The sequence below is a fragment of the Nocardia sp. NPDC004123 genome (genome assembly GCF_053603795.1).
The window spans coordinates 1-57,031 of record NZ_JBSGGG010000034.1; the positions used below are offsets into that span (position 1 = coordinate 1).

Genomic DNA, 57,031 nt, shown 5'->3' on the forward strand with positions numbered 1-57,031 from the left:
CACATCCACCCGAACACGGTCAACTACCGGGTCCGGCAGGCCGAGAGCATCCTCGGTCACGCGATCGGGAGCGGCGATCTCGATCTCCGCGTGGCCCTGGCGCTGCTGCCTGCCCTGCGCGGGCTCCCCTCCAGCTGACCCACCCGTGAGTTGCCGACTGTTGCGGCAGCACAGTGAGGCGGTCGAAGTCTGTTGCGGTTGACCGAGACGGCACATGCCCGCGGTTCGTAGTGTCCTGCGTCACAGGGCCGTGTGGCCCTGTGACGATCGCCCAGGAGGCTGCCATGACCGTTGAGTCATCCGTGTACATCGACCCGACCGAGCACCAGGTCGGTGCTCTGGTCGAGGCGGCCGGGCAGGCCAGTGGCCCGGTGATCATGGTGAACCTGCTGAAGTTCGACGACGAGGGGGGCCGCGACAGCTACCTGCGTTACGCCCGTGAGGTACAGCCGCATCTGGAGCGCGTGGGTGCCTCGATCGTGTACGTCGGCGACGCCGGCAGTGTCGTCATCGGCCACGAGGGCGACGCATGGTGGGACACGATCCTGCTGGTGCACTACCCCTCGCGGTCCGCGTTCTTGGACATGGTGATGGACCCGGGCTACCAGGAGGTCGGCCGGCACCGCACTGCCGCACTGACCACCTCGGCGCTGCTGGCCACCGACCCGTGGGCGGTCGACCTGTCGTGAGTACCGCGTTCGAGAATCGTCAGGTCGTCGTGGGCGATGTCAGATCGCCGGTGCTGGTGGGTGGTCCGCGCGAGGCCTCGCCCACCGAGGCCGTGGTGTTCGTACACGGCAACCCCGGCGGCGGCGCCGACTGGCTGTCCCTGATGGAGCCGGTCAGCGAGTTCGCCCAGGTCATCGCCCCCGACATGCCCGGCTTCGCCGGCGCCGAGAAACGAGCCGACCAGGACTACACCGTCGCCGGTTACGCCCGTCACCTCGACGGTGTGATCGCGGCCTTCGGCTTGGAGCGGGTGCATCTGGTGGCGCATGACTTCGGCGGTCCGTGGGCGTTGACGTGGGCCGCTGACCATCCCGAGAAGGTCGCCAGTATCACCCTGGTCAATACCGGGGTGATGCTCGACTACCGCTGGCACCGGCTGGCCCGGGTCTGGCGACTGCCTCTGGTGGGTGAGCTGTTCCAGCGCGGTGCCACCCCATGGTTGGTCCGGGGCCTGCTCGGACATGACAACCCCGGTCTGGACCGGCGGTGGGTGGCCCGAGTGGGTGCGCATCTTGGGCCGTGGGGGACCAAGCGGGCCGTTCTGCGCCTGTACCGGTCCACCTCGGTCTCCGCGATGCCGGCGCTGGCCGCGGCGCTGGCTCGTCACGACTTCGCCTGCCTGGTCGTCTGGGGCACCGCCGACGTCTATCTCCCCACGGACCTGGCCGATCGGCAGCGCGTGCCGTTCCCGTCGGCGCGGATCCACAAGATCGCCGGTGCCGGGCACTGGGTGTGGCTCGAAGAGCCCGACCGCGTCGCCCACCATGTCCTGCCGCACCTGCGCAGCCAGGTCGGCGCGACCCCACTGCACTCGCCCGAGTCCGGGAACGAGCTTCGCACCACCTACGGCAACGTCGACCGACCTGCCGCTGTCACCCCTCGAGAGGAACAGTCATGACACTCACCGCCGCACCGCAGTCTGCGACCACCAGCACAGGTACGCCGCTGCCGCTGGTCGCCCTGCCCCAGGGCGAGCTGCTCACCGTCAATTCCAACGACATCCCGCTGATCCGCGACGCTCTCGGTCCGGGCGTCCACTTCAAGCCGCTGCGCCTCGACCTCGAGACCGGCCAGTGGGTCGTGCTCGCGATCTTCGAGCCCGGCGCCGCGGTGCCACTGCACTACCACACCGGCATCGCACAGGGATACACCCTGGCGGGCCGCTGGCACTACCTGGAATACCCGGACCAGATGCAGACCGCGGGCTCCTACCTCTACGAGCCGGCCGGTTCGGTGCACACCTTCGTCTGCCCCGCCGACAACACCGAGGACACCGTGCTCCTGGCCTTCGTCGAGGGTGGCAATGTGAACTTCACCGAGGACGGCCACTTCCACTCCATCCTCGACGGCGTCACCATCCGGCACCTCACCGACACCCTCAGCCAAGCTCAGGGCCTCGACGGCGTGCATTACATCGGAGGCGGGGCCGCCGGGGTCGTCAGCGTCAACGCCTGAGACACACCACGACCACCTCGTGCGGCGCCGGCCACCGGGCCGGCGTTGCACGAGGAGTTGGCCGTCGCATCGACCACGATGACGGAGACCGGCTCCTGCGAGAGCACACCTAGCGCAGGTCGCGGAAGAACTCGCGGATGTCGGCGACCAGCAGCTCGGGTTCCTCCATGGCCGCGAAGTGCCCGCCGCGATCCACGTCGACCCAGCGGGTGATGGTGTTGGACTGCTCGCAGTAGCGGCGGATGCAGACGTCGTGGGCGAAGGCGATGACGGCGGTCGGCACACCGGAATTCACGCCGGGCACACCCCACTCCCCGGTGTTGGCGTACCCGACATAGGCCGCGGAACCCGCGGTGCCGGTGAGCCAGTAGAGCATGACGGTGGTGAGCAGGCGATCGCGGTCGATGATCTTGTCCGGGTCCACGCCGCGCGGATGCGTCCACTCCCGGAACTTGTCCATGATCCAGGCCAGCTGTCCCACCGGCGAATCCACCAGTCCGTATGCCAGGGCCTGGGGCCGGGTGGACTGAATCGCGACGTACCCGAACTCCTCTCGCATGAACGCCTGGATGCGCCGCACCCGGTCCCGCTCGAGCTCGGTGAGTTCGTCGATGTCGTCCGCGGCCGAGGGCGGCGGCAGGTTCGGGCCGCCGTTGACGTGCACGCCGATCACCCGATCCGGCGCCGTGCGGGCCACTTCGGGGCTGACCGCGCCGCCGATGTCGCCGCCCTGCACGGCGTAGCGCTCGTAGCCGAGCCGGTTCATCAGCTCCGCCCAGACCCGGCCGATACGGGCCCGGGTCCAACCGGAGTCGCCGACCGGTCCCGAGAATCCGAACCCGGGCAGCGAGGGAATGATCAGGTGGAAGGCATCGGCCGGATCGCCGCCGTGGGCGCGCGGATCGCTCAGGGGGCCGATGACGTCGAGGAAGTCGGCGATCGAACCGGGCCAGCCGTGGGTGAGCAGCAGCGGCACCGCGCCCGGTTCGGCGGAGCGGATGTGCAGGAAGTGGATGCGCTGCCCTTCGATCTCGGTGACGAATTGCGGATACCGGTTGAGCTCGGCCTCGGCAGCGCGCCAGTCGTATCCGGTCCGCCAGTGGTCGACCAGCGCGCGCAACCAGTGCACCGGAACGCCGGTGTCCCAGTCGTCGCCCGGCAGCGGGGCGGGCAGACGCGCGGCATCGAGTCGCCGGCGCAGGTCGTCGAGCTGCTCGGCGGGGATGTCGATGCGGAAGGGCGTGATCTGTTCGCTCATGAGAACCACGGTAGAAGGAAGTTAGGACAGGTTCTGCCCTAGCTGTGCGGCAGAATCGAATTCATGTTGGAAACCTCCGCCCGGCTGCTGCGCCTGCTGTCGCTGCTGCAGACCCCGCGCGAGTGGAGCGGCGCGGAACTGGCCGCCCAGCTCGCGGTCGACGTGCGCACCGTGCGCCGCGACATCGACAAGCTGCGCGCCCTCGGCTATCCGGTCGACGCCACCGCCGGCGCGGCCGGATATCGGCTGGGCGCGGGCGCACAGTTGCCGCCGCTGCTGCTCGACGACGACGAGGCAGTCGCCGTGGCCATGGGATTGCGCACGGCGGCGGGCGGGACGATCGCGGGCATCGAGGAGAGCTCGCTGCGGGCGCTGGCCAAACTCGAGCAGGTGCTGCCCTCGCGGCTACGGCATCGGGTGACGGCCTTGCAGGCCGCGACCGTGGCCGTCCCCGATGGCGGCCCGCGCGTCGACCCGGACACCCTGACCGCCATCGCCGCGGCCATCCGTGACCAGCATCGCCTCCGATTCGACTACCGCACCCACGAGGGCGAATCCTCGCGCCGGACAACCGAACCGCACCGCCTGGTGCACATCGGCCGCCGCTGGTACCTGACCGGCTGGGACGTGGACCGCGAGGACTGGCGCACCTACCGCGTCGACCGCCTCACCCCGCGCATCCCCACCGGCCCCCGCTTCACACCACGCGAGGCCCCCGACGCCGCCGCCCAGGTCTCTCGCGGCGTCACCACCGCGCCGTACCGCTATCAGGCCCGCATCACCCTGCTGACCTCCGCCGAACGGGCCGCCGAGCTGATCGCCCCGACCGTCGGCGTCCTCGAGGCCGTCGACCCGGACACCTGCATCCTGCACACCGGCGCCGATTCCCTCGACGCCATCGCCATCTACGTTGCGGGCTTCGGTTTCGAGTTCTGCGTCCTCGACCCCCCGGAACTGACCGCACGACTCCACGAGCTGGCCACCCTGCTGCATCGCGCGGCAGGCTGACCTGCGAAGCGTCCCACCAGATCCGGATTTCCCGACGAGACCGGGCAGTGGTTACCGCTGCGAGTTGTCGTAGAGCATGAGCGGCCCGGCACTGATCCAGTGCCGAGCCGGGCTGGTGACGCAGTCCGCGTCGAGATGATCGAGGTCGGGCATGGATTGCACGAACGAAACATAGTGGTATGCGCCGACATTGCCCTCCAGGTCGTTCTCCGCGCCGACCGAGATGTACCAGGCGGGGCCCTGGTCAGCCGGCCAGGGCGGTGCGGGTGGCGGAACGGATTGCGGCCGTGACGGTTTCGGGTTGTTCCAGCATGACCAGGTGGCCGCAGTCGGGGAGTTCGATGGATTCGGACGGGCACAGCGTCGCATTGAGGCGGGCGCCGGCGGCGGCGGAGAGGATGTGGTTCTTGGCGCCCCAGACGGTGGTGATGGGCGGGAAGCCGGGGGCGGGACGGAAGTCGTCGAGGACGGCCAGCTTCGGGAGGTCGCGGGCGATGGCCGCGGGTGGGAGCAGGCGGCGGGGTTCGCTCCAGCGGTGGCGCAGGCCGGTGAAGGGGGAGGCGCCCATGCCGCGGCCGCGCGGGCCGAGCTGTTCGCGGACGACGAGATTCGCGGCGAAACCGGGCAGCCGGATCGCGCCCGCGACCGAGTCGAGCGGGAGCTGGGCGGCCGCGCGCGCGGTCCATCCGGTGGGGGTGGGCCGTAGGGTGGCGGCGGTCAGCGGGCTGCACAGCACCAGGGCACGCACATTCTGCGGGTTGCGGCGTGCGTACAGCAGGGAGAGCGCGCTGCCGAAGCAGTTGCCGACCATCGTGACATTGGTGAGCCCGTGGGTGTCGATGAACTCCGACACCATGCGCACGTAGTTGTCGACGGTGTAGCCGTCCGCGGGTGAGTCGGAGTCGCCGTAGCCGAACAGGTCCAGCGCGTACACGGTGTTGGTGGCCGCCAGCGCGCGCGTCTGGTTCACCCAGATGCGCCGGTCACCGCCGATATTGTGCAGGAACAGGATCGGATCCCCGGACCCGGCGCGATCGTAGGCGACGGATACGCCGTGATAGTCGAACTCCGGCATCGGGCGCTCTCCTCATTGAGTAGCGGTGCTGCACTGCTTCTGCGGCCTCGAGGGCCGTCAGCACCGACTCACCCTCGCGCGGTACCAGCCATGTTAGCCGGTACCGCGCGTAACACAAGTTTTGAGGGGAGCGTCCGAGCGCTGGTCAGCGGGTGGATCCGGCGATCACCTCCCCGCTGCGGATCCAGGATTTCAGTTCGGTCATGCCGGTGTCGCGATCCATGACGGGCCGGTATCCGAAATCACGGGTGGCCGCGGAGGTGTCGTAGGTGCCCGAGCGGGTCATCACCGCCACCGAGTACCGCGACAGCGGCGGCGTCCAGTGTTCGGCGAGATACGGTACCCGCCTGAGGTTTTCGATCACCGACACCACCAGCGCCACCACGCGCGGATCGAGCCTGCGGCCGGGCCGCGGATAACCGAGGTCCGCGGCGACGTCACCGAGGAACCCCCACACGTCGGTCCGCTCCGCATCGGCGATGAAATACGGCTTGCCGCCGACATTCTCGCTGGCAGCGGCCCTGACCGCGGCCTCGGCGATATTGTCGACATGGCACAGCGAGGCGTATACCTCGCGCCCGGCCGACAGATCCGGCAGGGTCCCGGCCGCTGCCCGTTCGAGCAGCCGCACAATGGGACCGGATCGATCGCCCGCACCCCAGATGGCCCGCGGCCGCAGCGCGCAGGTGATGAATCCGGGCGTATTCGCCTTCAGCACCAGGCGTTCGGCGGCGGCCTTGGTCTCGCAGTAGTGGTTGAGGTAGCGGCGGGGATACGGAACCGACTCGTCGATATCGATCTGGTCGCCGCCGTCACGGTCCATGAGCGCGCTCGGACTCGAGATGAACACGAACCGCTGCGCGCCCGCCGCCCGGGCAGCGGCCAGCAATCGCGCGGTGGCGGCGACGTTCTCGGTCCAGAAGCGGGCGCGGGTGCCGCGCTCGTCCACGCGGGCGGCGCTGTGGAACACGACATCGACCCCGGCGACGGCGCGTTCCAGCGAGTCGGGGTCGCCGAGATCGCCCACCACCCGCTGCACCCGGTCGAGCACCGGGGCCAGGTCCCGCAGATTGCTGGTGCGCCGCACCAGAATCGCCACCTCGTGGTCCCCGTCGCGCACCAGCCGGCGCGTGAGCGCGCCGCCCAGGAAGCCGGAGGCCCCCGTCACCAATGCCCTCACGATGCTGCTGCTTTCACGATGCCTCCAGAAGTGTGTGGTCGCGTCGCCGGGCGCGGCCGAGGAGCGGCGTCAGCGCCGCGGTGTCCCAGCCGATCCGGCTGGCCAGTTCGTCGGCGGCCATGCTGACCGGTATGCGGGTGGCCGGATCCGCGGCGCACAGTGCGGCGCCGGCCCACCACAGCAGCCGCAGCGCCGGATTCGACGGGGCACGCCCGGCCACCGCGGCGATCAGTCCGGCCACCAGATACAACCGGGCGGCGATCCCGGCCAGGAAGTACAACCGCGTGACCAGCGGAACCACCTGCGGCGCCGGGCTTCTCATGCTGTGGCCCTACCCGTCGAGCTGTTTGGCCGCCCAGACCGCCAGCTTCTCGCGGCCGATCTTGGCATTGTGGCGGATGTCGACCGGGAACCGCGGATGGAACAGGAACTCCGCCACCGGCTTGGTGATGTCGAATTCGTCGCGCCGCCCGCGCAATCGGTCCTCGACCGCGGCCCGGTCGGCTCCCGGCGCCAGCTCCACGCACAGCACCGGCTGCTGGTCCCCGCGCGCACCCACGCCCACCAGCGCGGTGCGGGCCACGCCCTCGACGGTGTTGAACACCTGCTCGACCTGCACGGTGAACATCGGCCCGCTCGCCGTCTCCAGCCGTTGACTCTTGCGCCCGCAGAAGCGGATTCGCCCGGCATCGTCGATCCAGGCCAGGTCTCCGGTGCGGTGCCAGATCACCTCGCCGTCGGCGATCTTGCCGGTCCGGTTGGCCGCCTGCGGCCAGAAGTAGCGGGGGCTGACATTCGGCCCCGACACCACCAGCTCGCCGATCCCGCGCGACGCCGCCAGATCGGCTGCCCGCGCCTCCGCCTCCGCCCAGTCCGGCAGCGGATCGTCGGTGATGGCGATGATGCGCGCCTGCACGTGGAGCGCGGGCGTGCCCACGCACACCCCGTACCCGGTGTGCGCCTGCTCCACCAGATCGCCCAGCAGCTCGCGGGATTCGATGGTCGCCATGGGCAGCGCCTCGGTCGCGCCGTAGCCGGAGTACACCTTCGCCGGCTCGGGCAGCACCTGCCGCAGCGCCGCGATGCACCAGTCCGGGACGGGTGCTCCGCCGGAGTAGATGCTCTGGATGCTCGGCAGCGCTGCCCCGGTCTGCTCGATGTGCCGCAGCAGCGGGATCAGCACGGCGGGGGAGGCGAACATGGTCTTCACCTGGTACCGCCGCACCGCGTCGACGACGTGCGCCGGATCGGTCGCCCCGACCTTGGAGGGAATCAGCGGCGGTAGCACGCACCGGGATCCGAGCAGCAGCTCCAGGATGCCCGCCACCGGCGCGGTGATGAGCGAGGTGCCCGGCGCGACGTGCTCGCGCGCGGCGTCCACCTGGTCGATCATGGCGCTGAGATTGCCGTGGGTGAGCACCACCGCCTTGGCGGGCCCGGTGCTGCCGGTGGTGTACGCGATGAGCAGCGGTTCGTCATCGGGCGCGGGCTCGCGTTCGGGCAGCGCGGAAGCCGGTGTGCGGCCCCAGCTTTCGAGGGTGGGCCCCTGCCACCACGAGCGCCCGACCGTGACCGCCATCCGCACCTTGCGGAAGTAGGCGCGGAACACGATGCGCAGTGCCTGCGCCTCGGTGACGCCCACGAAGGCTTCGGCGTCGGCGGCTTGCAGGCAGCGGAGCATCTTGAACATGCCCATGCCCGGGTCGATCACCACCGGCACCGCGCCGATCTTGAACAGCCCGTAGAGGACGGCGTACAGCTCGGGTCCCGGCCGCACCAGCACGATGGTGCGCACGCCGCGGGTGACGCCGGCCTCGGCGAACCGCTCGGCAATGGTGTCCGACCACGCGTCGAGTTCGGCGTAGGTGAGGTGACGGTAATCGGGCAGGCCGTCCCGATTCCTGCCGTCGGCATAGATCACCGCCTCCCGTTCGGGATGGGCGGCGACGATATCGCTGAAACGATCGAGAGCGCGCCAATAAATGGTGGGCAAGGAATGCGACACACTTCCCCCAGTGAATTGTCGAGGAATGCGAGGAATGTATCGGTGAGGCTACACGGGGTGATGTCGGACCGCTAGACGTGGCGCTCCGTATTCGTTTGATATACAACAGTTTTAGTGTGTCCCCGGGTACCGACACCGGTTCTTCGCAACCCCCTATTCCACCCCTACGGGGTGACGCGGCGACCATTCGCCGATCGGCGTGCGCACCACTTCCTTCCAGCGATTACGCCGTGAAAATCGCTTGAGCGCACTGTGATTGGTGAGGCGCGTGGGACACTCGTCTACCGGTGGGTACGGTAGCGTTTCACTTGGCATCGGGGCTACGGGATTATCAGCGGGGCCGGCTCGGGGGACACCGAATTGCGGCCGCCGCAGCCACATTCGACCGGACACGCTCAGTCCAGAGAGCAGGGGGCCACATGCGTACACGCTTCGAATCGATCGGTGCGTACACACCCACGACCATCCGTTCCACCGAGGACGTGATCAACAGCCTTTCGGTACCCAGGGCATTGGACCTGGAACGAATTACCGGAATCAAGAACCGGCGCGTGCACAATAGCGATCCGGAGAATTACGAATCGTCGTTCGCGCTGGCGCGCCACGCCATCGAGGACTGCCTGGCCCGCTCCGGCTACGACGCCGCGGACCTGGACGTCATCATCTCGGTGTCGATCACCCGCTTCACCGGGCCCGGGCAGTACTGTTTCGCACCGTCTTTCGCCGCCCAGCTGGGTGCGGCCATCGGCGCGGGCCGGGCGCTGCACTTCGACCTGTCCAATGCCTGCGCGGGCATGATCACGGGCGTGCTGGTGCTGGACCGCATGATCAAGTCCGGTGTGGTGCGCCGCGGCCTGGTGGTCAGCGGCGAGCAGATCACCCCCATCGCCGAGACCGCCACCCGCGAGATCTCCCAGCCCTACGACCCGCAGTTCGCCGCCCTGACCGTGGGCGACGCGGCCGTGGCCGTGGTGGTCGACGACCAGGGCGACGACGCGGACGAGATCCACTACATCGAGCTCATGACCACCTCGGCCGGCGCCGAGCACTGCATCGGCATGCCCAGCGACAAGACCACCGGCATCGCCATGTACACCGACAACCGCGCGCTGGCCAGCGAATCCCGCTTCCTGCAGGGCATTTCGCGCATGGCCGACTTCCTGCTGGAGACCGGCCGGGCCTGGGAGAGCGAGAAGTACGACTACTGGATCCACCACCAGTTCAGCGGCCCGGCCATCGACTACATCAGCTCGCTGACCGAGCGGCACTTCGACACCCCGATGCCGCAGGCGCTCAATGTCTACGCCGAATACGGCAACACCGCGTCCACCTCGCACTTCCTGGTGCTGCGCGAACACCTGGCACAGGGCCGGATTCCGCGCGGCTCCAAGGTGCTGCTGATCCCCGAGGCGTCCGGCGTGGTCTCCGGGCACCTCGCCGCGACCATCTCCCGGCTGGAGGCCTGAATCCATGAGCACCGCAATCGTTTCCGCGGCCGTCTGCACCGACGCCGACACCGGCAGCTACTTCGAGCTGGCCGCCCGCGCCGGCGCGCAGGCGCTGGCGGCGGCGGAGGTCTCCGCCGACCGGGTCGGCCTGGTGGTCAATGCCGGGGTGTTCCGGGACAGCAATATCGCCGAACCCGCGGTGGCCGCGCTGATCCAGAAGCGCCTCGAGGTGGGCCTGGAGTACGCGACCGGGCGGGTACCCGCGTTCTCCTTCGACCTGCTCAACGGCGGCACCGGGGTGGTGCACGCGCTCATGGCCGCGCAGTGCTTCACCGGTCTCGGCGATGTCGAGTACGCGCTCATCGTGGCCGGCGACACCCACCCGTCCACCGAGCGTGACCGCGAGGACTTCCCGTACGCCGCCAGCGGTGCGGCCATCCTGCTGCATTCCTCCGACAGCGCGGGCGGTTTCGGCCGCATCTACACCACCGAGACCCCGGGCGCGCTCGCCCCGACCGCGTGGGCCGACCTGGATACGGCCGGCACCGGCGGCCGCACCGCGCTGACCGTGCGCACCGAGACCGGGGACCCGCTCGCGCTGGCCGAGGCCGCGCTGCGCGAATGCCTGGCCGGTGAAGGACTGGAGCCCGGTGTCTTCGCCACCGGCGGCGCGGTACTGCTGGCCCCGGCCCCCGCCCCCGGCTTCCGCGAGCGGGTGGCCTACCGGATCGGGGTGCCCTCGGCCGCGGTCGCCGGAATCGACCCCTTCGTCGGCGACCCGTATTCCGCGGGCCCGGTGCACGCGTATCTGAGCGCGGCCACCCAGGGCATGCTCGACGAGGCGCGCGCGGTGGTGTTCCTGGCGGTGGACGACACGTCGGCGGCCGCCCTGGTCTATCGCCCGCACGCGCTCGTCACCACCTCTTAGGCGGATGTGAAATACACTGTTTGGCAGTACATTTCGAAACCGTTGTGCCCCGGCTGATCCTGGGCGCCCATGCGCCCTCGCTGCAATGATGCCGCTCCAGCACACCGAAGCTCGCCGTGCCACGCCTGTCAGTCGGGCGCATCCCGATCGGTGAAAGGGACGTCAGATGGCACGGTCGGTCGCTCGGGACCGAGGGGATATGCCGGTGGGGGCCGGCGCCAGGACGAGCTGGGCGGTCGCCACCCAGGTGAGCGCGGCGGACGCGGAGCGGCTGCGGGTCGCGCGCGCGGTGGCGGTGCTGGGGACCGCCGCGGGGGTGGGCCGGGTCGCGGCGCTGTTGGACACGGAACTCGACGAGATCCGGGCGGTGGTCGCGGAATTGGCGGCGGCCGGGCTGATCGTGGGGGAGTGCCGCCCGCACCCGGAGCTGGCGGCCCCGGTGCTGCGGGACCTGCCCGACGAGGATCGGCGCGCCCTGCACACCGGGGCCGCCGAACTGCTCTTCCGGGAGGGCCTGCCCGCGGCGACGGTAGCCCGGCACCTGGTCGAGGCGGGCGACGCCCGCGGCTCGTGGGCGGCGCAGGTGCTCCTGGAGGTCGCCGACCGCGACTTCGACGCCGATGAATTGGACAGCGCCGGAACCTATCTGGAGCTGGCCTATCGGGCCAGCAGACGCGCCGACGAGCGGGCCGCCATCGCGACCCGGCTGGTGGCGGTGGAGTGGCGGATCAACCCGTCGTGCCGCACCCGCAATTTCGGCCGGCTCAAGGCGGCCCTGCGCACCGGGCGGGTGCCGCATCCGGAGCTGCCCATGACCGTGCTGCAGATGCTGTGGCACGGTCATGTCCTGCACGCCGATCACGCGCTGGTTCAGCTGCGTCGCAGCACGGACGCGGCGGCGGCCGATCGGCTCGAATTCGTCGGGGCGTGGCTGCGCTACACGCATCCGGTGCAGGCGCAACGGCATCCGTGGCTGGCCCGCGCCCGCTCCGGCCCGGAATCGCCGTCGCCGGACCGGGATTCACCCCACCGGCAGGCCGCCGCACTGCTGGCGGGACTGTGGGAGCAGCGCTCGCCCGCCGAGACCGCCGCCGCGGCCCAGCGCATCCTGGCACACCACCGGCTGACCCCCGCCACCGTCGAGGTGCTGGTGGCGGCGGTCGACTGCCTGCTGCACACCGATCGCCTCGACGCCGCCGACGCCTGGTGTACCGCCCTGCTGGCCGAGGCCACCGCGCGCCGCGCCCCGACCTGGCAGGCGCTGTTCGCCTCGGCGCGCGCGGAGACGCTGCTGCGCAAGGGAAATCCGGTCGAGGCGGCCGGGCACGCCCTGGCGGCACTCAATCTGCTGCCCGCCGAACAGCTCGGGGTGTGGCTGGGCCGGGCGGTCGCGGTGCTGGTGCGCGCGCTCACCGCACAGGGCAGGCACGCCGAGGCCGCCGCGCAGCTGGAGCGGCCGATGCCGCGCGCCATGTTCGAATCCCGTTTCGCGCTGGGCTATCTGCGTGCCTGCGGCGAGCACTGCCTGGCCACCGGCCGGCCCGAGGAGGCGCTGCGGCACTTCCGCCGGTGCGGGCGGCTGATGGACGAGTGGGACATGGACTTCGCCTGGCTGGCGCCGTGGCGCAATGACCTGGCCGCGGCCGGCCTGGTATCCGGGCAGCAGCGGCAGGTGCGGAATCTGGTGACCCGGCACCTCGACCTGATCGGCGGAGCCGAGCAGCACCACACCGGCGGGGTGTCGCTGCGCCTGCTCGCCGCGACCAGCGATCCGCTGCGGCGGGTGACGCTGCTGCGCCGCTCGGCGGCGCTGGCCCGCTCGGGTGGCGACGAACTCGAATTGGCCACGGTGCTCGCCGATCTCGGGAACGCCTACCGGGCGCTGGGGGAGTCGGACCGGGCCCGGCCCCCGCTGCGGGAGGCGGCGCGACTCGCCGAGATCTGCGGGGCCGAACCGCTCCTGGCGCGGCTGCAGGTCGACCCGGTGCCGGCCGCGCGAGAAACCCTGGTCGACACCGGTTTCGACGCCTTGAGCCCGGCCGAGCGGCGGGTGGCCGAACTGGCCGCGATCGGTCAGCGCAATCGCGATATCGCCGAGGCCCTGAACATCACCACCAGTACGGTGGAGCAGCACCTGACGCGGGTGTACCGCAAACTCGCGGTCGCCCGCCGCAGCGAACTGCGGTTCGCGCTGGCGTCCCGGACCGAGACGAGCGCGCGGACCGCTACCGGATAACCGTCGGCCGAAAGGGGATTGGCATGATCGCGTATCCAACCGGGGCGCCGCGGGACGACCATCCGCAACCGCTGCTGCCCGAGCACGACCCGTTCTACCGGCGTCCGCGCGGACTCGACCGGGTCGCGCCCGGGGTCGTCCTGCGTTCGCGTCCGGTGGAACTCGCTCTGCTGGGCCGCATTCCGCAACGCGTCACGGCCACCCAGCTGCTGTACCGCAGCACCGACCTGCACGGCCGCGCCGAGGCGGCGGTCACCACGGTGCTGCTGCCGTCCGGTGCGGACCCGGCCGCCGACCGGCCGCTCGTCTCCTTCCAGTGCGCCATCGACGCCGTCGCCTCGAAGTGCCTGCCGTCGTACGCGTTCCGTCGCGGTGCGCGGGCGCTGGGCTCGGTTCCGCAGTTCGAGCTGCTGCTCATCGAGCACGCCCTGACCCGCGGCTGGGTGGTGTCGGTGCCCGACCACACCGGGACCGCGGGGCGGTTCGGGGCCCCGCGCGAGCCCGGTCACCGCACCCTGGACGGCCTGCGCGCCACCCTGAATTTTCTGGCGCGGCCCGGTGATTCGCCGGTGGCGTTGTGGGGGTACTCGGGCGGCGGCCTGGCTACGGTATGGGCCGCCGAGCTCGCGGCGAGCTATGCCCCGGAGCTGAATATCCTTGCCGCGGTGCTGGGTTCGCCGGTGGGAGACCTCGAATCGACCTTCTTCCGGCTCAACGGCTCGACCTTCGCCGGGCTGGCCACCCTGTGCCTGGCCGGACTGCGCCGCACCTACCCGGCCCTGGACCGCACCCTGCGCGAGCACCTCGACGCCGCGTCCCTCGACCTGCTCGACCGCGCCGAAACCAGCGCCACGATTCCACTCCTGCTGCGCAGCGGCCGGTCCCGGCTCCAGGATCGCGACGGTTCGGGCCTGGCCACGCTGCGGACCCTGCCGCAGGTGCGGGCCGTCCTGGCCGATGTCGAACCGGGTGCGCGAGCGCCGCGGTTCCCGGTGCTCGTGGTGCAGGGCGTGCACGATCTGGTCATTGCGTGCGGCAATGTGGATCGGCTGGTCGATCGCTACCGGGCCGAGGGCGCCTCGGTCCGCTATCTGCGCGATGTGCTGGGCGGTCACGCCATCCTGGGACTGCTGGCCGCGCCCCTGTGCGAGAACTGGCTCGCCGATCGATTCGCCGGTCGCCCGCTCCCGGCCGGAACCACGCAAACCGTAGTCTCCCTGGCACTTTCGATCCCCGCGCTGCGCGGCTACCTGGGCCTGGCGTCGATCCTGGCGAGGGCGGTGGCGGCCCGGCCGATGCGCGCCGCACCGCCCGCGCGGACCGCCGCGCAGCCGGGCACGCCGGGCACGCCGGCGTCGGATATCGCGCCCGCACTGCCGGTCAGGTGATGCGCACGCCGCCCGCGCCTCTGAGCGCGCCCGCAGCGAGGCACTACCGCAGCGAATCGGCCTTGCTGATCCAGCCCACCACCGCCCGGGTCAGGAAGGGTGGGGACAGGCGGGTGGCGAGGCCGGTGAGTTTGGTCTGCAGGCCGACCAGGACGTGCGGGCCGGCCAGCGGGCGGCGTCCGATCGCGGTGTGCCACACCGCTTCCGCGACATCGTCGGGGGTAAGGTGGACGCCCAGCGTGGTCGCGGATTTCGAGCCGCGGCTCACCTCGGTCATCATGTCGGTCGCGACGAACAGGGGCAGCAGGTCGCTGACCGTGATGCCGTAGTGCCGCCATTCGAGGTCGAGGGCCTCGGTCAGGCTGCGCACCGCGGCCTTGGTCGCGCCGTAGGTCGCCAGGCCGGGCTGACCGTAGAGCGCCGAGGCCGAGGCCAGGTTGATGACCCGGCTGCCGGAGGTGCGGCGCAGGTAGGGGAGGGCGGCGTGGCAGCCGTTGAGGACGCCCTTGACGTTCACGTCCACGAGACGGTGCTGGCGTTCCACCGGGATCTCGCCGAAGGGCCCGGAGACCAGAATGCCCGCATTGTTGACCAGCAGGTCCAGCCGGCCGGTCGCGTCGTCGAAGTCCTTCAGGGCCCGATCCCAGCCCGCCGGGTCGGTGACATCGAAGGCCCCCGTCACGGTCCGGCCGCCGATCTCGGCGGCGGTGCGGGCGACCGCGTCGGCGTCGATGTCGTACAGGCCGACGGTCCAGCCCTCCCGGGCGAATCGCGCGGCGATGGCGCGGCCGATACCGGCGGCCGCCCCGGTGACGAGGATCGCGGGCTGAGAAGCATGGGCGGACTGAGAAGCATTGGCGGGCTGGGACATCGGAGCCTCTCGGATCGGAGGGTCGGGACCGCCGGTGCGGATCAGGCGGCGCTGCGGCCGAGGCGACCTGGATCGATCATCGCACGGTGGAAATCGGCCGCGTCGCGGGCGGCGTCCCGGCCGTCCGCGAGCAGGTCCGCACCCAGGTGGATGAGGGTGTGCGGGGCGCTCGGCCGCACCTGCAGGCGCAGCGGGACACCCGCCGCCTCGGCGCGTTTCGCCACCGCCAGCGCGTCGGCGAGCAGCATCTCGCGGGAGCCGACCTGCAGCAGAATCGGCGGCAGACCGGTGAAGTCGTGGTTCACCACCGACCAGCTCGGATCCAGCTCGCCGTCCACGGCGATACCGCGGCGCACCACCATGTCGGGGCCGACCGCGGGCAGCACCGCGTCGTAGCGGGCATTGGGGTGCGCGAGGCGGGCGGCGGAGTCGAAATCCGCCCACGGCGAGGTCACCGACAGTGCCACGGGCAGCGGCAGACCCAGCTCGCGCAGTGTCAGCGCCAGCCGCAGCGCCAGTCCGCCGCCCGCGGAATCGCCCGCGACGACGATCTTCCCGGGCGGGAACCCCTCGGCCAGCAGGTGCCGGTAGGCGGTGAGCGCGTCGTCGAGGCTCTCGTTGGGGTGGGCGTCGGGCAGCTGCCGATAGTCGACGGTCAGCACCGGCAGCTCGCTCAGCGCGGCCAGGCGGGCGGTGTGGCGGCGGTAGCTGTTGAGCCCGCCCGCGATGAACGCGCCGCCGTGCAGGTACAGGATCGCGGCGTCGCGGTCCACCCGCGGATCGGGAACCGGTGCGCTCCACAGCCATTCGGCGTCGCAGTGCTCGAACCGCACCGGTTCGCGGCGGGTGCCGCGCGGGGTGCCGAGCACCCGGGCGGGCTGCTCGGACAGTCGCGTCATCCGGAACACCAGGTGCGCGGGGCGCGGGCCGAGGTCGGCGACCCAGGCTCCGGCGCGCAGGAACTGCTGCACGGTGGTGCGCAGCATCGGATGGGCGAGCCTGGTCCCGATGCGCGCCGGCCGGATCGTCTCCACGATCACCGATGAGACGGGGTCCGAGGTCTGCGGCGTCGCCACGGGCGCTCCTGTCCGCGCCGCGAAACACCGGGCGCTGCTGAGACAACGATGTCAGTTCTGGCCGAGGGCCGTTCAACATCTTGACGGTGAATGCGCGGATTGTCATGTCCGAGAACGAAATTCCCACGTAAGAGGGGGTGCCGGGCCGCCCGTCCGGCCGGGTGCGGCGGTAGGGCGTTGACTTATGCAGGTAAATGCCTGCATAATTTTCCTGTGCAACCCGAACCCGAGATGGACGCGGTCTTCAAGGCCCTGGCCGACTCCACCCGCCGCCTGCTGCTGGACCGGCTGCGGGAGAACAATGGCCAGACCCTGCGCGAGCTGTGCGAACGGGTCGAGATGGCCCGCCAGTCGGTGACCCAGCACCTCGACATCCTGGAGCGGGCCGGCCTCGTCACCGTGCTGCGGCGCGGTCGCGAACGGGTGCACTACATCAATCCGACCCCGATTCACGACATCGAACAGCGCTGGATCTCCGTCTTCGATCGCCCCCGGCTGGATGTCCTGCGCGCCGTCAAAAACCAGGCAGAGGAGTACGCCATGACCGCCACCGTGCCGAACTACGTCTACGTCACCTACATCCACGCCAGCGCCGAGCAGGTGTGGAAGGCCCTCACCGACGCCGACCTGACCGCGCGGTACTGGGGGCACGCGAATGTGTCCGACTGGCAGCCCGGTTCGGAATGGGAGCACCGCCGCGTCGACGGCTCGGACAAGATCGATGTCGTCGGCAAGGTCCTCGAGGTCGACGAGCCCCGCCGCCTCGTCCTCACCTTCGAGGATTCGATCGGAGCGGACCGCGCCCCGTCGGTGGTGACCTTCCTCATCGAGTCCCACCAGGACATCGTCCGGCTCACCGTCACCCACGAGAACCTGCCGAATCAGGAAATGCTACAGGGCATTTCGAGCGGCTGGCCCGCCGTGCTGGCCAACCTCAAGTCGCTGCTGGAGACCGGCGCCGTACTGCCGCAGGCGCCCTGGGAAATGTCGCAGGCCCACGCCTGATGTTCGACGCCACCGCGCTGCGCGAGGTCTACGACACCCTGCTGGAAGCCGCTGCCGCCGTGGCGGATTCGGGCCCGCCGCTGCCGCCTCCGCCGGGGGAGTGGAGCGCCGAGCGGATCCTGGCCCACGTCTCCCTCGTCACCGCCGCCACCATGGCCGCCGCGTCGGCGGTGGCGGCAGGGGAGCACGCCACCTACGACAATCGCCTCGCCCTCGACACCTGGACCATCGATCGCGTCGTCGATCTCGCGGGCGGTTTTCCCGGCCTGCGCGAACGCCTGCGCCGCCAGGCCGAGATGCTGTGCGGTTTCGGCGGGCCCGCGCTCAGCGACGCGGAACTGGACAGCCCGGTGCCGACCCGCCTGCTGTCCGCGGGCGCACTGCTGCTGGATCAGGCCATGCCCCTGCGGAATCTGTTCATCGGCCTGATCGATGTCGAAATCCCCGGCCACACCCGGCAGTTGCTCGCGCTGCGCGGAAACGGTGCCGGCACCGGGCGGGCGAGTGCCCGCGCCGGTGCCGTCACCAGGTGATCGACGCGGTGATCACCGTGTGGCCCTGCTGATTACCGCGGGGCCATGCGGATCGCGCCGTCGAGGCGGATGACCTCACCGTTGAGCATCGGGTTCTCCACGATGTGGCGGACCAGCGCCGCGTACTCGGCCGGGTCGCCCAGGCGCGACGGGTGCGGCACCTGCGCGCCGAGGGCGTCGATGGCCTGCTGCGGCAGGGTCGCGAACAGCGGGGTGTGGAACAGGCCCGGCGCGATGGTCATCACGCGGATCTTGTACGAAGCCAGGTCGCGGGCGACCGGCAGGGTCAGGCCCACGATGCCGCCCTTGGAGGCGGAGTACGCGGCCTGGCCGATCTGGCCGTCGTAGGCGGCGACCGACGCGGTGTTGACGATGACGCCGCGCTCGCCGTCGGCCTTCTCGACCGCCGAGATGCGCTCGGCGGCCAGGCGGATGACGTTGAACGTTCCGATCAGGTTAACGTTGATGATCTTGGAGAAGGACTCCAGCGGGAACGCGCCCTGCTTGCCGACCGTCTTGATGGCATTGCCGATTCCCGCGCAGTTCACCGCGATTCGCAGCGTGCCGAGCTCCTGGGCGGCGTCCAGCGCGGCGGTCACATCCGCTTCGCTGGTCACATCACCGGGCGAGAACACCACGCGCTCACCGAGTTCCTCGGCGATGGCCTTGCCGTCGGACGAGGGAAGATCGAGGATAACGACCTTCGCGCCGGCCGCGTGCAGTTCCCGCACGGTGGCCAGTCCGAGTCCCGACGCGCCACCGGTCACAACCGCGGCAATGTCTGCTGTCTTCACAAAACCTCCAAAATTCTTGGTCTTGTTAATGTAGATTCTGCGTCGTCCACAGGGAAGACCGCCCCGTCGGCGTGGCGTTCACACGATGTCGCGAACCCTGCTACTCGCACGCGCGCGCGGATTGAACGGAGTGTCGTCCGGCGCGTCGAGTCGTTGGAATCCTGTTCATGCGAGAGAATTTCCGATCGGGACCGTTTCGTGCGCGACGCCCGTGGCGACGCGACGACGGCGGGCTGCACAGTACCGACGATCACCGACGACAACACACCGTCAGCCACGACCGACCGCCGAGAGGGTCAGACGATGCCGAGCGACGTGCCCGCAGCGGGAATGTTGAAGTCGTACAAAAAAGTGTCGCGCTGGTACCCCGCCCTGGAACTCGACGCACAGGCCCCGGCCCCCGAACGGCCCGACGCCGACTCGGCGTTCGCCGACGAGCAGGGCCCGGCCCGCTACCCGCACTACATCCACGACGAACCCGAGCTCGAGATTCCGCCGGTGCCCGAATCGGTGCTGCGGCGCAACCACTTCGACGGGGCCTGGTCGGACTGGATGAGCGACTCCGGCGAGAGCGCCTCCTACGCACCGCCGCTGCGCTACCGCGGCAGCACCGTCGTCGAATTCCCCACGGGGAGTGGCGAAGCCGGTGTGGCATCGACGGGCGAGCGCGCCCAGAGAGCTGTCGACAGGGCCTCGCAACTGCTCGACGCGGTCGCCGACCGCGCGGCCGTGCCGAGCGGGCGCAGCACGGGGCGGCGGTTTTTCGCCGTCGCGTTCCTGATCGTTGCCATTGTTTTGCTAGCCATTGCCGGTGGAGTTGCTCTGTATGTGCTGAATTCCCACGGCGGCACTGCGCAATCCATCGGCACACTCGAGGCGGGACCCCGTTCCGGCCCGATCGCCGTCGTGGCGGCGTACAACGAAATGACGGCCCCCGCGATCATCGGCGACCATGGACCCGCCGCGGGCATTCCGGCCGGATAAGAGGAGAGCGGAGACAATGGATCAGGACTGGAGCCGCTGGCTCGACGAGAAACCCGAAGAGGGCGAATCGACGGGCCGTGCCGCGCGTTCCAAGGCTCCGGTGATGCGCTTGCGCAAGCGCCGCGGCGACTCCGGCGAGGCCGGTCCCGCGCCGCGCCCGATTCTGGTGGTGGGTGGTTGCGGCGGCGCGGGCACCACCACGACAACGCTCGGCATCGCGGGGGAGATGAGCGCCGCCGGCGCCGAAACCGTCGCTGTGGACGGCACTTTCGCGGGCAGCGATCTCGCGTTGCGGGGCGCTGACGAGCACCTGAGCCCGATCAGTCTGCAGGCCTGGCTCTACGGCCGCGGCGACGACGAGGCCGCGCCGCTCAAGGAATGTCTCTCCCGCGCCACCTCCGGCATCGGCCTGCTGTGGCGCGATCCCGCCCCGCTGCGCCGGCGCGCCACCTACCTGACCGTCGCCCGCGCGCTCGGCGAGACCGGGTACACCCCGGTTTACGACGGCGGCAATCCGATCGTGAGCCGGCATCTGCGCCCGCTGCTCGAGGACGCCGATATCGCTCTGGTGCTGTCGATTCCGGCGCGCGTGGATGCGGCCAACCGCTTGCGCGTGACGCTGGAGTGGCTCGACGATCAGTTCGGCGGGCAGGGCGAGGGTCAGGGCGACGGCATTGTCGGCGACACCACCATTGTCGTGTCACATCAGTTGCCGGGCAGTGATTCTCGGATCGCTGAGCATTTGCGAGAACATCTGGACGGCTGGGTCCGTGAGGTCGTCGAGATACCCTATGACGCACACCTCGCACGCGGAGAGTTGGTGCGGCACAGCAACCTGGCCGCAGAGACACGCCGCGCGTATCGCCGCCTGCTTGCTGGAGTGGCATCATGACCGCAGCCATGAAGGAACGCCGATCCGCCTCCGAGGCCGCGCTGGCGGCCGGTGTGGTGCCGCCGCCGGAATCCCGCCGCGCACCGATCTGGGACCGACCCGTACCCGGCGATGGCCGAGCGCCCCTGGTGTGGCTGCTCGGCGTGCACGGGGGCGCGGGCGCGACGACGCTCTCGCATGTGCTTGCGCCGGCGGCGGATTCGTATCGGCGCTGGCCGGGCGTGTTCGACCGGGAGTCCCCGTTCGTGGTGCTGGTGGCGCGCGAGACCATCGCCGGGCTCACCCGCGCCCACGATCTGCTGCGCCAGCATCACGCCGGGCTGGCCGGTCCGTGTGAGGTGCTGGGCCTGATCACCGTGGCCGCGCGGCCGGGCCGGCTGCCCGCCGAGATCCGCCGCTACCGCGATGTGGTCGGTTCGCTGGCGGGTCAGGTGTGGCAGGTGCCGTGGCACGAGGAATGGACCCTGGTCGAGGCCGATGAGCTGCCGGTGTGGTCGCCCGGCGACCCGGTGCCGCAGCAGCGCAAGCGCAAATCCGATCCGCTGGAAGAGATTACGCCCGACGTGCGGGAGCTCGGCGCCGGCATCGTGGCCGCCGTGCAGGACGCGCTCGACGCCCCCCGCCCCGAGTTCCCGGACTCGGAGGAGTGATCATGAACGCCGACGGATTGTGTTGTGCGGGAATGAGTTCCCGGTTGCGGGGACCTGCCCGGTCCCCAGGGAAGGTGGCAGGGCAGTCAGTAGAAGGAGTTGTCGTCGCCGGTTGGACGGCCGGGCCGTGCATCGGCGAGATTGTTACTAGCAGTTCGCTTTTGGATAAGGACAGACAATGAGCATGCTCCTCGCCGTACACGACGCGTACGGCCAGATCCTCGCCCAGGTCGGGAATCCGACCCCCGAGGCACCGCCCGCGTCGGACAAATTGCTGAAACTGGTTCGGTATTTCACCTGGTTCGTTCTGTTGTCGGGAATCCTGGGCATCACCTACGCCGGTGGCCGGTTCGCCTGGGAGAAATGGACAGGAGGCGGTTTGGAGTCGCCGAAGATGGTGGCAGGGGCCATGATCGGAGGAATCGTCGCCACGAGCGCGGGCACGATCATGAATGCAGTGATCACCTAATGTCCGCCGCGCTGGTTGCGCCAGCGATGGACACCGTGCTGGCCTACAAGCAGATGCCGCCGGATGTGATCCGGCCGATCATGCAGCTCATCGACTGGCTGCTGTGGTGTGTGCTGCTGTTCTGCCTGGCCTGGATGATCCTGGCCGCGGGCCGGCTCTGGTATGCCTTCCGCGACGACCTGGCCGCCAACGACGCGACGCACGGGGTGGTGATGAGCCTGCTGGGCGCGATCATGGCGACCTCGGCCAGCGGGATCGCGCTGGCCCTGCTGCCGACCTGACGGGCACGGGCAGCTGAATTGTCCACTGGCACACACACTTCGGAGGCCAAGCGATGAGCGAGAAGGAGTCGCCCGAGCGTGACCGCGTCTCGTTCGGCGTCATCGCCTCGGCCGCCCTGGTCGCGGTCATCCTGATCGCCGGCCTGGTGGTCTACTTCGGGCACGGCGACAGCAAGCCGAGCGCCAAGCCCGACGGGACCGTCCCGGCGGCCTCCGACTCCGGCGCCACCGGATTCGCCTCGCCCGAGGTGGATCTGTTCGGCCGCCGCGTCGACGTCCCCAACAACACGGCCGGCCAGCCGCTGCCGCAGGATCCGTCCAAGCAGCGCAAGGCCACCGACGCCGACTGGCTCACCGCCGCCCCGCTGGGGACCACCGATCCCCACGGCTGGCAGCGGGTCTACGGCGCGTCCGTGCCCTTCTCCACCTCCGACGGTCCGGCGCGCCTGGAAAACGGCCTGGCCGTCGGCTATTCGCACTCCCCGCAGGGCGCGGCGCTGGCCGCGGCCCAGATCACCTACCGGCTCAATGCCCGCCCGGCCGACCGGGAGCTCTACGTCCGGCAGGTGCGGGTGCCCGCCGAACAGCTCACCGCCTACGACCAGGCGCTGGCCGATCAACGGCTGCCGAAACAGCAGCCCGAGAAGGTGACTCGCTATCTGGTGGCCCCCGACGGCTTCCAGATCGAGAACTACGCCGACGACATGGCCATCGTGCGGCTGGCCGCGCGCGGGCCGGTGGTCGACAACCGGCAGCTGTGGGCGGCGGTGCGCCTGATCATGGTCTGGGACGCCGGCGACTGGCGGCTCAAACCTTCGACTTCCAAGACCGCGCAAACCGAATACGTCGATTCGCTTGCGGGGTGGACCCGATGGTGACAACAACAGAAATGGCATCGCGACCCATCGAGAGGTGGACCACATGCTGAGGCGGCTAGTCACGATCCTTGCGGTCGTCTTCACCGTCATGATCGCAACTCCGACGGTGGCCTACGGCCAGACGTACGGTTTCGATCAGGCCTGCAACGAATTACACGACTCCCTCGACGGGCTGGGCGTACCCGGCATCTCGCTCGGCGACGCGGCCTCGGCCGCGTGCAAGGCGGGCAATGTCGCGACCCACCCGACCGACGCCGCCGCCACCGTGCGCGACAAGGCGTGGGACTCCACCTTCGGCAAGGTGGTGGACTCGCTGATGAACGGTCTGGGCGAGGCGCTGATCCTGGCGTTGACGTTCTGGATGAAGATCCCGAACGAACGCGTCAGTGACGCGGGTGCGCTCTTCACGAAGATCAACGACTACACCTATCAGGTCCAGATCCTGTTACTGATGGCGTCGGTGATCCTCTCCGGCCTGAAACTGGCGCAGGCCAGACGCGGAGCCGCGGTCAGCGAGGCCACGGAATCGTTCTGGATGTTCGCCCGCGTGGTGTTCAGTTCCTGGATGCTGGGCGCGGTGATCGTGGCGGCCACCCAGGCCTCGGACAAGTTCTCCGAGTGGATCATCAACGACTCCACCGGCGGCAATGCCAAGGACCTCGCCGAGCTGATGGTGAAAACCTCTAAGCTGCAGGCGTTCTCGCCGGGTCTGGTGCTGATCATCGCGATCGTCGGCCTGCTCGGGGCGCTGGCCCAGATCGTGCTCGCCATCGTCCGCCAGGGCCTGCTGGTGGTGGCCGCGGGCGTGCTGCCACTGGCCGCGGCCGCGTCGGGCACCCAGATCGGGCGCACCTCGTACTCGAAGCTGCTGGGCTGGATCATCGCGTTCATGCTCTACAAGCCGGTGGCGGCGATCGTGTACATGATCGCGTTCACCACCGCGGGCAATACCGACGACCTGACCGGCACCGCGAACCTGCCCGACGCCGACGAGGCCCAGCGCATGCTGGTCGCCATCGTGCTGCTGTGCACCGTCGCTTTCGTGCTGCCGGCGCTCATGCGCCTGGTGACCCCGGCGGTCGCCATCGTCGGTTCCGGCGGTTCGGGTCTGGCCGCCACCACCGGCACCCTGGTCGGCATCGCCGCGCTCGGTGCGGTCGGTTCGCGCGCGGTGGCCCCGCGCGGCGCCGCCGGACCCGGCGCCGCCGGATTCGTCGGACCCGGTCGCGGCGGGCGTCCCCGTCCCGGTCCCGGGGGCGGCGGTCCCGGCGGTGCGCCACGCCCGACACCCACGCCACGCCCGGCGGGTGGAGGCGGCGGTGCGCCCGCCGCGAGTCCTGCCGCCCAAGGCGGTGGCGGCGCAGTACCGTCAGGCGCGTCCCGCGTGGCCAACCGGGTCGCGCAGGCGCGCGCGGCGACCGCCTCGCTGAGCAAGGCCGAGTCCACCGCGGGCGACCTGGCCGGTGACCGCTGGGCCAACCGTTCACCCGACCTCGGCAGGAGCACCATCCCGCGATGACGATGACCGAGACCTACGAGCGCCGCTCGTACGGACTGTGGCAGAAGCCCCGCAGCGCGGGCCTTTTCGGCCTGCGCTGGGGTGAGACCGTGGTCGGTTTCGCTGTCGTGATCACCGCGCTGCTGACGGCGCTGGCGGCCGGGCCGAAACCGGCCGCCGTGGTGGCGGGCATCGGCACGGTCGTGATGGTTCCACTGGTGTGGCGGACGGGGGGCCGCTCCGGCTACGAGAACGGATTGATGATGTTCCATTGGTTGCGCGGCCGTTCCAAGGGCGAGCACGTGTACCGGGGCGGGCGGTTCTCCCGGATCCCGGGCGGCGTCACCCGCCTGCCCGGACTGATGGCCCCGTCACGGCTCTACGAGGGCATCGACGCCGGCGGCTACAGCTTCGGCATGATCCACCTACCGCAATTCGCCCAGTACACAGTGGTTCTGCGCGCGTGGCCGCAGGGCCACGAGGCCGTCGACCAGCCGGTCATCGACCGCTGGGTGGGCGCCTGGGGCACGTTCCTGGCCTCGCTGGGGCAGACCTCCGACATCGTGGCCGTGGTCCCGGTCATCGACACCGTGCCCGAGACCGGAAACCGTTTGCTCACCGAGGTTTCCACCATCACCCGGCCCGAGGCCCCCGATCTCGCGCAGCAGGTCATGTACGAGCTGGCCACCGAACTGCCGCAGGAGCGGGTGCAGCTGCTACCCCGGGTCGCCATCACCTTCAAGGCGACCACCGCGGAGCGCCGCAAGAATCCGGCGGAGGAGGCGGTCGAGATCGGCCGCCGCCTGCCCGGCATCTGTGCGGCCCTGGCGGAGGCCGGAGTTCGCGCCCAGCCCATGGCCGCCGACGAGATCATCTCGTTCATCCGCCGCAGCTACGACCCGGCCGCCCAGGCCGATCTCGAGGTGGCCGCGGGCGAACCCGGTGGGCACGGCCTGGATTGGGCCGACGCGGGCCCGGTCTCGCACGAGGAGCGCTGGGACCACTTCATCCACGACGGCGGCCGCTCGGTCACCTGGGAGATGGACACCGCCCCCGAGGGCGCGGTCGACGAGCGGGTGCTGCAGCGGCTGCTCGCGCCGAATCCGGAGGTGCCGCGCAAGCGCATCACCATCGTCTACCGTCCGCACTCGGCCGGCGACGCCGCCCAGATCGTGGACGACGACTACAAGAACGCCCTGGTGGCACAGCAATCCGAGCGCGGCGTCGTGTCCGCCGCCGCCACCCTGCGCGTCGGCGCCACCCAGCAGGCCCGCGAGGAGCAGGCCCGCGGGCACGGCGTCACCCGCTTCGGCGCCCTGGTCACCATTACCGAACCCCTGCGCGGCGACCTGCCGCGCATCGAGGCCATCACCCGCGACCTGTCGACCCAGGCCCGCCTCAAGATCCGCCGCTGCTACCGCTACCAGGCGGCGGCGTTCGCGGCCTCGCTCGGCTGCGGGGTGATCCTCCCCGAACACGCCACCATTCCGAAAGCGCTTGCGGGGTAACCCATGCCACGTGACTTCGACCCCTCGGTCCGCGAACGCGACGCCGCGCCGCCCACCCGGCGCGGCTCCCGCCGCGACCCGGCTCCCGTCGACCCCTACGCCGAGCCGGATCCGTACCCGCCCCCGTCCTCCCGCGTCATGCGCGACGAGCACCGGCCCCGGCGCGGCACCCTCCCGGACCGCCGCATGCTCCGCCGCGACCCCATCGAGCCGCCCGACCAGGATCGGCCGGCCGAGGTTGTGAGCGAGCACGAGGGTGGAGCGGTGCGCGCCGAGCCGGAGATCATCACGGATCCCGCTGCGCCCCAGCATGATCCGGAGGCGATAGCGCTGCCGGAACCGCCGGTCGGTGCGCGGCCGGTGGAGGAGTGCGGCGCCTCGGTTCCGATGCCCGAGGCCGCGCCCGAGCGGGCCGAGACGCACGCGGAGATCACGAGCCGGGAGCCGGTCGAGGTCGGCCCGGCACCGCAGCTCAGTGAGACGGTGGTCGAGCCGATCGGAGTTCCCGAAGCGGACAGCAGCGTGGAGCCGGTCAAGAAGGCGGCCCGGCGACGGCTTCCGGCGGTGCCCGCCCTCGAACCCACCGGTGGCACCGGCGAATCGGGCTCGGCTCAGGGTGTCGCCGCCGAGGTCCTGGCGACCGGGCGAGAGCCGGCGGTACGCGCGGAAGCCGGTTCGGGGGATGCAGTGGGGGCCGCGGTCGATGTGCCGGGGGAGCCCACGGCGGGATCGGCCGGGCGTCCCGGTGGGACCGAGCGGTCGGAACACGTGCTGGACAAGAGATCCGGCCGGAGTGGCGCGGGGGCGCGGTCCGGCGGTGTGCGCGAGGGCGAGGCTCGGTCACGGGCACGCGGGCCGGAACGGACCGAGGGGGATCGCATGGAGCGCAGGCGGAGTCGCGAGACCACACCCGAGGGGGATGCGGTGCGCCGCGGGGAGCCCGGTGAACGGCGCCGCGAACGACCGCGTGCCGAGGGCGAACCCGGACGTGAGCGGCGCAGTGACGGTGAATCCGGGCGCGAACGGCGTGCGGCGGACGGCGGGCGTGAGCGCCGTGCCGACCCGGAGCGGGATGCCCGGCGCGGCAATGGCTCCGAGGGCCGCGGCCGGTCCACGGACCCGGATCGGGTGCATCTGGGCGGACGGGCCGGCGCACCCGGCCGGACCCGTGCGGCGCGTCCGGAGGGTGAGGCGGGGGAGCGGCCGGTGCGCAACCGGCCCGCGCGCGACGGACGGCCCGAGCGATCCGGCACCGAGGAACGTGGCCGCGGCGCCCGTAAGGACAAGCGGGACAAGGTCGCCGACCTGGCCGAGCGCGACGCGGCCGCCAAGCGCGCCGCCGCGCGCAAGGCCGCGGCCAAGAAGAAGCAGTCCGGTCCCAAGCTGCTCGACGACACCATGCGGGCCAAGCTCGAGGTCACCGCGCGCGAGGGCACTGGCATCAGGGCGGCCTGGGCCACCTTCCGCCTGCACACCGACGATCTGCGCCGGCGCAACTTCGCGGCGCGCGCCGAGCGCATGGAGTACGGCAGCTTCGACGAATTCGACCGCACCACAGCACAACTCACCGATCGCGGCTACAACGGCGCGGGCGGCGGGCGGATGAACGTGATCGGCCGCCCGGTCGAGTACCGCGCCACCACCGCGCAGGTCGCGGGCCTGTGGCCGTGGTCGGTCGGCGCGGGTGCGCCGCTCATCGGCACCCCGCTGGGCTCGCACCTGCACACCGGCGCTCCGGTCTGCTTCGACCCGATGAACTGGTTCATGCGCGGCAGCTTCATCACCGCGCCCAGCCTGTTCGTGCTGGGCCTCAATGGTTTCGGCAAGTCCTCGCTGGTGCGCCGCATCGTGCTGGGCGGTGTCGCGCAGGGCATCACCCCGCTGGTGCTGGCCGACGTCAAGCCCGACTACCGCAAGCTGGTGGAGCTGGTCGGCGGCCAGGTCATCGACCTGGGTTACGGCCACGGCAAGCTCAACCCGCTGGCCGCCGGTGTGCTGGGCTCGATCGTCCCGATGCTCGGTGAGTTCCCCGAACTGCAGACCCAGGTCATGCAGGAGATGCGCGCCCGCCAGGTCACTTTGGTGGCCGGTCTGGTGGAACTGGTGCGCGGCGCACGCGTGCGCGACTTCGAGGAGACCCTCATCTCCACCGCGCTGCGCATCCTCTATCGCGAGGGCAGCAGCTTCACCCCGGACCACCCGCCGATCATCGAGGACCTGCTCGATGTGGTCGTGGCGGGCGGCGACGAACTGCAACTCGATGCGGGCGCGGACAATCCGGACGAATACCAGGAGGCCATCAAGGGTCTGCGCCGCTCCCTGCGCGCCCTCACCCAGGGCCCGTTCGGCGCGATCTTCAACGGCCACACCACGACTCCCATCGACACCAACTCCACCGCCGTCTGCATCGACGTCTCCCACATCCCCAACGGCGACAAGAAACTCAAGGCCGCCGTCATGCTGGCCTGCTGGGCCGACGGTTTCGCCTCCGTCGAGGCCGCGCACGTGCTGGCCGACGCGGATCTGGGCCCGCAGCGCTACTTCCAGGTGGTGATGGACGAGCTGTGGCAGGTGCTGGGCCTGGGCGACTTCATGGTCGACCGCGTCGACGAGCTCACCCGTCTGCAGCGCGGCATCGCCACCTCGCTCATCATGATCAGCCACACCATCAAGGACCTGCAGGCCCTGGGCTCCGAGGCGGCCATCGCCAAGGCCCTCGGCTTCCTGGAACGCGCCCGCGCCAAGATCTTCGGCGCGCTCCCGGCCGAGGAGATCGCGCGCCTGGATTCCACCGTGCCGTTCACCGCCGCCGAGGAGGAGATGGTGACCAGCTGGTCCGCGCCGCAGGCGCTCACCGGTGAGGCGCTCAAACCGGGCCAGCAGCGGCCGCCCGCGCCCGGCACCGGTAAGTTCCTGCTCAAGATCGGCGAGGACCGCCGGCCCGGCATCCCGTTCCACATGGAGTTCACGCTCTCGGAACGGGAGAGCGGAATCCACGACACCAACCAGCGTTTCAGCGAATTCACCGAGACCACCGCGAGCCGCGGCTCGGACGAGGGGAGCGCCGCATGATGCCGCACCGGTCGTATCGAAGAGTGTCGCCGGAGGTCCGGCAGGCCGCCGTCGAACAGGTCATCGCCCTCACCGGCAAACTCCGCTCGGAATCCGAGGCCTGCCGGGTGGTCGCCGAACAGATCGGCGTGCACACCAATTCGGTGCGCAACTGGGTGCGTGCCGCCGAGAGCCCCGGCCTGGAACGCATGGATGCGATCGCGTTGCGCCGCAAGGTGGCTCTGCTGCAGCAGCAGCTCGCGGCCGCCGCCGAGATGAATCGCACGCTGGTGGAAACCCTCCACGACGCCAAGCGCGGCACATGATCCGCTGCCGCGAGAACGAACACGCCGACTCGGGAAACCCGCTGGTATGGCCCGGATATACCGCGCAGCGACTAGCCTGGAAGGGTGGTCCGGTGCTGCGCCGCCGGCGCGGGCCGGTGAGCGCGAGCACGGGTGTGCACGGTGCGAGCGCAGGCATGCGTCCCGCGATTGGGGTGGTGATGCTGGTAGTGAGCGTCGCAGTGCTGGCCACCGCATGCGGCGGCAGCTCGACCGGCGGCGGCTCGAATCCGTCTGCCGGGCAAGCGCCCACGTCCACCACCCGGTTGCTGGAGGATGCCCCGGCCCCCGACCCGACCACGCCCGACGGTGTCGCGGTGACCGCGCTGGAGCAGATCTACACCTGGTACCCGGCGACCGAGTCCGAGGGTGACGCGCTGCGCCGGGCGCGGAAATGGCTGGGACCCAGCCTGATCCGTACACTGGACAACCCGTCCACCGGCGTGGAAACCCCGAGACCGTCACTGCGCTGGGCCGATTGGGCCAAGGCGGGCGCTCACGTCGAGGCATTCGCGTTCGCCTCCGGTGAGAAGGCCCCCGCCGGCGCCGACCCGAACCGGCAGCAGTACAAGATCGGCATCGAGCAGACGGTCGTCTATCCGGACGGCAGGCGGGAATCGCTACCCCCGGCCACGGTCGTCGCCACCGTCGTGCGCGGCCCTGCCGGTGGCTGGTTGCTGGACGAATTCCGTTGAGCGGTAACGACTCACAGGTCATCCCAGGAGGTTAGAGATGGCGAAGAAACCGATTGCGGACCCGGCCGACCCGGGTCCCGATCGTGTCCTGCACCTCGTCTACGCGGGTTTCTACATCTTCGGAACCGTGTGGCTGGCGGTGCAATTGGGCAACCTGCTGAGCTCGCCGCGCCAGCACGTGCCGATCAACCCGATCGCCATCGTGGTCGACCTGCTCGAGGGCAAGCTGCGCTGGCCGGCCGCCGCCACCGCCATCATCGTGCTCGTCTTCGGGGGGACGCTGGGCTGGGTGCTGTACCGGCGCCGCCGCGAGCTGAACGCCAAGAAGGGCCGACTGGCGATCGACGACAAGGCCGATCACATGGGCAGCGGCGGGGCCATCAAGGCGCTCACGCTGGCCGGCGTCCGCGAGAAGGCCGGCCAGATCGGCGTGCCGCTGCACCGGCACCTCACCGGGGACATGCTCATTCCCGGTTCGCTGATGCGGCCCGGGGACATGCTGGTTCCGGGTATCCCGATCGGCATGTCGGTCGCCGACGGCGAAATGATGTACGGCTCCTACGAGGATCTGCAGGTCGACATCTGGGGCCCGCGCCAGGGCAAGACCACCTCCCGGGTGATCCCGGCCGTGCTCGCCGCCATCGGCCCGGTGGTCGTCACCTCCAACAAGCGTGACGTCGTCGACGCCACCCGGGATGTGCGCGCGGGCAAGGGCAGTCGGATCTTCGTCTTCGATCCGCAAGGCGTGGCCCCGGATTCGCACGACCTGCAGGCGCAGCAGGAACCCGGCTGGTACTGGGATCCGCTGGCATGGGTCGACGTGCACCGGCCCGGCTGCGAGGTGCGAGCGGTCAGCCTGGCGGGTCATTTCTCGGACGCGGAGGGCAGTCCCTCGGCCGGCCAGGGCGCGGACTCGTACTTCGACCCCGAGGCCGAGGATCTGCTCGCGGCACTGTTCCTGGCCGCGGGTTTCGAGGGCAGCAACATCCTGCGCGCCTGGGAATGGGTGAACAACCCGATGGACACCACCCCCATCGAGATCCTGCGCGCGCATTCCAAGCACTACATGGCCGAGGGTCTCGCCGGCCAGTACAACCTCGACATCCGCACGCGCGACGGCATCTTCGGTGGCGCGAAGGCGATGATCAGGTGCCTGAAGTTCCCGCACATCCAGCCGTGGGTCATCCCCAACGGCGGCCGGACGCCCTTCGACGAACTGGAATTCCTCGAGCGCAACGGCACCCTCTACTGCCTGTCGCTGGAGGGCCGGGGTTCGGCGGCGCCGCTGGTGAGCGCCCTGACCGCGGCGGTCATCGACGTGGCCTCCCGCGAGGCGTCACGGTCGCCGGGCGGGCGACTGCCGGTGCCACTGCTGGCCGCCCTCGACGAGGCCGCCAATGTCGTGCGCTGGAAGGATCTGCCGAAGCAGTACAGCCACTTCGGTTCTCGCGGCATCGTGGTGATGACGGTGCTGCAGTCCTGGGCGCAGGGCGCGCGCTGCTGGGGACCCGATGGCATGGAGGCGCTCTGGGGCGCCGCGAACATCAAGGTCATCGGCAGCGGCATCGACGACATGACCTTCCTGCAACAGCGCTCCGAGGCCATCGGTGACTACGACAGCATCTCGCAATCGGTGTCGGAATCGAAGGGCGGCAAGAGTTATTCGCGCTCCCTGAGCTCATCGCGGACATTCAACGCCCATGCCCTGGCGACCCTGCCGCGCGGCCGCGCCATCCTGTTCGCCTCGGGCACACCGGCCGTGCTGCTGCGCACGGTGCCGTGGTGGGAGGGCCCCGACGCCGCCGCGGTCGAGCGGTCGATCGAAGCCCACGACCCGTCACCGACGCGCAAGACCGAGATTTCCGATCTGATCAGCCCCGCGCTGATCAAAGAGACACTGCCGGATGTTTCGGCGCCCAAGGAGGTTCGACCGCTGTGAGCGAAGAGTCAACACCCATGGTCTACGCGAGCGTGGTCGAGTTCGTGGAGAACTACCTCAGCCTCGTGTACCGCCGGCAGGTGACCGATATCAGCGACACCGTGTGGTGCCCCGAATGGTGGAAGCACGCCGAGGCGGTGGCGCGACTGGATGCCATGTGGCGGGCGTGGGAGCACTTCCGCCACGACGGCAAGACCGGGCTGAGCATCTGGTTCCTCGACCACGCCGACCCGCACATGGCGAAACTGTTCGATCCCAAGGGCCCGTTCAAGTACTGCAGTGTGCGCAACGGCCACAAGGACATGCTCACGCCGCTGCCGTTGAAGTCCCCCCAGCAGGGCTTGTTCAGCAATCCCACGATGGGGGAGTTCCCGCTCTGAGATGAACCGTGGGCGCCGGTACGGTGCCGGCGCCGAAACGGAAAGTGGCGGATCGGGTTGCGATCCGCCACGGTTCGAAGTTATTGCTGCTCAGACTCGTTCACGCGAGCGAGCGCGTTCGCGATCCCGCTCGTGCGCTTCCTGCTCCCGCACCCGCCGCTGCGCCGCCTCCTGCTCCCGCAGCCGCACGGCGTCCTGTGCCGACTGGGCCTGTCCGACCTCCATCAGCAGCCGTACCGATTGCAGCTCGGGCGAGATGCCCATACGCGAAAGGTGTTGTGCCAGAGCGGTTCGCCGTTCCACCGAGTCGTATCGCACGGAGCCGCGGCTGGCTTGCTGCGCGGCCATCCGAGATGCCTCCGCCTGCGCGGAGAATCGATCCTTTTCGAGAGATACGCCCCGTTCACGCGTCGGGCGCTCCAAGATTCGCGAGAGTTCGCGGTTACGCGGATCACGTGCCTTGGCATCCGCTGCCTCACGCAGCCGACGCTCGCGGCCCTCCTTCTGGCGGGCCTCGGTGACCCTGACGCGTGCTTCCGCTTCCTTCTGGCCACGTTCCCGGGTGCGCAGCGCGACAAGTGTCGCGAGCTGCAACATTTGCCTCATCATCGCCGCTGTTTCGCGGCCGATGTCGTCGAGTTCCTCGGCCATTGCCTGCTCCCCGATGCTGCAGTTAGATCACTATGGATGATTGTGGTGCTTCGTCACGGACATCGCCACCCGAACGGTGGTTGCGCGTAGCCATATCCCGCCTGCAAACGTGGACACCCGGAGCCCATCAGGCGTCGCAGCGGCCCGGTGGGGATTGCCCGGTGGGCTTTACTACGCCTTGGTACTCCGTTCTACGAGGTTACCAGCGAAAACTCCGAAACCACCGTACGCGCGCGTCGCGATCCAGCATATATCGCACAATTCCGGCAGGTCGTGGAAAAGTCAGGATTTTCTTTGGTTAGGGAAGCCTTACGCAAGAGGTTCAACGGGACCTTCCCGAGACCTTCGCCGGAAAAGAATCGGGCCCGGCGCGGGAAGCGCCGGGCCCGAAAAACCATGCTGGTCAGTTGATTTGGACCGATTGGATGTTCACGTCCGCGGCCGGCTTGCCGTCCTGGCCACCGCCCTGGACACCCGCCTTGGCGATCTTGTCGAGGGTGGCGAGACCGGCGTCGTCGACCGTGCCGAAGATGGTGTACTGCGGCGGCAGCTGGGAATCGCCGTAGACCAGGAAGAACTGGCTGCCATTGGTGCCCGGCCCGGCGTTGGCCATGGCGAGCACGCCGCGCTTGTAGGCGACCGGGTACTGGGCGGCTTGATCATTCGGGTCGTACTGGTCGGTCGGGTACTCGTTGTCGAACTCGTAACCGGGACCGCCCATTCCGCTGCCGGTCGGGTCGCCGCACTGCAGCACCTCCAGGCCCTTGCCCGTGGTGATGCGATGGCAGCTGGTGTTGTCGAAGAACTTCTGCTTGGCCAGGCTCTCGAAACTGTTGACCGTGCAGGGGGATTCACTCGGGGTCAGGGTCATGGAGATCGGACCCTGGCTGGTGTCCATGGTGGCCTTGACATCACCGGCGGTGGAGATGTTGGCCGTGCTCGGCGGATTCACCGGCTTGTCGGCCGGCTTCTGCGACGGACGGTAGGTACAGCTGACCGAGGCCGGCTTGGCCTTGGCGGCCGGCGGGGGAGCGGCGGTCAGCGAGGCGTCCGGAGTCTCCGAGGCCTTGGCGCTGGTGCTGTTGTCATCGCCCTTGGTGAGGAAGTAGATGCCGACACCGGCCGCGACCGCGACTACAACACCCAGGGCCGAGGCCGCGATGGTGAGTTGCTTGCGCTTACGCGCCCGCTGGGCCCGATTCTCCAGTTGACGCTCCAGCTTCCGCTTCGCCGCAGCGCGTCGCTGTTCATTGCTCGGCACTAACTGTCCCTCCGTGAACGGTCGGTATCTGATGTCTGTACAGACTGCGGCCGTCAGCCCAGCGGCCGCGGCAGACATTACCTGCATTCGCTGAGAAAAACCTACATATGGCAGGCCCTCGTCACCGTCGGCCGGTAACCGGTTGGACTTGGCGGACGGGCGTGGTGAAAACTGGGCATCGTGACCAAGACCAGCAGCTTCCGTGCCCCGAGGGGGGTCCCCGACTATCTGCCACCCACGTCCGCCGAGTTCGTCGCCGTCCGCGACGCCCTCGTGGGGACGGCGCGATTGGCCGGATACGGGCATGTCGAGCTGCCGATCTTCGAAGAGACCGCCCTGTTCGCGCGGGGTGTGGGCGAATCCACCGACGTCGTCACCAAGGAGATGTGGACCTTCGCCGACCGCAATGGCGAGAGCTTCACCCTGCGCCCCGAAGGCACCGCCGGCGTCATGCGGGCGGTCATCGAGAACGGCCTCGACCGCGGGGCGCTGCCCGTCAAACTCTGCTACGCCGGGCCGTTCTTCCGGTACGAGCGCCCGCAGAAGGGCCGCTACCGGCAGCTGCAGCAGGTCGGCGTGGAGGCCATCGGCGTCGACGATCCGGCGCTGGACGCCGAGGTGATCGCCATCGCCGACGCCGGATTCCGGGGGCTCGGACTGGAGGGTTTCCGGCTCGAGATCACCTCGCTCGGCGACGAGACCTGCCGGCCGCAATATCGAGAACTGTTGCAGGACTTCCTGTTCAAGCTGCCGCTGGACGAGGAGACCAAGCGCCGGGCGCTGATCAACCCGCTGCGGGTGCTCGACGACAAGCGTCCCGAGGTCAAGGAGATGACCGTCGACGCGCCGCTCATGATCGACCACCTGTCGGAGTCGGCCAAGGCGCACTTCGAGCAGGTGCTCGGCCTCCTCGACGCGCTGGGCGTGCCGTACGTGGTCAACCCGCGCATGGTGCGCGGGCTCGACTACTACACGAAGACCACCTTCGAATTCGTGCACGACGGGCTGGGCGCGCAGTCCGGCATCGGCGGCGGCGGCCGTTACGACGGGCTGATGGCCGAGCTCGGCGGGCAGCCGCTGTCGGGTATCGGCTTCGGCATCGGCGTCGACCGGACGGTGCTGGCGCTCGAGGCCGAGGGCAAGTCCGCCGTCGACGGTCCCCGCGTCCAGGTGTTCGGCGTCCCGCTCGGTGAAATGGCCAAGCAGCGCCTGGTGGTGCTCGCGGCCGAGTTGCGCCGGGCCGGTATCCGCGTCGACCTCGCCTACGGCGGCCGCGGGATGAAGGGCGCGATGAAGGCGGCCGACAAGTCCGGCGCGCAGCTGGCCCTGGTGCTCGGTGACCGCGAGGTCGCCGAGGGGCAGATCGGGCTCAAGGATCTGAGCACCGGCGAACAGCGCGAGATCCCCCTGGACGAGGCCGTCGCCCAGGTCGCGGCCGTACTCGCGGGCGAGCGGAACTGATCCGTCGGCCGAGCCGGACAGCGCCGCTGTCCGGCCCGCCCGGCAGCCGCCGCGCCGATGGGGGCTTGGGGTGGGGCAAATCGGGGTACGGGGTTAGGACCTGCTGGTACCGTGCGGTGCGTCCCGCGGGGGCGGTGCGTGCCGCCGGCCGGCCCGACCCATCGAGACTTGGACGAATACGCTGCTGTGACTGATGAATCGAAACCGGGGTCCGACGGCGAAATCGGCCTCGACCTGGTCGCCCCCGAACTGCTGGCCCCGGCCCTGCGCAGGCTCACCCTGGCCGCGCTCGGCATCGGCATCGGGGTCGGACTGCTGATGGCGCTGTTCGTGCACTGGCCGATCGCCCTCGCCACCGGCCTCGTGCTCGGCGCACCCACCGCCCTCTACGCCGTGGCCGTACAGCGGCGGCGAATCACGGTGTGCGGCACCGTCATCCGTGCCCGCACCTGGCGCGGCGAGCGCCGCCTCGACCTGGCCGGGGCCACCGCCGCCGAACTCCTGGTCTACCCGGGCAAGATCAGCCGCATCGTGCTGCGCGTCACCGCGGGCGCCGACACCCAGGTCGTGCCGCTGGCCATCTACAGCGACTCCGGCAGCGGCCGCGAACTCCACATTCTGGGCCTGCGCAAACTCGCCGACGCCCTGGCCGGTTGCCCCCTCGCGGCCGCCCTCGCCATCTCCGGACTGCTCGTCCAGCAACTGCGCGCCGAGGCCCGCGACGCTGTTGCCGAGCAACGGCCCCTGTACCGGGCCGTCCGCATGGTCCGCGACCGCGACCAGGTCGCCCCGGTCGTCCTCAGCGACTCCGACATCGCCGACCTCGCCCACTGAGCGGTCAATTCGCCGATCCCCGAGCCGGATTCACCGGCCGGTGCCGGTGTCTGTTTGCTCACGTGCTGCTCACGGGGCGGGACGCGGAGGAGTGAGCCTGGCTAGGGTGAAGACGGACCTACCCGCCATCGCGAGGAGATCGTCGTGAGCACCACCGCGCCAGTGACCGTCACCGTGACCGGAGCCGCCGGGCAGATCGCCTACGGATTGCTCTTCCGCATCGCGTCGGGGGCGCTACTGGGGTCCGAGACGCCGGTGCGGTTGCGGCTGCTGGAGATTCCGGCCGCCGTCGGATCGCTCGAGGGCGTGGCGATGGAACTCGAGGACGGGGCGTTCCCGCTGCTGGCGGGCATCGATATCGCCGATGACCCGTGGATCGGGTTCGACGGGGCCAATATCGCGATTCTGGTGGGGGCGCGGCCGCGGACCGCGGGCATGGAACGGTCGGATCTGCTGGCGGCCAACGGGCCGATCTTCACCGATCAGGGCGCGGCCATCAATGCCAATGCGGCCGAGGACATCCGGGTGCTGGTGGTCGGGAATCCGGCCAATACCAATGCCTTCATCGCCATGAGCAATGCGCCCGACGTGCCCGCCGGACGGTTCACCGCGCTCACCCGGCTCGACCACAATCGCGCGATCGCGCAGGTGGCGAAGAAGACCGGGGCGGCGGCCGCCGACATCGCGCGGATCACGGTGTGGGGCAATCACTCCGCGACGCAGTACCCGGACCTCGCCCACGCGACGGTCGGCGGGCGCGGCGCGCTCGAGCTGATCGCCGACGATGCCTGGGTCACCGGCGACTTCATCCCGACCGTGCAGCAGCGCGGCACCGCCATCATCAAGGCGCGCGGCGCGTCCTCGGCGGCGAGCGCGGCCAGCGCCGCCATCGACCACATCCACGACTGGGTGCTGGGCACCGCGCCGGGCGACTGGACCTCGATGGCGGTGCCCTCGGACGGCTCCTACGGCGTGCCCGAGGGACTGATCAGCTCGTTCCCGGTGACCTGCGCCGATGGCGAGTACACCATCGTGCCGGACCTGGAGATCGGCGAGTTCGCCCGCACCCGGATCGACCACAGCGTCGCGGAGCTGGTGAGCGAGCGCGACGCCGTGATCGACCTGGGGTACGCCAAGCGGCCCTGATCAGCCCCGGCGGGCGGAGGTGATCAGCTGAGCTTGCTGATCACGTTCTCGCCGTACCACTTGATCTTGACGATCTTCTCCTCCAGCGACTCCGTGTCGGGCTCCATCGCGTACGAGTTGCGGAAGCCGACGATCAGATCGGTGATGCCCTTCTCCTCGAGGCGCTTCACCCCGTCGGTGGTGTAGCCGTCGCGGGAGACCGCGTGGATCTCGAACTCGCCCGGATTGTCGCGCTCACTGCGCAATTCGTTGATCCGCGCCAGGTACTTGTCCAGGTCGTCGCCCTTGCCGCCGGCGTGCATCCAGCCGTCGCACAGCCGCACCGCGCGGCGCAGCGCGGCATCGCTGTGCCCGCCGACCAGGATCGGCAGCGGCTGGGTCGGGGCGGGGGTGAGCTTGATCTTCGGAATGTCGTAGAACTCGCCGTGGTACTCGAAGTACTCGCCGGTGGACAGGCCACGCACGATCTCGATGCACTCGTCCAGGCGCTTACCGCGCTTCTCGAACGGGACGCCCATCATCTGGAAGTCCTCCGGCCACGGGCTGATGCCCACGCCCAGGGCGAAGCGGTTGTTGCTCAGGCGGGCCAGCGAACTGGCCTGCTTGGCCACCAGCACCGGCGGGCGGATGGGCAGCTTGAGCACGAACGGGGTCATGCGCAGCGTGGTGGTGGCCGCGGCGAGGGCGGCCGACAGCACGAAGGTCTCGATGAACGGCTTGCCGTCCAGGAACTCGCGATTGCCGTCGGCGGTGTACGGGTACGTGGAATCCGACTCGGCCGGGTAGGCGATGCTGTCGGCCACGGTGATGCTGTGGAACCCGGCGGCCTCGGCGGCCTGCGCGAGGGGGATGTAGTAGTCCGGGTTGGTCATCGCCTCCGCGTAGGTGAAGCGCATCGATCGTCCTCTCGACAGTGAGCCAGTACAAAAAAACTAGAACCGATTCTAGTTCTGTGAGTGATGCTAGCGGGAGGCTCGCGGGAAAGGCAGTCGAACGAGCGATCCGCACCCTCGGCACCCGATGCTGCTGGAGGTGCTCACCTGTCGTATCGCAGCGGCAGACCGCCCGGTCGTAGCCGTCCCGGTGGCTGAGATGCCCGTCCCGGTGGGCTTGTCCGGATTCCTGGATCTTGTTCTAATCGCGTCATGACGATCGCCATCACCGGCTCCGGCTCGGGCATCGGCGCGGCCACCGCCGCCGCCCTGCGCGCCGCCGGGCACGACATCATCGGGATCGACCTGCGCAACGCCGACATCACCGTCGACCTCACCGACGCCGCGGCGCGCGCGGCCGCGGTCGAGGAGATCGTGGAGCGATCCGGGGGAGTGCTGGACGGCGTGGTGCTGTGTGCCGGTGTCGGCCCGCAGGTGCCCGACCCGAATCTGGTGGTGGAGATCAACTACCGGGCCACCGTGGCCCTGCTCGACGCTCTGCTGCCCGCGCTGCGCAAGGGCGAAAACCCTGCGGCCGTAGTGGTTTCGTCGGTGGCCTCCACCCAGATCAAGTGGGAGGACAATCCGATCCGCACCGGCACCGAGGCCGAGGCCTTCGCCCGGGCCGGGGATCTCGCGGGCCACTACGCCTACGCGTCCTCCAAGAACGCCGTCACCGTGGCCGTGCGCGAACGCGCCGTCGAGTGGGGCGCCGCCGGCGTGCGACTGAACACCGTCGCCCCCGGCAGTGTCGAAACCCCGCTGCTGCAGGCCGGTCTGGACGATCCGCGCTACGGCGACGCCATTCGCAACTTCGTGGCACCCATCGGCCGCAACGGCAAGCCCGAGGAGATCGCCTCCCTCATCGCCTACCTGGTCGGCCCGCAGGCCGGCTTCATCCACGGCGCCCAGTTCGTCATCGACGGCGGAATCGACGCGCAGACGCGGCCGACCGCGGTGTAATCCACCGCGGCGCGCCGACCGCGCGCCCTGAACGGTGGCCGAGCCCGCGGGGTGTACAGCCGCATTTCGGCCTCCACCGATGCCGCGGTGACCGGGGTACCCGACCCGATCGCCGCGGCATTCTGCTGTCCGGAGACGACCGTGCCGCCACGAAAGCGGCTGTGCCGCACTCGGATCAGGCGGGATCGGTCTCGGCTGCGTCCGTGCTTGCTGCCGGCTCGCCGATGACACCGGGGGCGAAGGTGCCCAGATTGCCGGTGAGTTCGCTTTCGGCGGTGTGGCTCTGGTGCGGCCGCACGGTGCGGCCGTGCTTGGCATCGGCCACATCGCCCTGGCCCGTGCCCGCCGCGGCACGGGAGCCCATGAAGCCTGGACCGGCCGGGCCACCGAGGCCGGGAATGTCGGCCGCGCCCGCGCCGAACGGATTGGCGGGGTTGGTGACCTTGCCACCGGGGATCGAGGACCCGGGGGCGCCGGGGGGCGACGGCGGGCCGCCTCCGAGACCGCCAACCCGGGCTCCGATCCCGCCGGTCCCTGCGGCAGTGGTGTTCGGGAGACCACTGACCGGATCGGACTTCCGAGGTGCGCCGGGCATGCGAGTGGCGTCCTGCAGGCCGCTTTCGAACAGGCTCTTGGCCTGCTCCAGGATCGGCCGGCCGACATTCTGTGCCAGCGACTGCGCGAACTCGGCCGGGTTCGGGCCGCCGCCCTGGCCGATCAGCTGACCGATGATGCCGTGCACCTGCGCGGTGTAGACCGAGAGTTCGCCGCGCGTGGCGTTCACGACCGCGACGGCCTCGCCGAGATGCCGGGTGGCCGAGGCGATCAGCGTGGTCTGGCCGATCGGGGTCAGGATCAGCGGGGCCAGCGCCGTGGCCTCGGCGGCGAACGCCTCTGCGATGGCGGTGAGCTGGATATTGCCCCGCTGCACCACGGCCGCGGCCTGCGTGGTGATAGACGACAGATCGAACCCGCGCTGGGCGGTCTCCCGGCCGTGGTTCCCGGCCTGCCGGCCCGACTCCTGCGCACGCTGGGAAGCCTGGCCCTGCCACAGGGATTCGACGGTTTCGAGTGCGCCCCCGCCTATCTGGATCGCGGCCTCGATGACCCGCGACCCGGTGTTGAGCAGGGTCGCCGGATTCAGCCGGCCGAGGATGCCGGTGCCGAAGCTCTGCAACAGGTCCAGGAACGGCTCGAAGAGCGTGTCCAGTCCGGGAATCGCGGGGAGCGCCAGGCCCTTCACGAGATCGCCGACCGGATCGGCGGGCAGCGGCGGCAACGCGGCCGCTGGATCGGCGGCGGCCCGGGTCGGCGCGGTCTGGGCGGCATTGAGCGCGGCGGCCACCGCGTTCGGGGCGGCGTCCGCGGAACCGGGCACAGCCTCGGCGCTGCCGAGTGCGTCCTGCGCGCCCGAGAGCGCATCGTGGGCACCGTGCAGCGCGGGTGCGACCGTGGCGCCGAACGTGCCGGTCCGTGACTCCGCAGCAGCACCACCCGGTCCGGCGAGTGGCGAGCTGACCTGCTCGAATTCCTTGCGCGCGAGCATGAATTCCGGCGGTTGGAACGGCGGCATGTCGGCGGGCAGGGTGCCCAGCGGCAGATCCGGGATCGCACCGATGACGCTCACGTTGTCGGCTCCCCTCGCACTGGTGTCCGGATCCGCCGGGCGGAGGGCATCGATGACGCCGGAGTCGATCGGCCTCATGCCGGTTCGCCGATCTGCCCGGCGGCCGTGCCGAGGCCCCCGGCGAATTCGGCGTCGGTGGTGTCGTAGGTGGCGGCCGAGCCGAAGGCGGCCCGGCCGAGCGCGCCGAAGCGGGCCGAGAGGGCGGCGATGTCGCGATCGTGCAGGAGTTCGGCGACCGCGAAGCCGGCCAGGAAGTCCGCGCCGATGAGTCCGAAGACCGGTGTCATGGCCGCGACGTGGGACACCGTGTCGAGGCCGCCCTGGGCGGCGATGTCGGCGGCGACGCCGTCCTGTGCGGCGGCGAATGTGCGCACCGCACCGGTGTCGACCCAGAGATCGGCCATGGCAGTACCCCCTGATCGTCATGGACATGCGGATGGCGAATATATCCCGTCGATCGTCCAGACCGGCGTGGCGTGCGCGGCCACACCGCAACCGCACCGTTGTTGCAAATTAGAACAAGTTCTATATTCTCGTCACCATGAAGGTCGCAGTCACCGGCGCCGCCGGGTTCCTTGGCACCAATTTGCTTCGCCTGCTTACCGATCGCGGTCACGAAGTGACTGCCATCGACCGGGTCGCGGGCGCGAGCCAGCCCGGTGTCACCTGGGTCAACGGTGACGTGCTGGACCCGGCGTCCATGCGCGCGGCACTGGACGGGGCCGAGGTGGTCTACCACCTGGTCGCGCTCATCACCCTGGCCCACAAGAACGACGTGGCCTGGCGGGTCAACACCGAGGGCGTGCGCATCGTCGCGGACGCCGCGCGCGAGGTCGGCGTGCGGCGGATGGTGCACACCAGCTCCATTCACGCGTTCAACCAGTACAGCTGTGGCGGCCGGATCAACGAGCGCTCGCCGCGGTCCATCGATCCCGAGCTGCCGGTGTACGACCGCTCCAAGTGGCAGGGCGAGATCGAGCTGCGCAAGATCATCGACAAGGGCCTGGACGCGGTGGTGTGCAACCCGACCGGTGTGTACGGCCCGATCGACAACACCGCCTCGCGCATCAACACCACGCTGTGGGACGCCGCGCGCGGGCGGGTGCCGGTCATGATCAGCGGCGGCTTCGACCTGGTCGACGTGCGCGATGTGGCCCAGGGCCTGGTGCTCGCGAGCGAGCGCGGCCGCACCGGTGAGAACTACCTGCTCGGCGGGCACTTCACCGACATGTTCCAGGCCACCCGCACCGCCGCCGAGGTGAACGGGAAGATGAAGCCCGCCTTCGCGATTCCGGCCAAGGTCATCAACGCGTGCATGCCGGTCATGGAGCCCGTCGCCCGGGCGCTGGGCAGTGACCGCATCTCCAAGGCGGCCATGGGCGCGCTGCTGTCGGCGCCGATCGTCGAGCACACCAAGGCCACCGAGGAACTCGGCTACCGGCCGCGGCCCGCCGAGCAGACCATTCGGGATCTGGTCGCCTTCTACAACGGGCAGCCGATCGAGTCCGACACGCAGAAGATTGCTTGACAGTCGTTAGAACACATGTTCGACTTGGGTGGTGCGTTGGCAAAGGCAAACCCTCGGCGCCGATGACGGCGCGCTACCCGGGCTCGAACGTGCGGGTTTCGTACGCAGCGTACAGACGCCCGAGTTCGAGGGCATCACGTTTCACGAGGTGCTCTGCAAGAGTGCCCTGAACCGGGTGCCCGACAGCAATCTGCCCTTCAGCTGGACCATCAATCCCATGCGGGGCTGCTCGCATGCGTGCCGCTACTGCTTCGCCCGCGGCACGCACGAGTACCTCGACCTGGATGCGGGGGCCGATTTCGACTCCCAGATCGTGGTCAAGACCAATGTGGTCCCGGTGCTGCGGCGCGAACTGCACAAGCGGTCGTGGCGGCGGGAATCGGTTGCGCTGGGCACGAATACCGACCCCTATCAGCGCGCCGAGGGCCGGTATCGGCTCATGCCCGGCATCATCTCCGCGCTCGCCGACTCCGGCACCGGGTTCTCCATTCTCACCAAGGGCACGCTGCTGCGGCGAGATCTGCCGCTGCTGGTCCAGGCCGCCGGGCAGGTGCCGGTGCACCTCGCCGTCTCCATCGCCATCCTGGATCCGGAGCTGCACCGCGGCCTCGAGCCCGGCACGCCCTCGCCGCGGGCGCGGCTGGAACTGGTGCGCGCCCTGGCCGACGCCGGATTCGCGGTGAATGTCATGGTGGCGCCGGTCATTCCGTACCTCACCGACTCCCAGGCGCATCTCGACGCGCTCTTCGCCGCCATTGGCGAGGCCGGGGCCGCCGGTGTCACGGCGTTCCCCATGCATCTGCGCGGCTCCACGCGCGGCTGGTTCCTCAATTGGCTGGCCGAAGCCCACCCGGCGCTGCTGCGGCGCTACCGGCAACTGTATGGTCGGGGTGCTTCGGTGACACCGGAGTATTCTGCGTGGCTACGCGGCCGAATCGAGCCGTTGCTGGAGAAACACCGTTTGAACCGCGATCGGCCGGCCGAACCCGAGGTCCGCGTCGCCGAATCGCACACGCCCGATCCGCAGCTGGCGTTGTTCGCCTGACGGCGGTTCTTTGATCGAAACCATTGCGCTTCACGGGTGTGTCGCGAATATTGCGGAGTAGTTTGGCGTTGGTACCTCACACCTGACGAGGAAGTGATGCACGCGCATGGTTTCGCAGCATGACGACCCTGCGGCGCTGCCGCACAAAGATACTGTGGCCCCGCTGCCCGACAGCACTGTGAAAGCTCCGTCCGACGGCGGGGTTGTGGCGGCCGGAAACGGCCGCGCCACAGCGAAATTGGCGGTCGAGAAATTGGAAAGAGTCGTCATCCGCTTCGCGGGTGACTCCGGTGACGGTATGCAGCTCACCGGTGACCGTTTCACCCACGAGGCCGCCGCCTTCGGCAATGACCTTGCCACCCAACCGAACTTCCCCGCCGAGATCCGCGCGCCCCAGGGCACGCTGCCGGGCGTGTCGTCGTTCCAGATCCAGATCGCGGACTACGACATCCTCACCGCCGGGGACCAGCCCGACGTATTGGTTGCCATGAATCCTGCTGCGCTGAAGGCGAATCTGGAGGATTTGGCCCGCGGGGCGACGGTGATCGTGAATACTGACGAATTCACCAAACGGAATCTGACCAAGGTCGGCTATACCGGTGATCCGCTCACCGATGACACGCTGACCGATTTCGTGGTGCACCGGGTGCCCATGACATCCCTGACGCTCGGAGCAACCGAACCGACCGGTGTGGGCAAGAAAGATGGGCAGCGCGCGAAGAATATGTTCGCGCTCGGCTTGCTGTCGTGGATGTACGGGCGGCCCATCGGCGGCACCGAACAGTTCATGCGGGAGAAATTCGCGGCCACACCGGATGTCGCCGAAGCGAATATCCTCGCATTCCGGACAGGCTGGAATTACGGCGAAACCACCGAGGCCTTCGCCACCACCTACGAGATAGCCCCCGCTACGCTGCCGCCCGGCACCTACCGGCAGATCACCGGCAACACCGCGCTCGCCTACGGAATCGTCACCGCCGGGCAGCTGTCCGGGCTGCCGGTCTTCCTGGGCACCTACCCGATCACCCCGGCCTCGGACATCCTGCACGAACTGAGCAAGCACAAGAACTTCGGCGTCACCACCTTCCAGGCCGAGGACGAGATCGCCGGCATCGGCGCGGCGCTGGGCGCCGCACTCGGCGGCGCGCTCGGGGTGACCAGTACGTCCGGGCCGGGGCTGGCGCTCAAGAGCGAGACCATCGGCCTGGCCGTCATGACCGAGCTGCCGCTGGTGATCATCGACGTGCAACGCGGCGGGCCCTCCACCGGCCTGCCCACCAAGACCGAACAGGCCGACCTGCTGCAGGCGCTCTACGGGCGCAACGGCGAGTCGCCGGTGGCCATCGTCGCGCCGCGCTCACCGGCGGATTGCTTCGACGCCGCGGTCGACGCGGCCCGCATCGCGCTGACCTACCGCACGCCGGTGCTGCTACTGTCCGACGGCGCCATCGCCAATGGTTCCGAGCCGTGGGCGATTCCGCAGGTCACCGAGCTGGCCCCGATCGATCCGGGCTTCGAACCCGATGGCGCGGAGGGCGATTCGTTCCAGCCCTACGCGCGCGATCCGGAGACCCTGGCCCGGCCGCTGGCGGTGCCCGGCACCGTGGGCCGCGCCCACCGCATCGGCGGGCTCGAAAAGGCCGACGGCAGCGGCAATATCTCCTACGACCCGGCCAATCACGAGCTGATGGTGCGGATCCGGCAGGCCAAGATCGACGGCATCGCGGTGCCCGACCTCGAGGTGGACGATCCGGGGGACCGCGCCGAACTGCTGCTCATCGGCTGGGGCAGCTCCTACGGGCCGATCGGCGAGGCGTGCCGGCGGGCGCGGCGGCGCGGGGTACCGGTGGCGCAGGCGCATCTGCGGAACCTGAACCCCTTCCCGCCCAACCTCGGTGAGGTGCTGCGCCGCTACCGCACCGTGGTCTGCCCGGAGATGAACGGCGGCCAGCTGGCCATGCTGCTGCGCGCCCGCTACCTGGTCGACGTGCAGCCGTGGACCAAGATCGCCGGCACTGCCTTCCAAGCACAGGAACTGGTCGGCGTCATCGACGCGGCCCTGGACGGTTCCATCGCGGAGATGGAACAGGCCAAGGCCTTCGCCGCACGCGCGCGGGCGACCTACCGCACCCCAGGGGGCAACTGATGACCATTCTCGAAAACCCGCTCGTGGGCACCGATCTCGGCCTCACCGGACTGTCCGGCGTGCCGCGGGCCGACCGGCCGCAGAAGGCGAAGGACTTCACCTCCGATCAGGAGGTGCGCTGGTGCCCCGGGTGCGGCGACTACGTCATTCTGGCCACCGTGCGCGGCTTCCTGGCCGATCTGGGTCTCGAGCGCGAGAACCTCATGTTCGTGTCCGGTATCGGCTGCTCGAGCCGGTTCCCGTACTACCTGGAGGCGTACGGGATCCACTCCATCCACGGCCGCGCGCCGGCCATTGCCACCGGCATGGCGGTGACCCGGCCCGACCTGTCGGTCTGGGTGGTGACCGGGGACGGCGATGCGCTGTCCATCGGCGGCAATCACCTCATCCACGCGCTGCGCCGCAATGTGAACATGACGATCCTGTTGTTCAACAACCGGATCTACGGCCTCACCAAGGGCCAGTACTCACCGACCTCGGAGACCGGCAAGGTCACCAAGTCCACCCCGATGGGCTCGGTCGACCATCCGTTCAACACCCTGTCGGTGGCGCTGGGCGCCGAGGCCACCTTCGCCGCCCGCGCGCTGGACTCGGATCGGGCCGGGCTCACCGAGGTGCTGCGCGCCGCCGCCGAACACCGCGGCACCTCGTTCGTGGAGATCCTGCAGGACTGCCCGATCTTCAATGACGGCTCCTTCGACGCGTTGCGCCGGGAGAACGCCGAATCCCATCTGGTCCGGTTGCGGCACGGTGAGCCCATCCGGTTCGGCGCGGACGGTGAATTCGCCGTGGTCCGTGCGGGTTTCGGCCTGCGGGTGGCGCGCGCCGACAGTGTCGCCGAAGCCGAGATCGTGGTCCACGACGCCTATACCGACCACCCCGAATACGCCTACGCTCTGTCCCGCCTGTCCGACCAGGACCTCACCCATGTGGTGACCGGCATCTTCCGCAGCGTCTCCCGCCCCACCTACGACGACGGCGTCCGCGCCCAGCTGAACACCGCCGTCGAACGCAAACCGGTGAGCGAGAACTCGCTGCAGGAGCTGCTCACCGGCCGCGAAACCTGGACGGTCGGCTGATCTTTCGCCGCTAGGCCGGAACGAAGGCGTTCAGCAAGCGCTGGAACAGATCGTCGAAGCGCTTGCGGGACGCCTTCTGGTCATCGTTGAGCCCGTCGCCGAGCTCGGGCGCGTACACGATCAGGTGCACGTCCTGATCCGGCGACTGCGGCATGTAGTCGATGATGGAGGTGCCCTTGTCGGCCTGTTCCGGTGTCCCCATGTCCACGGCCGCCAGCGCCTTCACCTCGGCCGCCGCGGCCCCGATGACATCGGCGGGCACGGTCCCGGTCACCGGCTGCGCGCCGCTGTCGGCGCGCTTCACCGCCCGCCCGTCGGGCTGAATCTCCAGCGACGGATGCAGATCCGTCCGCGTCTGCCATCCCGCGGGCATGGCGGTCAGCGTGAACAGCGCCACGCCGGATGCCGGTGCCGGGTCCGCCATCGCGAATACCCCTGTGCCCGTGAGCATCACCACGGCCAGCGTGGCCACCGCCCCCGCCCGCCACCCACGCCGCCGCGCCACCCGGCCGAGTCGCGCCTCGCCGAAAAGTACTGCCGCCCTGGCTGTCCGCATCGCATTCCTCCGAATTCCCTTGCGGGCACCCACCCGCCGCCGCCGATTCTGCCGCCAACCGCACGCCGCACCCGCGCTGCCACGCCGACCCCACCCGGATGCCGCTGTTGCCCTGAGCGAAAACGGGTGGAGGGCCGGAAATAGCAAGGTCCCCAGCCTGTTCGAGGCTGGGGACCGTCGGGAGGCCGGGTCAGCGGAGAGCGGGCGGGTTGTTCAGGTCCTGGGCCGAGTAGGTGTCGCAGGCCTTGACCTGGCCGGTCTTGTAGCCGGTCAGGAACCACTTCTGGCGTTCCTCCGACGAGCCGTGGGTCCAGGCTTCCGGGTTGACGCGGCCGGTGGCGGCCTTCTGGATGCGGTCGTCGCCGACGGCGGACGCGGCGGAGAGCGCGTCGCGGATGTCGTTGTCGGTCAACGGCTTCAGGAACGGGGTGTTGGAGCCGGGCGCGGGGAGCTTGTCGGCGTAGTTGGCCCAGACCCCGGCGTAGCAGTCGGCCTGGAGTTCGGTGCGGACCGCGCCGGAGGTGGCGCCCTGGGGGTCGCGCTGGGCGCGGTTGATGTCGCCGAGCAGGTTCTGGATGTGGTGGCCGAACTCGTGGGCGACCACGTACTCCTGGGCGAGCGGACCGCCGCTGGAGCCGAAGCGGTCGACCAGTTCCTGGAAGAAGCTGGTGTCGAAGTAGGCGGTCTGATCGGCGGGGCAGTAGAACGGGCCGACCGCCGAGGAGGCGCGGCCGCAGCCGGTGCTGACCGCGCCGGAGAAGAGGTTGAGCTTCGGGACCACGTACTTGCGGTTGGTCTGCTTGGGCAGTTCGGTGCCCCAGATCGCGTCGAGGCTCTGGGCGGTGAGGATGACGCGGCAGTCGACGTACTTGTTGGCGTCGGCGCCGGTCTTGCAGTGCGTGGGCAGGGTCGCGGTGCCCGACTTGGCATTGCTGTCCGCGCCCGTGAACTGGCCGAGAATGCTGCCCGGGTCGCCGCCGAAGATCAGTGCCGCGATCACCGCGATGATGCCCAGCGCACCGCCGCCGAGAGCCAATCCGCCGCCCATACCCGGTCCGCCACCGCCACCACTCGCCCGGTTCGGGTCGATTTGCAGGCCCTCGTTGAAGGTCATGGCTATCACTGTGACACGGGCGAGTCGATATCGGTTTCCACTCGCTGAACGTGTCTCTCTACGATGGGTCTGCACCTGGTCACACCTCACCGGTGCTTCGAGCCCGTCGAAAGGAATCCCGTGCTGCGCACCCACTTGGCTGGTTCGCTGCGAAGCGAGCACGCCGGTCAGACCGTCACCCTCACCGGCTGGGTGGCCCGGCGGCGAGACCACGGTGGCGTGATCTTCATCGATCTGCGCGATGCGTCGGGTGTTGCCCAGGCCGTCTTCCGTGAAGGCGAACCCGCGGCGGCCGCCCACAAGCTGCGCAACGAGTTCGTGGTGAAGGTCGTCGGCGTGGTCGAGAACCGCCCGGCCGGTAGCGAGAACCCGAACCTGCCGACCGGCGCCATCGAGGTCAATGTGACCGAGCTCGAGGTGCTGAACGAGGCCGCGCCGCTGCCGTTCCAGCTCGACGACGAGCCGGGCGAGGAAGCCCGCCTCAAGTACCGCTACCTGGACCTGCGCCGCGAAGGCCCGGCGCACACGATCCGCCTGCGGTCCAAGGTGAACGCCGCCGCCCGCGCCGTGCTGGCCAAGCACGCGTTCGTCGAGGTCGAGACCCCGACCATGACCCGCTCCACTCCCGAGGGCGCGCGCGACTTCCTGGTTCCGGCCCGCCTGCAGCCCGGCAAGTTCTACGCCCTGCCGCAGTCGCCGCAGCTGTTCAAGCAGCTGCTCATGGTCGGCGGCATCGAGCGCTACTACCAGATCGCGCGCTGCTACCGCGACGAGGACTTCCGCGCCGACCGCCAGCCCGAGTTCACCCAGCTCGACATCGAGATGAGCTTCGTCGAGCAGGAGGATGTCATCCTGCTGGCCGAGGACGTCCTGGCCGCGCTGTGGCAGCTGGTCGGCTACGAGATCCCGACCCCGATCCCGCACATGACCTACGCCGAGGCCATGCGCCGCTACGGCTCGGACAAGCCGGACCTGCGCTTCGAGGTCGAGATCACCGAGATGATGGAGTACTTCGAGGAGACGCAGTTCCGCGTGTTCCAGGCTCCCTACGTCGGCGCGGTCGTCATGCCGGGCGGCGCGTCGCAGCCCCGCCGCCAGTTCGACGCCTGGCAGGAGTGGGCCAAGCAGCGCGGCGCCAAGGGCCTGGCCTACATCACCTTCAACGAGGACGGCACCCTCGGCGGCCCGGTCGCCAAGAACCTCACCGACGCCGAGCGCGAGGGTCTGGCCAAGCAGGTCGGCGCCGAGCCCGGCGACTGTGTGTTCTTCGCGGCCGGCGACATGAAGTCCAGCCGCGCGCTGCTGGGCGCGGCCCGCGGCGAGATCGCCCGCAAGTGCGGCCTCATCGACGAGAACGCCTGGGCCTTCGTGTGGATCGTGGACGCCCCGATGTTCGAGCCCACCGCCGACGCCACCGCGAGTGGCGATGTGGCCCTGGGCTATTCGGCCTGGACGGCCGTGCACCACGCCTTCACCTCGCCCAAGCCCGAGCACCTGGACACCTTCGACACCGATCCGGGCTCGGCGCTGGCCTACGCCTACGACATCGTCTGCAACGGCAACGAGATCGGCGGTGGCTCCATCCGTATCCACCGCCGGGACGTGCAGGAGCGGGTGTTCCAGGTGATGGGCATCGGCGAGGAGGAGGCCCAGGAGAAGTTCGGCTTCCTGCTCGACGCCTTCTCCTACGGCGCGCCGCCCATGGGCGGCATCGCCTTCGGCTGGGACCGCATCACCGCGCTGCTGGCCGGCGTGGACTCGATCCGCGAGGTCATCGCCTTCCCGAAGTCGGGTGGCGGCGTCGACCCGCTCACCGACGCGCCCACCCCGATCACCCTGCAGCAGCGGCAGGAGGCCGGCCTCAACGCCAAGCTCGACGCGAACGGCAACCCGGTCAAGGACGACGCCAAGTAAGGGCGCGCCCGGATCGTCGAGAGCCCGCCGGTATCAGCGATACCGGCGGGCTCCGTCGTCGACAGCGGCTCGCGCGTGCGGGCGGATCGAGCTCAGACCACCAGCCCGTTGGTGAGCGAGCGGTAGGCGTAGGTGGTGGCGATGGCGGTGACCGGTCCGGCCACCAGCAGGCCCAATCCGCACAGCAGCGTGCCGATCACGGTCATGATCAGCACCCCCAGCGCCAGCAGGGTCACCTGCAGGGCATTGGCGATCACCAGCCGCACGCTGGATTGGATTGCGGCGATCGGGTTCTGGTCCTGGTCGATCACGAAGTGCAGCGCGAACATACACAGCACGCCCACGATGATCGCCGGGAACACGCACGCGATCGAGGCCACGAGGCACAGCGCGAACACGATGAGCGCGGTGATCAGCACATTCCCGGCATTCACGAAGCCGAAGAAGGCCGGGAAATCCGGTGGCGTCCCGTCGGTTTCGTACAGTGCGCCGCGGATCATGGCGGCCTGCAGCAACCACACCACCAGCGACGCCACCGCGAACAGCAGGACGACGGCCGACAGCGACTGCACGTCAACCATATTCACCAGCAAGGTGACCACCAGCCAGGCGATCATGCCGATCAGCACCATGCCCACCCAGGGAATGGGGTTGAGCCGGAACCGATCCCACCCGTAGGTGAGGGCCGCGCCGACGTCGAGGGTCTCGCGCGGGGGTGTATAGCCCTGTTTCGGCGCCGGCTCGGCGGGCGGCGGCATCGCACCCGGTGGGAGTCCGCCCGGTGGAGGCGGATTCGCGTCGGGCGGCATGCCGGCCGGTGGCAACTGCTGTGGCGTGCCCGGGCCGTAGCCGGCCGGCGGCTGCGGCGCGCCCGGCTGCGGGGTGAAGGCCGGCGGGGGTTCCACGGGCTCGCTGCCGTACTGTGCGGCGCCGGGGCCGTCGAATTGCGGGTACCCGGCGAGGCCGGGCAGTTGGTGGCGGCCGGGCACGTGGCCCGGCTCGGGCGCGCCGGAAACCGGTGCGGGCTCGGGGTTTTGGTGCTGCCCGGCGTGGGACGGATACTGCTCGCCGCCCCCTGCGACGGGACGGTCGCCGGAGGGCTCGTACGGTGCTGAGGGCGGCGTGCCAGTCATGGTCGCAAGCCTTTCACATTTCCCGGTTTACGGTGTGGCGCACAGCAAGTGACCATGAGACAACTAGACGGTCCTGGTTGTGTCAAGCAACCAGCGCCGCGTGGGCAAACCCAGCACAGAGACACGCCGTCCGACGCGCGAAAGGTTGCGCAACCGCTCGCTGAAAGTGACCTGACGGGAGTAACTTGGGTTCCGATGACCGCACTATTGGCCGAACGCGCCGCCGAAGTCGTGTCCGCGGCACAACAGTTGCTCACGAAGCGAATGGGTGCTCCGGTAAAGCTGAGCGATCCGCTGGAACTCAGCGGCAGTGGTAGGACGACGGTACTCCGTGTCCGCGTTGCAGAGAACGCCTTTTCGCTACCTCGCACACTGATTGTGAAGCAGGTAGCGGGCACGGCGACGCAGCGGCGCACCGGCGGCATGGCTCCCGGTGTCGCCAGCATCGACTCCGCATTCCTGCGCGAGGCGGTCTCCTACCAATTCACCACCGCCCTCGGCCGTGACCACCGGCCCGGCGCCTACCTGCTCGGCTACAGCCTGCCGGACCGCCTGCTCATACTCAGCGATCTCGGCGAGAACACCTCCCTGACCGCGGTCCTGCAGTCCGGCGTGGAACCGAGCGGGCGCAATGCGCTCATGGCATTCGCTCAGGCACTGGGCCGCATGCACGCCGCGACCGTGGGCCGCGAGGCGGACTTCGTGGCGCTGCTGCGGCGCGTCGATGTGGTGCACCGCGTGGACGGCATTGCGCAGCAAGCCGAATCCGCGGTCGCCGAGGTGCCGATCATGTTGCAGCGCGAGCTGGGCATCGAGGTGCCGGGCGAGATCGCCGAGCGCATCGTGCGCGGCAACCGGCTCTTCTCCGCCGGGCGCTACCGCGCCTTCAGCCCCTCGGACCTGTGCCCCGACAATGTCATCCTCAATGACGAGGGCGCGCGGTTCCTGGACTACGAGTGGGGCGGCTTCCGTGACGCCACCCTCGACATCGCCTATGCTCTGGTCTCCTTCCCGGGCTGCCTGTGCGATTTCGAGCTGTCGCGCGAACGCGCCCGCCAGATGGTGGAGGCGTGGCGCTCCGAGGTGGTGGCGGTGTGGCCGGCCCTCGCCGACGACGAGGTGCTCGCCGAACGCATCCTCGAGGCGCGGCTCATCTGGGTGTGGCTGTCGACCTACTGGTTCCTGCCCGCCGACCACGCCCGCATTGCCGCCGCGCGCGAGCACGGCCTGTCCATCCCGCGTTCGGCGGCCCTCATCAACCGCTGGGCCGCCCTCGCCGAGGACGCCCGCTGCACCGGCGACGACACCCTCGGCGACTTCGCCGAACACGTCTCGGCCACGCTGGAAGAGCACTGGGAGGAGTGATCCTCCGCGCGCTGTCCGGGGATGGCGTCGTGGTCGGCGAGTGTGTCGGAGCCGGTCGGTAGGGTCGGGGCGTGAGTGATGGGCTGTTCGATGCGCCGGGCACGCAGGCCGTAGTCGACGACTTCGAGGCGGGAGCCGCGCGCATTCCCAGCGGGGACGACCGATTCGCGCCGCTGGCCGTGCGGATGCGACCGCGCACCCTCGACGAGGTGGTCGGGCAGCAGCATCTGCTCGGGCCCGGGTCGCCGCTGCGGCGGTTGATCGAAGGGTCCGGAGCGGCTTCGGTGCTGCTGTACGGACCGCCCGGGACCGGCAAGACCACCCTCGCCTCGCTGCTGTCGCAGGCCACCGGACGGCGGTTCGAAGCGCTGTCGGCGCTGTCGGCGGGCGTCAAGGAGGTGCGGGCGGTCATCGATCTGGCCCGCCGCCGCCTCACCGTGGGTGAACAGACCGTGCTGTTCATCGATGAGGTGCACCGGTTTTCGAAGACCCAGCAGGACGCGCTGCTGGCGGCGGTGGAGAACCGGATCGTGCTGCTGGTCGCGGCGACCACGGAGAATCCGTCGTTCTCGGTGGTGTCGCCGCTGCTGTCCCGCTCGCTGGTGCTGCAGCTGCAGTCCCTGTCGGAGGCCGACATTCGCTCGGTGCTCACCCGGGCCATCGCCGACCCGCGCGGGCTGGCGGGGGAGTACACGGTCACGGACGCGGCGCTCGACCACATCGTGCGGATCGCGGGCGGTGACGCGCGGCGTTCGCTCACCGCATTGGAGGCGTCGGCCGAATCCTCCCTGGACGGCACCGTCGATGTGGAGTTGGTCGAGGCCAGCGTCGACAAGGCGGCGGTGCGCTACGACCGCGCCGGTGACCAGCACTACGACGTCATCAGCGCCTTCATCAAATCCCTGCGCGGCTCCGATGTCGATGCCGCGCTGCACTACCTGGCCCGCATGATCAGCGCGGGTGAGGATCCGCGATTCATCGCCCGCCGCTTGATGATCCAGGCCAGCGAGGAGGTCGGCATGGCCGACCCGACCGCCCTGCAGACCGCGGTCGCGGCCGCCCAGGTCGTCCAGCTGGTCGGGATGCCGGAGGCCCAATTGGCGTTGACCCAGGCCACGATTCACATCGCCACGGCCCCGAAATCGGGCGGGGTGGTCAAGAGCCTCGCGGCCGCCATGGCCGATGTGCGCGCGGGCAAGGCGGGCGCGGTGCCCGCCCACCTGCGCGACGGTCACTACGCCGGCGCCGCCGCCCTCGGCAATGCCCAGGGCTACAAATACCCGCACGACCACCCGGACGGCGTTCTCTCCCAGCAATATCCACCGGACGAGCTGGTCGGCGTCGACTACTACCAGCCGACCGATCACGGCTACGAACGTGAAGTCGGTCCTCGCGTCACCAAGCTGCGCCGCATCGTCCGGGGCAGATAGCGCCGAGTGCGCGGATGCGTCACGCGCCGAATTGCAGCGACTGCCGGAAACAGTCGCTCGGCGTGCCGCGAATGCGCTTGCGGCGCTGGTCAGTCCGCCAGCAGCCCCTCGTGGATGGCGATGCGTTCGATGTCGGCGGGGGTGCCGGCCATGATCACGCGCACGTGCTCGGTGACCAGTTCGAGCGGCCAGTTCCACCAGGCGGCGCGCAGCAGGCGCGCCACGTCCTGGTCCGGGAAACGCTGCTTGACCACCTGCGCCGGGTTGCCGCCGACGATCGTGTACGGCGGCACGTCGGAGGTCACGACGGCGCCGGTGGCGATGATCGCGCCGTCGCCGATGTGCACGCCCGGCATGATCAGCGAGTTGTAGCCGATCCACACGTCGTTGCCGACCACGGTGTCGCCCCTGGACGGAATCGCGGTGATGATGTCCATCGTCTCCTCGGCCCAGGTGCCGCCGAAGATGGTGAACGGGAAGGTCGACACGCCCGAGGTGGCATGGTTGGCGCCGGCCATGATGAAGCGGGTGTTGCTCGCGATGGCGCAGTATTTGCCGATGATCAGTTTCTCGGGGCCGAAGGCGTAGAGCACATTGTTGGTCTCGAAGGCGGTCGCCGCGTCCGGATCGTCGAAGTAGCTGAAGTCGCCGACCTCGATGTTCGGCGAGGTGACGTGCGGTTTCAGGAAGACGGTGCGGCGCGCGTGGGGGAGGGGGAAGCGCTGGGATGGGTCCGGGATCACAGTCACCCCGGCGATGGTAGCTATCGCCCGGTGGTGGGTGGAAACTCCCTGGACCCGGACCGGTAGGCTGGATGGTTGTGCAGACCCACGAGATTCGACGGCGCTTCCTGGAGCATTTCGTAAAGGCCGGACATACCGAGGTACCGAGTGCCTCGCTGATCCTGGCCGACCCCAACCTGCTGTTCGTCAACGCAGGCATGGTCCAGTTCGTGCCGTATTTCCTCGGTCAGCAGACCCCGCCCTTCGATACCGCGACCAGCGTGCAGAAGTGTGTCCGGACCGGCGATATCGAGAACGTCGGCGTCACCACCCGCCACAACACCTTCTTCCAGATGGCGGGCAACTTCTCCTTCGGCGACTACTTCAAGCGCGGGGCCATGGAGCTGGCCTGGTCGCTGCTCACCAACCCGGTCGAGGACGGCGGCTACGGCTTCGATCCGGAAAAGCTCTGGGTCACCGTGTATCTCGACGACGACGAGGCCGAGCAGATCTGGCGTGAGCTCGGCGTGCCGGACGAGCGCATCCAGCGCCGCGGCATGGCCGACAACTACTGGTCCATGGGCATCCCCGGACCGTGCGGCCCGTGCTCGGAGATCTACTTCGACCGCGGCCCCGCATATGGCATCGAGGGCGGCCCCGAGGCCGACGAGGACCGCTACCTCGAAATCTGGAACCTCGTGTTCATGCAGAACGAGCGCGGCGCCGGGCGCGGCAAGGACGACTTCGAGATCCTGGGCCCGCTGCCCAAGAAGAACATCGACACCGGCATGGGCATCGAGCGTGTCGCGTTCCTGCTGCAGGGAGTCGACAATGTCTACGAGACCGATCTGCTGCGCCCGATCATCAACAAGGCCGAGGAGCTGACCGGCCGCTCCTACGGTGTCGAGCACGCCGACGACGTGCGCTTCCGGGTCATCGCCGACCACGCCCGCACCGCGGCCATGCTGATCGGCGACGGCGTGAACCCCGGCAACGACGGCCGTGGCTACGTGCTGCGCCGCCTGCTGCGCCGCATCGTGCGCTCGGCCCGCCTGCTGGGCGCCGAGCAGCCGGTGATGGGTGCGTTCATCAAGGTCGTCGCCGACCTGATGTCGCCGTCCTATCCGGAACTCACCACCGACTTCAAGCGCATCGAAACGGTCGCCGTCGGTGAGGAGGCCGCGTTCCTGAAGACGCTGAGCACCGGCACCAAGCTGTTCGACGAGACCGTCGACGAGGTGAAGGCCCAGGGCAGCAGGAAGATCAGCGGCACCGACGCGTTCACGCTGCACGACACCTACGGTTTCCCGATCGACCTGACCCTCGAGATGGCTTCCGAGGCCGGCCTGCAGGTCGACGAGGAGGGCTTCCGCGCGCTCATGGCCGAGCAGCGCAAGCGGGCCAAGGAGGACGCGCTCTCGCGCAAGCACGCGCACGCCGACCTCACCGTCTACAAGGAGTTCGTGGACCGCGGCGCGACCGAGTTCACCGGCTTCGACGAACTGTCCACCGAGGCGACGGTGCTGGCCCTGATCAAGGACGGCGTCCGGGTGCCGGTCGCCGAGG

53 protein-coding genes (1 of these 53 cut by a window edge) are annotated in these 57,031 nt (G+C 69.6%); 36 read left to right on the forward strand and 17 right to left on the reverse strand.

The window, feature by feature from the left end; genetic code table 11:
- Positions 1–3: 3 nt before the first annotated feature.
- The 4 genes from ACWEQQ_RS38030 to ACWEQQ_RS38045 all read left to right on the forward strand — a co-directional run bounded on the left by ACWEQQ_RS38030 (position 4) and on the right by ACWEQQ_RS38045 (position 2,184).
- On the forward strand, positions 4–138 hold the full coding sequence (locus tag ACWEQQ_RS38030) for a helix-turn-helix domain-containing protein (protein WP_452351650.1): 135 nt from the start codon (positions 4–6) through the stop codon (positions 136–138).
- A 146-nt stretch (positions 139–284) separates the two neighbouring features.
- Entirely contained in the window at positions 285–689 is a 405-nt protein-coding gene (locus ACWEQQ_RS38035; protein ID WP_452351591.1) for a DUF1330 domain-containing protein, read from the forward strand.
- Positions 686–1,627, forward strand: a complete 942-nt coding sequence (locus ACWEQQ_RS38040) for an alpha/beta fold hydrolase (RefSeq protein WP_452351592.1) — start codon at positions 686–688, stop codon at positions 1,625–1,627. The genes ACWEQQ_RS38035 and ACWEQQ_RS38040 overlap by 4 nt, the downstream gene beginning before the upstream one ends.
- The gene (locus tag ACWEQQ_RS38045) at positions 1,624–2,184 is read left to right on the forward strand and encodes a 2,4'-dihydroxyacetophenone dioxygenase family protein (protein ID WP_452340096.1); all 561 of its coding nucleotides are present in this window, start codon (positions 1,624–1,626) and stop codon (positions 2,182–2,184) included. The genes ACWEQQ_RS38040 and ACWEQQ_RS38045 overlap by 4 nt, the downstream gene beginning before the upstream one ends.
- Before the next feature lie 109 nt (positions 2,185–2,293).
- On the opposite strand, the gene ACWEQQ_RS38050 is transcribed toward ACWEQQ_RS38045, so the two are convergent.
- On the reverse strand, positions 2,294–3,442 hold the full coding sequence (locus ACWEQQ_RS38050; protein WP_452340095.1) for an epoxide hydrolase family protein: 1,149 nt from the start codon (positions 3,440–3,442) through the stop codon (positions 2,294–2,296).
- Between the two features lie 63 nt (positions 3,443–3,505).
- Between ACWEQQ_RS38050 and ACWEQQ_RS38055 the strand changes: the two genes are divergently transcribed.
- Positions 3,506–4,450 (forward strand): helix-turn-helix transcriptional regulator, encoded by a 945-nt coding sequence (locus ACWEQQ_RS38055; protein WP_452351593.1) that lies wholly within the window; start codon positions 3,506–3,508, stop codon positions 4,448–4,450.
- A gap of 244 nt (positions 4,451–4,694) precedes the next feature.
- Here the strand turns inward: ACWEQQ_RS38055 and ACWEQQ_RS38060 are convergent, their stop codons facing one another.
- From ACWEQQ_RS38060 to ACWEQQ_RS38075, 4 genes are all read right to left on the reverse strand, one after another.
- Positions 4,695–5,525, reverse strand: coding sequence for an alpha/beta fold hydrolase (locus tag ACWEQQ_RS38060; protein ID WP_452340093.1), 831 nt, complete (start codon positions 5,523–5,525; stop codon positions 4,695–4,697).
- Between the two features lie 145 nt (positions 5,526–5,670).
- Positions 5,671–6,705: an NAD-dependent epimerase/dehydratase family protein gene (locus tag ACWEQQ_RS38065; protein ID WP_452351594.1), complete on the reverse strand. Its 1,035-nt coding sequence runs from the start codon at positions 6,703–6,705 to the stop codon at positions 5,671–5,673.
- Between the two features lie 13 nt (positions 6,706–6,718).
- Positions 6,719–7,027 (reverse strand): hypothetical protein, encoded by a 309-nt coding sequence (locus ACWEQQ_RS38070; RefSeq protein ID WP_452340091.1) that lies wholly within the window; start codon positions 7,025–7,027, stop codon positions 6,719–6,721.
- 9 nt (positions 7,028–7,036) lie between these two features.
- The gene (locus tag ACWEQQ_RS38075; RefSeq protein ID WP_452351595.1) at positions 7,037–8,698 is read right to left on the reverse strand and encodes a fatty acid CoA ligase family protein; all 1,662 of its coding nucleotides are present in this window, start codon (positions 8,696–8,698) and stop codon (positions 7,037–7,039) included.
- Between the two features lie 431 nt (positions 8,699–9,129).
- Here ACWEQQ_RS38075 and ACWEQQ_RS38080 point away from each other — a divergent pair, with 431 nt between their 5' ends.
- From ACWEQQ_RS38080 to ACWEQQ_RS38095, 4 genes are all read left to right on the forward strand, one after another.
- Positions 9,130–10,176: a 3-oxoacyl-ACP synthase III family protein gene (locus tag ACWEQQ_RS38080; protein WP_452351596.1), complete on the forward strand. Its 1,047-nt coding sequence runs from the start codon at positions 9,130–9,132 to the stop codon at positions 10,174–10,176.
- 4 nt (positions 10,177–10,180) lie between these two features.
- Positions 10,181–11,086: a hypothetical protein gene (locus ACWEQQ_RS38085; protein WP_452351597.1), complete on the forward strand. Its 906-nt coding sequence runs from the start codon at positions 10,181–10,183 to the stop codon at positions 11,084–11,086.
- Positions 11,087–11,285: 199 nt separating this feature from the next.
- Complete coding sequence (locus tag ACWEQQ_RS38090; protein ID WP_452351598.1) at positions 11,286–13,322, forward strand: LuxR C-terminal-related transcriptional regulator; 2,037 nt, start codon at positions 11,286–11,288, stop codon at positions 13,320–13,322.
- A gap of 23 nt (positions 13,323–13,345) precedes the next feature.
- Complete coding sequence (locus tag ACWEQQ_RS38095; protein WP_452351599.1) at positions 13,346–14,710, forward strand: lipase family protein; 1,365 nt, start codon at positions 13,346–13,348, stop codon at positions 14,708–14,710.
- A gap of 43 nt (positions 14,711–14,753) precedes the next feature.
- Here ACWEQQ_RS38095 and ACWEQQ_RS38100 read toward each other — a convergent pair whose 3' ends face one another.
- Both ACWEQQ_RS38100 and ACWEQQ_RS38105 read right to left on the reverse strand, forming a co-directional pair.
- On the reverse strand, positions 14,754–15,581 hold the full coding sequence (locus ACWEQQ_RS38100; protein WP_452351600.1) for an SDR family oxidoreductase: 828 nt from the start codon (positions 15,579–15,581) through the stop codon (positions 14,754–14,756).
- Between the two features lie 41 nt (positions 15,582–15,622).
- Positions 15,623–16,657 carry an alpha/beta hydrolase gene (locus ACWEQQ_RS38105; RefSeq protein WP_452351601.1) on the reverse strand — a complete coding sequence of 345 codons (1,035 nt, stop codon included), beginning with the start codon at positions 16,655–16,657 and terminating at the stop codon, positions 15,623–15,625.
- Positions 16,658–16,888: 231 nt separating this feature from the next.
- Here ACWEQQ_RS38105 and ACWEQQ_RS38110 point away from each other — a divergent pair, with 231 nt between their 5' ends.
- Both ACWEQQ_RS38110 and ACWEQQ_RS38115 read left to right on the forward strand, forming a co-directional pair.
- Entirely contained in the window at positions 16,889–17,662 is a 774-nt protein-coding gene (locus tag ACWEQQ_RS38110) for an ArsR/SmtB family transcription factor (RefSeq protein ID WP_452351651.1), read from the forward strand.
- On the forward strand, positions 17,662–18,195 hold the full coding sequence (locus ACWEQQ_RS38115; protein WP_452351602.1) for a hypothetical protein: 534 nt from the start codon (positions 17,662–17,664) through the stop codon (positions 18,193–18,195). Before ACWEQQ_RS38110 ends, ACWEQQ_RS38115 begins: the two co-directional genes overlap by 1 nt.
- Positions 18,196–18,227: 32 nt before the next feature.
- Here the strand turns inward: ACWEQQ_RS38115 and ACWEQQ_RS38120 are convergent, their stop codons facing one another.
- Positions 18,228–18,989: a 3-hydroxyacyl-CoA dehydrogenase gene (locus ACWEQQ_RS38120; protein ID WP_452351603.1), complete on the reverse strand. Its 762-nt coding sequence runs from the start codon at positions 18,987–18,989 to the stop codon at positions 18,228–18,230.
- Between the two features lie 303 nt (positions 18,990–19,292).
- Here ACWEQQ_RS38120 and ACWEQQ_RS38125 point away from each other — a divergent pair, with 303 nt between their 5' ends.
- The 13 genes from ACWEQQ_RS38125 to ACWEQQ_RS38185 all read left to right on the forward strand — a co-directional run bounded on the left by ACWEQQ_RS38125 (position 19,293) and on the right by ACWEQQ_RS38185 (position 32,558).
- A complete protein-coding gene (locus ACWEQQ_RS38125) occupies positions 19,293–19,973 on the forward strand; it encodes a hypothetical protein (protein ID WP_452351604.1) in 681 nt (226 codons plus the stop codon).
- A gap of 16 nt (positions 19,974–19,989) precedes the next feature.
- The gene (locus ACWEQQ_RS38130; RefSeq protein WP_452340081.1) at positions 19,990–20,865 is read left to right on the forward strand and encodes a MinD/ParA family ATP-binding protein; all 876 of its coding nucleotides are present in this window, start codon (positions 19,990–19,992) and stop codon (positions 20,863–20,865) included.
- On the forward strand, positions 20,862–21,515 hold the full coding sequence (locus ACWEQQ_RS38135) for a hypothetical protein (protein WP_452340080.1): 654 nt from the start codon (positions 20,862–20,864) through the stop codon (positions 21,513–21,515). The genes ACWEQQ_RS38130 and ACWEQQ_RS38135 overlap by 4 nt, the downstream gene beginning before the upstream one ends.
- A gap of 178 nt (positions 21,516–21,693) precedes the next feature.
- Positions 21,694–21,984 (forward strand): hypothetical protein, encoded by a 291-nt coding sequence (locus tag ACWEQQ_RS38140; RefSeq protein ID WP_213556317.1) that lies wholly within the window; start codon positions 21,694–21,696, stop codon positions 21,982–21,984.
- Entirely contained in the window at positions 21,984–22,265 is a 282-nt protein-coding gene (locus ACWEQQ_RS38145) for a hypothetical protein (protein WP_452340079.1), read from the forward strand. Before ACWEQQ_RS38140 ends, ACWEQQ_RS38145 begins: the two co-directional genes overlap by 1 nt.
- A gap of 53 nt (positions 22,266–22,318) precedes the next feature.
- Entirely contained in the window at positions 22,319–23,143 is an 825-nt protein-coding gene (locus tag ACWEQQ_RS38150) for a hypothetical protein (RefSeq protein WP_452351605.1), read from the forward strand.
- A gap of 43 nt (positions 23,144–23,186) precedes the next feature.
- Complete coding sequence (locus ACWEQQ_RS38155; protein WP_452340077.1) at positions 23,187–24,662, forward strand: hypothetical protein; 1,476 nt, start codon at positions 23,187–23,189, stop codon at positions 24,660–24,662.
- Positions 24,659–26,149 carry an SCO6880 family protein gene (locus ACWEQQ_RS38160; RefSeq protein ID WP_354837270.1) on the forward strand — a complete coding sequence of 497 codons (1,491 nt, stop codon included), beginning with the start codon at positions 24,659–24,661 and terminating at the stop codon, positions 26,147–26,149. Before ACWEQQ_RS38155 ends, ACWEQQ_RS38160 begins: the two co-directional genes overlap by 4 nt.
- A 3-nt stretch (positions 26,150–26,152) precedes the next feature.
- Positions 26,153–29,221 (forward strand): hypothetical protein, encoded by a 3,069-nt coding sequence (locus ACWEQQ_RS38165; protein ID WP_452351606.1) that lies wholly within the window; start codon positions 26,153–26,155, stop codon positions 29,219–29,221.
- A 23-nt stretch (positions 29,222–29,244) separates the two neighbouring features.
- Entirely contained in the window at positions 29,245–29,526 is a 282-nt protein-coding gene (locus tag ACWEQQ_RS38170) for a transposase (RefSeq protein WP_354837274.1), read from the forward strand.
- 155 nt (positions 29,527–29,681) lie between these two features.
- Positions 29,682–30,239: a hypothetical protein gene (locus ACWEQQ_RS38175; protein ID WP_452351607.1), complete on the forward strand. Its 558-nt coding sequence runs from the start codon at positions 29,682–29,684 to the stop codon at positions 30,237–30,239.
- A gap of 37 nt (positions 30,240–30,276) precedes the next feature.
- Entirely contained in the window at positions 30,277–32,178 is a 1,902-nt protein-coding gene (locus tag ACWEQQ_RS38180; protein WP_452340074.1) for a type IV secretory system conjugative DNA transfer family protein, read from the forward strand.
- Positions 32,175–32,558, forward strand: a complete 384-nt coding sequence (locus ACWEQQ_RS38185; protein WP_354837280.1) for a DUF4913 domain-containing protein — start codon at positions 32,175–32,177, stop codon at positions 32,556–32,558. The genes ACWEQQ_RS38180 and ACWEQQ_RS38185 overlap by 4 nt, the downstream gene beginning before the upstream one ends.
- Positions 32,559–32,648: 90 nt before the next feature.
- Here ACWEQQ_RS38185 and ACWEQQ_RS38190 read toward each other — a convergent pair whose 3' ends face one another.
- Entirely contained in the window at positions 32,649–33,209 is a 561-nt protein-coding gene (locus ACWEQQ_RS38190; RefSeq protein WP_452340073.1) for a hypothetical protein, read from the reverse strand.
- A 403-nt stretch (positions 33,210–33,612) separates the two neighbouring features.
- Positions 33,613–34,470: a peptidylprolyl isomerase gene (locus ACWEQQ_RS38195; RefSeq protein ID WP_364612318.1), complete on the reverse strand. Its 858-nt coding sequence runs from the start codon at positions 34,468–34,470 to the stop codon at positions 33,613–33,615.
- A 180-nt stretch (positions 34,471–34,650) separates the two neighbouring features.
- Here ACWEQQ_RS38195 and hisS point away from each other — a divergent pair, with 180 nt between their 5' ends.
- From hisS to ACWEQQ_RS38210, 3 genes are all read left to right on the forward strand, one after another.
- Positions 34,651–35,931 (forward strand): histidine--tRNA ligase, encoded by a 1,281-nt coding sequence (gene hisS, locus ACWEQQ_RS38200; protein ID WP_452351608.1) that lies wholly within the window; start codon positions 34,651–34,653, stop codon positions 35,929–35,931.
- A 186-nt stretch (positions 35,932–36,117) separates the two neighbouring features.
- On the forward strand, positions 36,118–36,765 hold the full coding sequence (locus ACWEQQ_RS38205) for a hypothetical protein (RefSeq protein ID WP_452351609.1): 648 nt from the start codon (positions 36,118–36,120) through the stop codon (positions 36,763–36,765).
- Between the two features lie 144 nt (positions 36,766–36,909).
- On the forward strand, positions 36,910–37,911 hold the full coding sequence (locus tag ACWEQQ_RS38210; protein ID WP_452351610.1) for a malate dehydrogenase: 1,002 nt from the start codon (positions 36,910–36,912) through the stop codon (positions 37,909–37,911).
- 23 nt (positions 37,912–37,934) lie between these two features.
- Here the strand turns inward: ACWEQQ_RS38210 and ACWEQQ_RS38215 are convergent, their stop codons facing one another.
- Positions 37,935–38,807: a TIGR03619 family F420-dependent LLM class oxidoreductase gene (locus ACWEQQ_RS38215; RefSeq protein WP_452340069.1), complete on the reverse strand. Its 873-nt coding sequence runs from the start codon at positions 38,805–38,807 to the stop codon at positions 37,935–37,937.
- A 249-nt stretch (positions 38,808–39,056) separates the two neighbouring features.
- On the opposite strand from ACWEQQ_RS38215, the gene ACWEQQ_RS38220 reads away from it, so the two are divergent.
- Complete coding sequence (locus ACWEQQ_RS38220; RefSeq protein ID WP_452340068.1) at positions 39,057–39,806, forward strand: SDR family oxidoreductase; 750 nt, start codon at positions 39,057–39,059, stop codon at positions 39,804–39,806.
- Between the two features lie 175 nt (positions 39,807–39,981).
- Here the strand turns inward: ACWEQQ_RS38220 and ACWEQQ_RS38225 are convergent, their stop codons facing one another.
- Both ACWEQQ_RS38225 and ACWEQQ_RS38230 read right to left on the reverse strand, forming a co-directional pair.
- Positions 39,982–41,511, reverse strand: a complete 1,530-nt coding sequence (locus ACWEQQ_RS38225; protein WP_452351611.1) for a hypothetical protein — start codon at positions 41,509–41,511, stop codon at positions 39,982–39,984.
- On the reverse strand, positions 41,508–41,837 hold the full coding sequence (locus ACWEQQ_RS38230) for a type VII secretion target (RefSeq protein WP_452351612.1): 330 nt from the start codon (positions 41,835–41,837) through the stop codon (positions 41,508–41,510). Before ACWEQQ_RS38230 ends, ACWEQQ_RS38225 begins: the two co-directional genes overlap by 4 nt.
- Positions 41,838–41,974: 137 nt before the next feature.
- Here ACWEQQ_RS38230 and ACWEQQ_RS38235 point away from each other — a divergent pair, with 137 nt between their 5' ends.
- From ACWEQQ_RS38235 to ACWEQQ_RS38250, 4 genes are all read left to right on the forward strand, one after another.
- Complete coding sequence (locus tag ACWEQQ_RS38235; protein ID WP_379395013.1) at positions 41,975–42,961, forward strand: NAD-dependent epimerase/dehydratase family protein; 987 nt, start codon at positions 41,975–41,977, stop codon at positions 42,959–42,961.
- Between the two features lie 31 nt (positions 42,962–42,992).
- The gene (locus ACWEQQ_RS38240; protein ID WP_452351613.1) at positions 42,993–44,006 is read left to right on the forward strand and encodes an Rv2578c family radical SAM protein; all 1,014 of its coding nucleotides are present in this window, start codon (positions 42,993–42,995) and stop codon (positions 44,004–44,006) included.
- Positions 44,007–44,112: 106 nt separating this feature from the next.
- The gene (locus ACWEQQ_RS38245) at positions 44,113–46,152 is read left to right on the forward strand and encodes a 2-oxoacid:acceptor oxidoreductase subunit alpha (RefSeq protein WP_452340065.1); all 2,040 of its coding nucleotides are present in this window, start codon (positions 44,113–44,115) and stop codon (positions 46,150–46,152) included.
- The gene (locus ACWEQQ_RS38250) at positions 46,152–47,231 is read left to right on the forward strand and encodes a 2-oxoacid:ferredoxin oxidoreductase subunit beta (RefSeq protein WP_379387020.1); all 1,080 of its coding nucleotides are present in this window, start codon (positions 46,152–46,154) and stop codon (positions 47,229–47,231) included. The genes ACWEQQ_RS38245 and ACWEQQ_RS38250 overlap by 1 nt, the downstream gene beginning before the upstream one ends.
- A 10-nt stretch (positions 47,232–47,241) precedes the next feature.
- Here the strand turns inward: ACWEQQ_RS38250 and ACWEQQ_RS38255 are convergent, their stop codons facing one another.
- Positions 47,242–47,787: a hypothetical protein gene (locus ACWEQQ_RS38255; RefSeq protein WP_452351614.1), complete on the reverse strand. Its 546-nt coding sequence runs from the start codon at positions 47,785–47,787 to the stop codon at positions 47,242–47,244.
- Positions 47,788–47,977: 190 nt separating this feature from the next.
- A complete protein-coding gene (gene ypfJ / locus ACWEQQ_RS38260; protein ID WP_452340062.1) occupies positions 47,978–48,901 on the reverse strand; it encodes a KPN_02809 family neutral zinc metallopeptidase in 924 nt (307 codons plus the stop codon).
- 120 nt (positions 48,902–49,021) lie between these two features.
- Here ypfJ and aspS point away from each other — a divergent pair, with 120 nt between their 5' ends.
- Positions 49,022–50,815: an aspartate--tRNA ligase gene (aspS, locus tag ACWEQQ_RS38265; RefSeq protein ID WP_452340061.1), complete on the forward strand. Its 1,794-nt coding sequence runs from the start codon at positions 49,022–49,024 to the stop codon at positions 50,813–50,815.
- Positions 50,816–50,907: 92 nt separating this feature from the next.
- Here the strand turns inward: aspS and ACWEQQ_RS38270 are convergent, their stop codons facing one another.
- Positions 50,908–51,948, reverse strand: coding sequence for a hypothetical protein (locus ACWEQQ_RS38270; protein ID WP_452351615.1), 1,041 nt, complete (start codon positions 51,946–51,948; stop codon positions 50,908–50,910).
- Between the two features lie 195 nt (positions 51,949–52,143).
- Between ACWEQQ_RS38270 and ACWEQQ_RS38275 the strand changes: the two genes are divergently transcribed.
- Both ACWEQQ_RS38275 and ACWEQQ_RS38280 read left to right on the forward strand, forming a co-directional pair.
- Positions 52,144–53,313, forward strand: a complete 1,170-nt coding sequence (locus tag ACWEQQ_RS38275) for a phosphotransferase family protein (RefSeq protein WP_379395000.1) — start codon at positions 52,144–52,146, stop codon at positions 53,311–53,313.
- Positions 53,314–53,384: 71 nt separating this feature from the next.
- Positions 53,385–54,743, forward strand: coding sequence for a replication-associated recombination protein A (locus tag ACWEQQ_RS38280; RefSeq protein WP_452351616.1), 1,359 nt, complete (start codon positions 53,385–53,387; stop codon positions 54,741–54,743).
- An 89-nt stretch (positions 54,744–54,832) separates the two neighbouring features.
- On the opposite strand, the gene ACWEQQ_RS38285 is transcribed toward ACWEQQ_RS38280, so the two are convergent.
- Positions 54,833–55,486 carry a CatB-related O-acetyltransferase gene (locus tag ACWEQQ_RS38285; protein ID WP_452351652.1) on the reverse strand — a complete coding sequence of 218 codons (654 nt, stop codon included), beginning with the start codon at positions 55,484–55,486 and terminating at the stop codon, positions 54,833–54,835.
- Between the two features lie 77 nt (positions 55,487–55,563).
- On the opposite strand from ACWEQQ_RS38285, the gene alaS reads away from it, so the two are divergent.
- Positions 55,564–57,031, forward strand: partial view of an alanine--tRNA ligase gene (alaS, locus tag ACWEQQ_RS38290; protein ID WP_452351653.1) — the 5' portion only. It continues 1,199 nt past the right edge of the window; the window shows 1,468 of its 2,667 coding nt (coding positions 1–1,468); it begins with the start codon at positions 55,564–55,566; the stop codon falls past the right edge of the window.

Coding starts and splice junctions, on each gene's coding strand:
- ACWEQQ_RS38255 (WP_452351614.1), bottom strand. CDS start 47,787: ATGCGGACAGCCAGGGCGGCAGTACTTTTCGGCGAGGCGCGACTCGGC.
- ACWEQQ_RS38115 (WP_452351602.1), top strand. CDS start 17,662: ATGTTCGACGCCACCGCGCTGCGCGAGGTCTACGACACCCTGCTGGAA.
- ACWEQQ_RS38145 (WP_452340079.1), top strand. CDS start 21,984: ATGTCCGCCGCGCTGGTTGCGCCAGCGATGGACACCGTGCTGGCCTAC.
- ACWEQQ_RS38235 (WP_379395013.1), top strand. CDS start 41,975: ATGAAGGTCGCAGTCACCGGCGCCGCCGGGTTCCTTGGCACCAATTTG.
- ACWEQQ_RS38070 (WP_452340091.1), bottom strand. CDS start 7,027: ATGAGAAGCCCGGCGCCGCAGGTGGTTCCGCTGGTCACGCGGTTGTAC.
- ACWEQQ_RS38060 (WP_452340093.1), bottom strand. CDS start 5,525: ATGCCGGAGTTCGACTATCACGGCGTATCCGTCGCCTACGATCGCGCC.
- ACWEQQ_RS38230 (WP_452351612.1), bottom strand. CDS start 41,837: ATGGCCGATCTCTGGGTCGACACCGGTGCGGTGCGCACATTCGCCGCC.
- ACWEQQ_RS38220 (WP_452340068.1), top strand. CDS start 39,057: ATGACGATCGCCATCACCGGCTCCGGCTCGGGCATCGGCGCGGCCACC.
- ACWEQQ_RS38095 (WP_452351599.1), top strand. CDS start 13,346: ATGATCGCGTATCCAACCGGGGCGCCGCGGGACGACCATCCGCAACCG.
- ACWEQQ_RS38045 (WP_452340096.1), top strand. CDS start 1,624: ATGACACTCACCGCCGCACCGCAGTCTGCGACCACCAGCACAGGTACG.
- ACWEQQ_RS38190 (WP_452340073.1), bottom strand. CDS start 33,209: ATGGCCGAGGAACTCGACGACATCGGCCGCGAAACAGCGGCGATGATG.
- ACWEQQ_RS38250 (WP_379387020.1), top strand. CDS start 46,152: ATGACCATTCTCGAAAACCCGCTCGTGGGCACCGATCTCGGCCTCACC.
- ACWEQQ_RS38140 (WP_213556317.1), top strand. CDS start 21,694: ATGAGCATGCTCCTCGCCGTACACGACGCGTACGGCCAGATCCTCGCC.
- ACWEQQ_RS38245 (WP_452340065.1), top strand. CDS start 44,113: ATGGTTTCGCAGCATGACGACCCTGCGGCGCTGCCGCACAAAGATACT.
- ACWEQQ_RS38080 (WP_452351596.1), top strand. CDS start 9,130: ATGCGTACACGCTTCGAATCGATCGGTGCGTACACACCCACGACCATC.
- ACWEQQ_RS38085 (WP_452351597.1), top strand. CDS start 10,181: ATGAGCACCGCAATCGTTTCCGCGGCCGTCTGCACCGACGCCGACACC.
- ACWEQQ_RS38110 (WP_452351651.1), top strand. CDS start 16,889: ATGGACGCGGTCTTCAAGGCCCTGGCCGACTCCACCCGCCGCCTGCTG.
- ACWEQQ_RS38165 (WP_452351606.1), top strand. CDS start 26,153: ATGCCACGTGACTTCGACCCCTCGGTCCGCGAACGCGACGCCGCGCCG.
- ACWEQQ_RS38050 (WP_452340095.1), bottom strand. CDS start 3,442: ATGAGCGAACAGATCACGCCCTTCCGCATCGACATCCCCGCCGAGCAG.
- ACWEQQ_RS38135 (WP_452340080.1), top strand. CDS start 20,862: ATGACCGCAGCCATGAAGGAACGCCGATCCGCCTCCGAGGCCGCGCTG.
- ACWEQQ_RS38100 (WP_452351600.1), bottom strand. CDS start 15,581: ATGTCCCAGCCCGCCAATGCTTCTCAGTCCGCCCATGCTTCTCAGCCC.
- ACWEQQ_RS38130 (WP_452340081.1), top strand. CDS start 19,990: ATGGATCAGGACTGGAGCCGCTGGCTCGACGAGAAACCCGAAGAGGGC.
- ACWEQQ_RS38225 (WP_452351611.1), bottom strand. CDS start 41,511: ATGAGGCCGATCGACTCCGGCGTCATCGATGCCCTCCGCCCGGCGGAT.
- ACWEQQ_RS38180 (WP_452340074.1), top strand. CDS start 30,277: ATGGCGAAGAAACCGATTGCGGACCCGGCCGACCCGGGTCCCGATCGT.
- ACWEQQ_RS38275 (WP_379395000.1), top strand. CDS start 52,144: ATGACCGCACTATTGGCCGAACGCGCCGCCGAAGTCGTGTCCGCGGCA.
- ACWEQQ_RS38155 (WP_452340077.1), top strand. CDS start 23,187: ATGCTGAGGCGGCTAGTCACGATCCTTGCGGTCGTCTTCACCGTCATG.
- ACWEQQ_RS38090 (WP_452351598.1), top strand. CDS start 11,286: ATGCCGGTGGGGGCCGGCGCCAGGACGAGCTGGGCGGTCGCCACCCAG.
- ACWEQQ_RS38270 (WP_452351615.1), bottom strand. CDS start 51,948: ATGACTGGCACGCCGCCCTCAGCACCGTACGAGCCCTCCGGCGACCGT.
- ACWEQQ_RS38035 (WP_452351591.1), top strand. CDS start 285: ATGACCGTTGAGTCATCCGTGTACATCGACCCGACCGAGCACCAGGTC.
- ACWEQQ_RS38215 (WP_452340069.1), bottom strand. CDS start 38,807: ATGCGCTTCACCTACGCGGAGGCGATGACCAACCCGGACTACTACATC.
- ACWEQQ_RS38175 (WP_452351607.1), top strand. CDS start 29,682: ATGCGTCCCGCGATTGGGGTGGTGATGCTGGTAGTGAGCGTCGCAGTG.
- ACWEQQ_RS38125 (WP_452351604.1), top strand. CDS start 19,293: ATGCCGAGCGACGTGCCCGCAGCGGGAATGTTGAAGTCGTACAAAAAA.
- ypfJ (WP_452340062.1), bottom strand. CDS start 48,901: ATGACCTTCAACGAGGGCCTGCAAATCGACCCGAACCGGGCGAGTGGT.
- ACWEQQ_RS38160 (WP_354837270.1), top strand. CDS start 24,659: ATGACGATGACCGAGACCTACGAGCGCCGCTCGTACGGACTGTGGCAG.
- ACWEQQ_RS38055 (WP_452351593.1), top strand. CDS start 3,506: ATGTTGGAAACCTCCGCCCGGCTGCTGCGCCTGCTGTCGCTGCTGCAG.
- ACWEQQ_RS38150 (WP_452351605.1), top strand. CDS start 22,319: ATGAGCGAGAAGGAGTCGCCCGAGCGTGACCGCGTCTCGTTCGGCGTC.